Raw genomic sequence first — 52,688 nt, 5'->3', positions numbered from 1 at the left:
CCTTCGGGCCGATGCCGAGCTTCTCCTTGATCTTCTTCTCGATGCCGTCGGCCATGTCGGGGTTGGCCTTGAGGAAGTTGCGGGCGTTCTCCTTGCCCTGGCCGAGCTGGTCGCCGTCGTAGGTGTACCAGGCGCCGGACTTGCGGACGAAGCCGTGCTCCACGCCGAGGTCGATCAGGCCGCCCTCGCGGCTGATGCCCTGGCCGTAGAGCAGGTCGAAGTCGGCGACGCGGAACGGCGGGGCCATCTTGTTCTTGACGACCTTGACCCGGACGCGGTTGCCGACGGCCTCGGTGCCGTCCTTGAGGGTCTCGATGCGGCGAACGTCCAGCCGGACGGACGCGTAGAACTTCAGCGCCCGCCCACCCGTCGTCGTCTCGGGACTTCCGAACATGACGCCGACCTTCTCGCGGAGCTGGTTGATGAAGACGGCGGTCGTCTTGGTGGAGTTGATGGCGCCGGTGAGCTTGCGCAGGGCCTGCGACATGAGCCGGGCCTGGAGGCCGACGTGGCTGTCGCCCATCTCGCCCTCGATCTCGGCGCGGGGGACGAGCGCGGCGACGGAGTCGATGACGACGATGTCGATCGCGCCGGAGCGGATCAGCATGTCGGTGATCTCCAGGGCCTGCTCGCCGGTGTCGGGCTGGGAGACCAGCAGGGCGTCGATGTCGACGCCGAGGGCGGCCGCGTACTCGGGGTCGAGGGCGTGCTCGGCGTCCACGAACGCGGCGATGCCGCCCTTCTTCTGGACGCTGGCCACGGCGTGGAGCGCGATGGACGTCTTGCCGGAGCCCTCGGGGCCGTACACCTCGACGACGCGGCCGCGGGGCAGGCCGCCGATGCCGAGCGCGATGTCGAGGGAGATAGCGCCGGTGGGGATCACCTCGACCGGTGCCCGCGCCTCCTCGCCCATCCGCATGACCGACCCCTTGCCGAACTGCCGCTCGATCTGGGCGAGTGCGGTTTCGAGAGCCTTCTCCCGGTCGTTCGCTGCCATGTGAGATGTCCTTCTCGTCGTGAATGTCGGCTCTCGGCCGCCGACTGCGATGTCGAGGGCGACGTTACGGCGGGCCTCCGACACTTCGCGAGACCCGGGCGCGATTGTGGACGACGCCGCGGTGCGGGGCCAGCTTACCGAACATAAGTTCGATCATCGGCCGGTTGGGTGATTCGGGTGGGAATCTCCGTGCGTTCGCTGTGCCGACCCCGTACGCTGGCGCCGTCCACGGAGGGTTCCCATCATGACGCTGACCGTTCTCTTCTGCGTCGATCCGATTCACCCGCGGCGCGTTGACCCGCATTTCTCACGCGAGGCCGCGGCCGTGCGCGACCACTACGGCGAGATCGCCCTGCTCGACGACGACGCGCTGCGCCGTGGCGACGTGGACGACGCGGTCCGGGCGGTGCCCGACGATCTGGGGCCGATCTGGTACCGCGGCTGGATGCTCACCGGGGAGGAGTACTCCGCGCTCTTCGCGGCGCTGAAGCGGCGGGGGACGCTGCTGCTCACGCATCCGGACGACTACCGGCGCGCGCACGAGCTGCCGGGCTGGCACGACACGTTCGCCGGGCTCACCCCGCACAGCGTGTGGCGGCCCCTGCGCGCCGGCCAGAGCCCCGGCGACCTCAGCGAGCTGAAAGAGCTCGTCCGGCCGCTGCGCGGTGGGCCCGGCGTGGTGAAGGACTACGTGAAGTCCTGCAAGCACGAGTGGGAAGAGGCGTGCTTCGTCCCCGACGTGAAGAACCTCGGGCAGCTTCACGACGTCGCCTCGAAGATGGTCGCGTTGCGGGACGACCATCTGGCGGGCGGTCTCGTCGTGCGCGAGTTCGAGCGGTACGACGGCGAGGGCGAGGCTCGCGTGTGGTGGGTGGACGGTGAGCCCGCGCTGGTCGGCCCGCACCCTGACAGTCCGGGGGTGAATCTGGACCCCGACCTGGACGCGGTCGCCCCTGCCGTGCGCGCGCTGGGCTGCCGGTTCATCACGACCGATCTCGCGCGGCGGACGGACGGCGTGTGGCGCGTCGTGGAGGTCGGCGACGGCCAGGTGAGCGACCTGCCGTCGTCCGTGGACGCGATGGACCTGTTCGCCCATCTGCCCGTCCCGGACTGACCCGCGGGCTCAGGCCGCGCTTACCGGAGCTTCGAGGGGACGTCGAAGGTGGCGACGACCGCCTGCCACACCCTCTTGGCCGGTTCGCCCTCGGCAAGGGCCTGTTCGATGGTGCGGCCGTCCAGCTCGGCCATGACGTAGTCCTTGGCCACGCTTTCGGCGTAGCTCTCGCCGAACTGCTGCTTCATCCGATCCCAGAAAACTGTGAGCCGCACCGTTCCACGCTATCGGCTCCACTCCGCCGTCGTAGCCGTCGGCTTCACTCCGCCGTCGTGCTCCTGTGGTGGCCGGTGCCGTCCAGGGACTCCGAGACCTCGCCCGGGACGGTCGGCGGTGACCCCTGGCGGTACTGCCGGTGCAGCCCGGTCAGGTAGCGCTCGACGCCCTCGATGACGCGGGCCGTCCGGTAGGAGGGGAAGACGTCGAACCCGTGTTGGGCGCCCTTCATCTCGGCGTAGATGACGGGTGCCTCTGAGACCTCCCGGAGCCGTCCGACGAATCGGTGGGCCTCCGCTACGGGGATGAGTGAGTCACGGTCCCCGTGGATGACGAAGAAGGGCGGCGCGTCCTTGTTGATGTAGGTGACAGGGGACGCCTTGGCGTACGCCTCCTGGTTCTCTGCGAAGGGCTTCTTGATGACCATGCGCTCCATCAGGCGTGTCGCTCCCATGGGACGAGGCCACGGCCCCGGTTCGAAGAGGTTGTAGACGCCGTAGAACGGGACCGCCCCCTGGACGGTGGTGTCGACGTCCTCAAAGCCCGGCTGGAACTCCGGCACGTTCGCGGTCAGCGCCACCAGCGCCGTGAGGTGCCCACCGGCCGAACCGCCCGTCACGCAGAGGAAGTCGGGGTCGGCGCCGTACTCCTCGGCGTGCTCCTTGTACCAGGCGAGGAACCGCTTCAGATCGATCAGGTGGTCGGGCCAGGTGGCGCGTGGGCTGAGCCGGTAATTGACGTTGAAGCCCACCCACCCTTGGAGCGCCATGTGGTTGAGCAGCGGCAGCCCCTGCTCGCGTTTGTCTCCGATCACCCAGGCGCCGCCATGGATCTGCATGAGCCCTGGGCGCAGCTCACCGCCGGCGGCGGGTTGGAAGACGTCCAGCTTCAGCCGCAGTTCGCCGTCGTCGTGGTACACGACGTTGCGCTGCACCCGGACGCCCCTGCGCGGGATCAGGCATAGCTGCGGCACGATCAGGTGTGCCAGCGGGTACCGGGGAGCGCCCTCGGGGTCCAGGTCGAGGGGCGCGCCGCTGTCCCGCAGGGTGACGACCGTACGGCGGGAGGCGAAGAAGGTCGCGGCGACACCCGCGATGCCGAGGATCGCCAGGGCGAACCCGATCCAGCCCGGCCAGGCGTCCAGTCCGCCGAAGGCCGCCGTGAGCGCGGTCACGGCCGCCCAGGTGACCACGACGTGCGGTGCCATCTCGATCGTCAGCCAGCCGCAGAAGAAGCTCGGCGCGAGCAGGAGCGCGCTGCGCCGGGGCGCGTGCGCGTTGACGGCGACGAGTGCGAACAGGATCCCGAGGGCGAGCATGACGTAGGGCATCGAGACTCCGGGGGTCGGCGGCTACCCGTCGACCATGCCTGCACAAGCGCTTGCTTACAATGTGACGCACGCCACGTCCCCGCTCGAAGTGTCGTACCGAGGGGGCACTATGGCGGCATGGGCGGTGACGTGCTCGAACGCTTCTCCCCGGCGACCCGTGACTGGTTCTCCGGGGCGTTCGCCGCGCCCACCCCCGCCCAGACCGGCGCCTGGGAGTCGATCGCGAGCGGCGACAACACGCTCGTGGTCGCGCCGACCGGCTCCGGCAAGACCCTGGCCGCGTTCCTGTGGTCCCTCGACCGGCTCGCCACCGGGCCCGCCCCGGAGGAGGCCCTGCGGCGCTGCCGGGTCCTGTACGTCTCGGCGCTGAAGGCCCTCGCCGTGGACGTGGAGCGCAACCTGCGCGCTCCGCTGGCGGGTATCCGGCACGCGGCGCGCCGCCTCGGCCTGCCCGAGCCCGCCGTCCGGGTCGGGATGCGGTCGGGCGACACCCCGGCCGACGAGCGCCGCCGGCTGGCCGTCAAGCCGCCGGACATCCTGATCACGACACCGGAGTCGCTGTTCCTGATCCTCACCTCGCGGGCGCGCGAGTCGCTCCGCGGAGTCGAGACGGTCATCGTGGACGAGGTGCACGCGGTGGCGGGCACCAAGCGGGGCGCGCACCTGGCGCTGTCGCTCGAACGGCTCGACGCCCTGCTCGAACGTCCCGCCCAGCGGATCGGCCTTTCGGCGACGGTGCGGCCCGCCGACGAGGTGGCGGCGTTCCTGGGCGGGACGAGGCCCGCGGCGGTGGTCCAGCCGCCGTCCGACAAGGTCTTCGACCTCGACATCGTCGTCCCCGTGGAGGACATGGGCGAGGTGGGGCAGTTCGTCGACGATTCGGGCGCGGCCGACCCGCGCCAGCGGAGCATCTGGCCGCACGTGGAAGACCGCCTGCTCGACCTGATCGCGGCCCATCGTTCGACGCTCGTGTTCGCCAACTCGCGGCGGCTGGCCGAGCGCCTCTGCGGCCGGCTCAACGAACTCGCCTACGAACGCGCCACCGGCGACGCCCTGCCCGAGGACCACGCCCCGGCGGCCACCATGGCGCAGGCGGGCGCGGCCAGGGGGGCGCCGCTGGAGATCGCCCGCGCGCATCACGGTTCGGTCTCCAAGGAGGAACGGGCCGGTATCGAGAACGCCCTCAAGGAGGGCCGGCTACCGGCCGTGGTCGCGACGTCCAGCCTCGAACTGGGCATCGACATGGGCGCCGTCGACCTCGTCGTCCAGGTGGAGTCGCCGCCGTCGGTGGCCAACGGGCTCCAGCGCGTCGGGCGCGCCGGCCACCAGGTCGGCGCCGTGTCCAAGGGCGTGATCTTCCCCAAGTACCGGGGGGACCTCGTCCAGACGGCGGTGGTGGCCGAGCGCATGCGGGGCGGTGAGATCGAGGAGCTGCGGTACCCGCGCAACCCGCTCGACGTACTCGCCCAGCAGATCGTGGCCATGGTCTCCTTGGACGAGTGGTCCGTCGACGACCTGGAGTCGCTCGTCAAGCGCGCCGCCCCCTACGCCACGCTCCCCCGGTCGGCGCTTGAGGCGACCCTGGACATGCTCGCCGGGCGCTACCCGAGCGACGAGTTCGGGGAGCTGCGCCCCCGCCTGGTGTGGGACCGCGTCACCGGCGTCCTGCACGACCGCCCGGGAGCGCAGCGCCTGGCGGTGACCAGCGGCGGGACGATCCCCGACCGCGGCCTGTTCGGAGTCTTCCTCGTGGGCGAGAAGGCGTCCAGGGTGGGGGAGCTCGACGAGGAGATGGTGTACGAGTCGCGCGTCGGCGACGTGTTCGTCCTCGGTGCCAGCTCGTGGCGCATCGAGGACATCACCCCCGACCGGGTGCTCGTCTCGCCCGCTCCGGGCCAGCCCGGGAAGCTGCCGTTCTGGCACGGCGACACCCTCGGCCGCCCCGCCGAGCTGGGGCGTGCGCTCGGTTCGTTCACCCGCGAGCTGGCCGGGCTCCCCGCCGGCGAGGCCCGCGAGCGCGTCTCCGCCGCCGGCCTGGACGCGTGGGCGGCCGCCAACCTCGTCTCGTACGTGGGCGAGCAGCGGGAGGCGACCGGGCACGTCCCCGACGACCGGACGATGGTGGTCGAGCGGTTCCGCGACGAGCTGGGCGACTGGCGGATGGTCGTCCACTCCCCGCTGGGCGCGCGCGTGCACGCGCCCTGGGCCCTCGCCATAGCGGGCCGCCTGCGCGAGCGGTACGGCGTCGACGCGCAGGCTATGCACGCCGACGACGGCATCGTCATACGCATCCCTGACATGGACGAGCCCCCCGGCCTGGACCTGGCCGTCTTCGACGCCGACGACGTCGAGCGCATCGTCGTGGACGAGCTGGGCGGTTCGGCGCTGTTCGCGGCGCGGTTCCGCGAGTGCGCGGCCCGTTCGCTGCTGCTCCCCCGCCGCCGGCCCGACAAGCGGATGCCGCTGTGGCAGCAGCGCCAGCGCGCCGCGCAGCTGCTCGCCGTCGCGAGCAAGTACCCGTCGTTCCCGATCGTGCTGGAGACGATGCGCGAGTGCCTGCAGGACGTGTTCGACGTCCCCGGCCTGGTGCAGGTGATGCGCGACGTGTCCGGGCGCAGGATCCGCATGGTCGAGGTGGAGACGCCCGAGCCGTCCCCTTACGCCCGCTCCCTGCTGTTCCACTACGTCGGCGCGTTCATGTACGAGGGCGACTCCCCGCTCGCCGAACGCCGCGCGCAGGCGCTCGCGCTCGACTCGGCGCTGCTGGCCGAGCTGCTCGGCCAGGCCGACCTCCGCGAGCTCCTCGACCCCGAGGCCGTGGCCGACACCGAACGCGAACTGCAGCGCCTCGCGGCCGACCGCCGTGCCCGCGACCTGGAGGGCGTCGCCGACCTCCTGCGCGGCCTCGGCCCGCTCACGACGGCCGAGGCGGCCGAACGGACACGTCCCGCCGGCACGCCGGAGAGCGTGTCGAAGAACGCGCCGGAGGGCGCGGCGGAGGGCATGTCGGAGGGCATGTCGGAGGACGCCTCGGCGAGCGCGGCGGACGGCGCCGGCGATGGGCTCGTGCAGGTGTCTCGGTGGCTGGAGGAGTTGGAGGCGACGCGGCGGGTCATCCGCGTCAGGATCGCCGGGGAGGAGCGCTGGGCCGCCGTCGAGGACGCGGGGCGGCTGCGCGACGCGCTCGGCGCGCCGCTGCCCGTGGGCGTCCCCGAGGCGTTCCTCGAACCGGTGGACGACCCGCTCGGCGACCTGGTCTCCCGGTACGCGCGCACGCACGGCCCGTTCCGGGCGACCGCGCCGGCCGCGCGTTTCGGGCTCGGCGTCGCCGTCGTCACCGAGACGCTGCGGAGGCTGGCGGGCGCGGGCCGGGTCGTCGAAGGCGAGTTCCTGCCCGTCGGGACCGTGGAAGGCCCGCTGACGACCGAATGGTGCGACACGGGCGTGCTGCGGACGCTCCGGCGCCGGTCCCTGGCCCGGCTGCGCGCCGAGGTGGAGCCGTCCCCGCCGGAGGCCCTCGGCCGGTTCCTGCCCGCCTGGCACGGCATCGCGGGCGGTTCGCGGCTGCGCGGCATCGACGCGCTCGTCCAGGCGGTCGAGCAGTTGCAGGGCTCCGCCGTCCCCGCGTCGGCGCTGGAGTCGCTGATCCTGCCGTCGCGGGTCCCGGGCTACAGCCCCGCCATGCTGGACGAGCTGACCTCGGCGGGCGAGGTCGTGTGGGCGGGCCAGGGCGGCCTGCCGGGCGGCGACGGATGGGTGGGGCTCTACCTGGCCGACACCGCCCCGCTGCTCATGCCGGAACCCGCCGAGATCACCCTGACGCCCGCGCACCAGGCCGTGCTCGACGCGCTCGGCGACGGCGGCGCGCTGTTCTTCCGGGCCCTGTCCGACCGGGTGAACGCGCAGCTGACCGCCGCCGACGCCGATCTCGTCACCGCCGTGTGGGACCTCGTCTGGGCCGGGCACCTCACCAACGACACGATGGCCCCGCTGCGCGCCGCCCTCGGCTCGGGCCGCCCGACGCACCGGTCCCGGACGACCCGGCGCGGCCGTCCCGTCCTGCCGTCCCGGACGGGCCCGCCCACGGTCGCGGGACGCTGGTGGGCGCTCCCCCAGCGCGAGGCCGCCGCGACCCTCCGGTCGCACGCGCTCGCGGAGGCGCTGCTGGAGCGGTACGGCATCGTCATCCGCGGCGCGGTCGCGGCGGAGCGGACGCCGGGCGGGTTCTCGGCCGTGTACCCCGTCCTGCGCGCGTTCGAGGAGACCGGCCGCTGCAGGCGCGGCTACTTCGTCGAGGGCCTGGGCGCGGCCCAGTTCGCGCTGCCGGGCGCGGTCGACCGGCTGCGCGCGCTGCGTCCGGCGCCGGCCGCTCCGCCGGACGACATCTCCGCCCTCTGGGAGACGCCCCGCAGGCCGGACGGCCGGGCCCTCGTGCTGGCCGCGGCCGATCCGGCGAACCCGTACGGCGCGGCGCTGCCCTGGCCCGAGCGCGCCGACGAGGTGGCCAGCGGGCACAAGCCGGGCCGCAAGGCGGGGGCGCTGGTCGTGCTCACCGAGGGCCGGCTCGTCCTCTACGTCGAGCGCGGCGGCCGTTCGCTGCTGACCTGGGACGACGATCCCGGCGTCCTGCAGCCGGCGGTGGACGCGCTCGCGCTCGCCGTCCGGGAGGGCGCCCTCGGGAAGCTGACGGTCGAGCGCGCCGACGGCGCGGCCATCGCCGATTCGCCGCTCGCCGCCGCGCTGGAGTCGGCCGGTTTCCACCCGACGCCCCGCGGGCTGCGGCTGCGCGCCTGACCCGCCGGGCCGCGCAGCGCGACGGTGACGGCGGCGCCGCACACGAGGACGCCGAGGAGCGAGAGCGGGGTCAGGGTGCTGCCGAACAGCAGCCAGCCGCAGATCATCGTGGTGGGCGGGGTGAGGTAGAGCAGCGCCGAGACGCGGCTGACGCCGGTGCGGCGGACGTTGACCCAGTACAGCCCGTACCCGCCGAACATCGCGACGACGACCAGAATCGCGATGGCCGTCCAGAAGGCGGGCTCGGCGGGCGGGACGATGGTGCCCTCGGCGAACGCGAGCCCGGAGAAGAGCACCGTGGTGACGCCGGCCTGCACGGCGAGGGCCTCCGGGAGCGCGATGGCGGGCCGGGTGCGCCGCTCGACGAGGGTCGCGGCGACGAGCGAGAGCATCGCGCCGAACGGGAGCAGGTAGGCCCAGGCGGGGGCGCCGCCGCGCAGGTCGCCGCCGACGACGAGGGCGACCCCGGCGAGGCCGGCGGCGAACCCGGCGAGCTGCCGCCGGGTGATCGGCTCCCCGAGCAGCGGGACGGCGAAGGCGACCGCGACGAGCGGCTGGAGGGCCGCGATCAGGCTGCTGATGCCGGCGGCGACGCCGTGGTCGACCGCGGCGAAGACGCCGTACAGGTAGCCGCCCTGGCCGAGCGCCCCGATGACGGCGTGCAGGGCGAGGTCCCGGGGCGGGATCCGGCGGCGCCGCCAGGCCGCGAGGGCGCCGAGGAGCGCGGCGGCGATGATGAGCCGCCAGGCGAGCAGCGCGCTCGCGGGGGCTTCGCCGGTGCCGAGTTCCGCGCCGATGAAGCCGGAGCTCCAGGTGACGACGAAGGCTGCGCCGAGCAGGGCGTCGGGATGGCGCACGGCCATGATCACTCCCCGAGGTATACATACCGGTATAGTTACACACTACCTATACCGGTATGTATACTTGCGGTGTACCTCGACGGAAGGAGCGCCATGCCCGCCGCCGGCACGCAGGACCGGCCCCTCACGCCCGCGGCCCGCCGCGTGCTCAAGGTCGCGAGCGAGCTGTTCTACGACCGCGGCATCGGCTCCGTCGGCATGGAGCTGATCGCCGCCGAGGCCGGGGTCACCAAGAAGACCGTCTACGACCGGTTCGGCTCCAAGGAGGCGCTGATCCTCGCCTACCTGCGCACCCGCGACGAGCGCTGGCGCGGCTTCCTGACCGGCCGGCTCGCGGACGTTCCGGACGCCCGCGAGCGCGTCCTCGCCACGTTCGACGCCCTCGGCGAATGGCTGGAGACCGAGTCGGCGCGCGGCTGCTCGATGGTGAACGCCACCGCCGAGCTCCCCGACCCGGAGCACCCCGTCCACGCGGTCGCCGCCGCGCAGAAGGCATGGATCAGGGACCTCTACGCGGACCTGACCGGCGACGCGGACGGCCCCCTCCCCGACCAGCTCCTCATGCTGCACGAGGGCGCGGTGGTCGCGTTCAGCGTCGGCGGCGTCCGCGACGCCGCCGCGAAGGCCCGCGCCGCCGCCGACGCGCTGCTCCCCCGCACCTGACTTCCCCCGGCGTCAGCGGCGGCGGCCCTTGAACATGTTGATCAGGCCGCGCAGGGCGCGCTCGTCCAGGGAGCCGAACGGGTTGTCGTGGACGAGGTACGTCCACGTCGCCGACGGCCGCTTGAGCCCGGCGGAGTCGAGGTCGATGCCGTCCGCGGTGGCGGTGAGCGCCTCGAACGCGGCGACCGAGCGCTTGCGCGCGTCGCCCAGAAGCCGCTTGCCCGCCGGGACCGCCTCCCGGTTGAACTCGACCAGCGGGTCGAGGCCGCGGCCGAGCGACCGCAGGTGGATGCCCTCGCGGAGGTCCGCGAGGAAGGCGAGGTGCTCGGCCCAGCAGCGGTCGAGCTGGTAGAGGACGATCTGCCGCGCGGCGGCCGCGACCGCGTCCGCGCCCGCGATCCCGGTCAGCTCGGCGTGCCGCTCGGCGGCCTCCGCCGCCATGGTCCGGTCGGCGGCGTCGCCGTGCAGGACGGCGTCGCGCTCCGCGAGCAGCTCGCGGCGCTGCAGGCCGATCAGGTGGTTGTACTTCCAGGTGTTGCGGTGCAGTTCGAGGTCGACGCCCTCGGCGACGCGCTGGGCGTGCCCGACGATCCAGTGGGCGCCCTTGTCGGTGATGAGCCCGTCGTCGTCGGAGGCCGCCTTCGGCCGCTCGTCGGGGGCGTAGCGGGTGACGAGCTCGTCCTGGAGGCTGGTGAAGAAGACCGAGCCGCCCGGGTCGCCCTGGCGTCCGGCGCGGCCCCGGAGCTGGTCGTCCAGGCGGCTGCTGTGGTAGCGGCCCGTCCCGATGACGAGGAGGCCGCCCGCCGCCGCGACGCGGTCGTGGTCGCTCCCGCCGGCCTCGGCGGAGGCGGTGCCGGGCGCCGCGGGCGCGCCGCCGGTGCCCTTCGCGGGGCTGCCGCCGAGGCGGATGTCGGTGCCGCGCCCGGCCATCTGGGTGGAGACCGTGATCGCGCCGTACGCCCCGGCCTCGGCGATGATCGCGGCCTCCTCCGCGTCGTTCTTGGCGTTGAGCACGACCGGGTCGAGCCCGGTGCGGCGCAGCCGGCGGGCCAGCCGCTCGGACTCGGCGACGTCGCCGGTGCCGATCAGCACCGGGCGGCCGGCGGCGTGCGCGGCGGAGATCTCCTCGACGAGCGCGACCTCCTTGTCGGCGGCGGTCGCGTACAGGCGGTCGGGCCGGTCCTCGCGGACGTTGGGCGTGTTCGGCGGGATCACCGCGATCTGCAGCGAGTAGAACTCGGTGAGCTGCGGCGCGACGGCCATCGCCGTGCCGGTCATGCCGCACCGGACGGGGTAGCGCCCGATCAGCTCCTGGACGGTGATCGAGTCGAGGATCTCGCCGCTGGGCGACGCCGCCAGCTCCTCCTTCGCCTCGACCGCGGCCTGCAGGCCGTCCGGCCAGCGCTGCAGCAGCGCGACCCGCCCCCGGGACTCGCTGATCAGCTTCACCGCGCCGTCCCGGACGATGTAGTCCACGTCGCGGTGCAGCAGGACCTCGGCGTGCAGGGCCACGTTCACGGCGGTGAGGGTGCGCAGCTGCTCGGGCGCGTAGAGGTCGACGCCGAGGACGCGCTCGACCTCGCGCGTCCCCTCCGCCGTGAGCTGGACGTTGCGGGCCTCCTCGTCGGTGCCGTAGTGCAGGCCGGGCCGCAGCCGGCGGACGAGGTCGGCGTACCGGGGGTCGGCGGAGTCGAGGTCGGCGGCGCCCGCGAGGACGAGCGGCACCATCGCCTCGTCCACCAGCACCGAGTCGGCCTCGTCGACCAGCGCGACGGCGGGCTCGGGCTGCACGACGCCGTCCGGTCCGGTGGCGAGCCGGTCCCGCAGCAGGTCGAAGCCGATCTCGCTGACCGGCGCGTACGTCACGTCCGCCCGGTACGCCGCACGCCGCTCGGCGGGCGTGGACGACTGCCCGATCCAGCCGGCCGTCACGCCGAGCAGCCCGTACAGCGGTCCCATCCACTCGGCGTCGCGGCGCGCGAGGTAGTCGTTGACCGACATGACGTGGACCTGCCGGCCGCGCAGCGCGTACCCGGCCGCGGCGAGGGCGCCGGAGAGGGTCTTGCCCTCGCCGGTGGCCATCTCCGCGACGTGCCCGGACAGCAGCGCGAGCGTCCCGGCGAGCTGCACGTCGAACGGCCGCTCGCCGAGCGTCCGGCGGGCGGCCTCCCGCCCGAGCGCGCAGAACTCGGCGAGGTCCTCCTCCTCGCGGAGGACGGCCACGGCGGCGGTCAGCTCGCCGTCCGAGAGCTCCCGGACCCGGGACTCGCGCCGGCCGGCCTCGTCGACCACGGCGCGGAACGGCGCGAGGTCGATGCTCCCCGGCTTCTGCACGAGCCGCCGCAGCCGGTCACGCAGCGCCATGGCGCCGCCTCTGTCCATCGGTCACTGGCACTCCCACGGCGGGTACGGTACTGCGATCCCCTCCATGATCCCAGGGCGCCGCCGCAGGGTCGTCCCGGTGGGCTCTCCGCACTTGGGCTGACCCCGATTTCATTCCTCAGACGGATCCCCCGGCGCCTCCCGTTTGAAAGCATGAACACATAACGGGGTTTGCGGTGGCAGGGCAAGGCGCCACCGCGGAACGGGGTTTCGCATGACACCTACGGCACGCAAGGCGGCCGCGATCCGGCGCAGGCGCCAGGTCATCAGCCGGACGGTCCTCGACCGGGCGATCACCGACCCGCGGCGGCTCCCGCCGCGGCCGGTCGCCACGGCCGCGGCGGCCACCGCGGTCACCAAGTAGCACACCGCCGACGAGCACGACAGGAACGCTCCAGAGCGCCCCGCGGAAACGAGGGGCGCTCTTCGCTTCGCTAGGACTCCCCCGAGGCGGAGAAGACGTCGTCGCGGGCCCGTTCGAGCGCCGCGTGCAGGGCGCCGCGCAGGACGGGATTGCCCTCCACCTCGGTCACCGCCACGGACGGGCGGGTCGGGCTGATACGTCCGACGATCTCCTCGATGCGGGTGGCGAGGGGCTCCCCGCCGGCGCGGCCGAGGCTGCCCGACAGTACGACGAGCCCGGGGTCGAGGACGATGTTGACCGAGGTCACGCCGTAGGAGAGGCGGCCGGCGAGTTCGTCCAGGAACGCGCCGCCGCGGTCCTCGTCGGCGGCGGCCGCGCGGACGCAGTCCACCGCGGTCGGCTCGGTGAAGCCGTGCCGGTGGGCGAGGGCGCGGACGCCGTCCGCGCCGACCAGGGCGCCGTAGCCGCCGGCGAGGGTCGGGATGCCCCAGGACGTCGACTCGGTCACGCCCTCGTCGGCCGGGCCGCGCCGGGCCGCGCCGACCGGCAGCGGCGCGCCGGGGACCGGCAGGTAGCCGATCTCGCCGGCGCCGCCGGAGCGCCCGCGGTGCAGCCGCCCGCCGAGCGTCACCGACATGCCCATGCCGCGGTCGAACCACATGAGCGCGAAGTCGTCGGCGTCGCGCGCGGCGCCGTACGCCCGCTCGGCGACCGCGGCGAGGTTCACGTCGTTCTCTATGACCACCGGCCGCCGCAGGTCGGTCCGCAGCGCGGCGAGGACGCCCTCGTGCCAGGCGGGCAGGTCGAAGGAGAACTGGACGTCGCCGGACCGCGGGTCGACGACGCCCGGGGTCCCGATGACGAACGCGTTCAGCTTCGACAGCGCGACCTTCGCCGAGCGGCACGCCTTGACCACGGCGCTGTGCACCATCTTCACCGGCTCGTCGGCGCCGTTGGGGTCGACGGTGACCTGGGCGGCGATGCGGCCGGTGATGTCGGCGACGCCGGCGGTGACCCCGTCCGGCCCCACCTCCAGGCCCGCGACGTAGGCGCTGGACGGGACGACGGCGTACAGCGCGGCGTTCGGCCCGCGCCCGCCGGCCTGCGATCCGACGACCGCGACGAGCCCGCGCTCCTCCAGCCTGGACAGCAGCTGGGACGCGGTCACCTTCGACAACCCGGTGTGCTCGCCGATCTGCGCGCGGGTCAGCGGCCCCTGCCCGACGAGCAGGTCCAGCGCCGCGCGGTCGTTGAGTTCACGCAGCAGCCTCGGCGTTCCCGGGCGGTTGGCGGCCATGCGGCACCCCTCGAAGTCTCAATCCGCTAACGAGCAGTTTTGTTTAGGAAAGTTTCTTGTTAGTTTACGCCCAGGCGCCGACCGGTCCACACCCCGGGCTGGGGGCGCTCGCAGAGCGCCGACTGGCGAGCAGGGCGCCCGCGTGCGATGCGGATGCGAGAGGGGCATGGCTGGGACCCTAAAGGGTCCGGGCCACGCCCACCCGCACCGCAGGCCACCAGGCCGCGCGAGGCGAAGCCGGAAAGGAACCCCCAGTGAAGTGGTGGCGGCCGCCGCGGCCGCGATCGTCCTGGCCGCCACGGCCTGCGGCGGCGACGACGGCGACGGGGCCGACGCGGGCAAGGACCCCGCGCAGCTCAAGGTCTGGATGATGGGCGAAGGGACCCCGGAGCAGACGAAGTTCCTGGACGCCGTCGAGGCCGACTTCAAGGCCGAGCACCCGAACACCGACGTCCAGATCAAGTACGTGCCGTGGCCGCAGGTCGCCACCACGTTCCAGAAGGCGGCCGCCGGCGGCGAGGGCCCCGACGTGACCGAGCTCGGCAACACCGACGTCCAGTCCCACATCGCGCAGGGCAACCTCGCCGACATCACCGACGAGTTCAAGGGCTGGGCCGACGGCCGGACGCTCAACAAGACGGCGCTCGGCAACGACCAGGCGGACGGCAAGACCTACGCGGTGCCGTGGTACGGCGGCGTACGCGGTGTCTGGTACCGCACCGACTGGTTCGAGGAACTGAAGATCGAGACGCCGAAGAACTGGGCGGAGCTGACCGCCGCGGCGAAGAAGATCCAGGACGAGAAGAAGGTCCCGGGCATCGGCGTCCCGAGCGACCAGACCAACGCGCTGCTCAGCTTCATCTGGGGCAACGACGGCGCGGTGGCCGTCCAGGAGAACGGGCAGTGGAAGGGGCAGCTCGACCAGCCCCAGGCCGTTGAGGCGGTGGAGTACTACGCCGGGCTCGTCGCCAAGGAGAAGGTCGCCCCCGAGAAGTACGTCGGCAAGAACGAGCTGGACGGCCCGCAGCGCGACTTCGCGCTCGGCAAGCTCGGCATGTACTTCGACGGCAGCTGGGCCCTGAACGAGATGAAGAAGATCTCCGACGAGAACGCCGACAAGTGGAGCGTCTTCCCGATCCCGGCCAAGAACGGCGGCAACGCGCCCGTCATGGCGGGCGGCTCCGACCTCGCCGTCTGGGCCGACAGCGAGGCCAAGGCCGCGGCGTTCGACTACATCACCATCCTGAACAACGCCAAGCACGCGAAGGCGTGGGCCGACCAGAGCTTCTTCTCGTCCATGCGGTCGGACGTGAAGTTCTCCGACCCGAAGCTCGCGGTCTTCACCGACATCGCCGGCAACACCAAGTTCCCGCCGATCAGCGCCGGCTGGGGCGAGTTCGAGCAGGCCAAGAAGGTGCTGCCGAACACGGTCAAGGCGATCATGCAGGGCGCGCCGGCCGCCGCGGAGATGAAGAAGGCCAACGAGCAGGCCAACACGCTGCTCAACGCGTCCTAGCCCGCCTCGTCGACCTCGGCTGATCGGAACGTCCATGCTCGACACCGCACCCGCGGTGCGCAGGCCGCCCGGCCGGAAGACCTCCGGCCGGGCGGGCCGCCGCAGGCCCCGCCTCGGGCCCTACCTGCTGATCGCGCCCACCGTCGCCGTCATCGCCGTCCTGATGTTCTGGCCGATGATCCAGATCGGGATCATGTCGTTCCAGAAGGTCGGCAACCGCCAGCTGCGCGGCGAGCCGGCCGAGCAGGTGGGCACCGGGAACTTCGAGAAGATCCTCGGCGACCCGTTCTTCTGGCAGACCGTCAAGCACACCGTGCTGTTCGCCGCCGTCGCGGTGAGCCTCACCATGCTCATCGGGACGCTGGTGGGGCTGCTGCTCAACAAGCTCGGCAAGCGGATGTCGGCGTTCGTGGCGGGCGGCGTGATGATCGCGTGGGCGACCCCGCCGGTCACCGCCGCGATCATCTTCTCGTGGCTGTTCGGCTCGACCGGCGGCCTCGTCAACTGGACGCTGGACCTGCTGCCCGACGCCCTGGTCGGCGGCGGCTGGAGCGACTACAACTGGTTCGCGACACCGCTGTCCACCTACACGGTCCTCACCGTGTGCGTCGTCTGGCAGGCGTGCCCGTTCATCGCCGTGTCGGTCCTCGCGGGGCTGAAGAGCGTCCCGGGCGAGCTGTACGAGGCGGCCCGGGTGGACGGGTCGGGCGCCTGGCGGACGTTCTGGAGCATCACCTACCCGATGCTCAAGCCGATCTTCCTCGTGCTGCTCGTCATGTCGATCATCTGGGACTTCAAGGTCTTCACCCAGCTGTTCATCATGTCCGGGATGGCGAACCGCGACGCGTTCAACCTGTCGCTCTACGCCTACTCCGAAGCGTTCGGCTCGCTCAATCCGAAGCTCGGCATGGGATCGGCGATCGCGCTGGTCCTGACGATGATCCTGCTCGTGGTGACCGCCCTGTACGTGCGGGTCATGGTCCGGCAGGGAGAGACGAGATGAGACTCAGAACCGCGAAGCGGCCGGGGGGCGTGGGGGGTCGTCCCCTCACAATGAGGCGCTCGCGCACGCGGAAGATCCTGCTGAACGCGACGGGGCTGCTCGTCTTCGCCCTCGCCGTCTTCCCCGTCTTCTGGATGGCGTCGACCGCGTTCAAGCCCAACACCGAGATCTTCAGCACGACGCCGAAGCCGTTCCCCGTCGACCCGACGCTGGAGCACTTCGACTTCGTGCTGAACGGCCGCATCGCGGAGGTCTCCTTCTGGGAGTACTTCCGCAACAGCGCGCTGCTGGCCATCGCCACCGTCCTCGTGTCGGGTCTGCTCGCGCTGATGGCCGCCACCGCCGTGGCCCGGTTCCGCTTCCGGTTCCGCACGACCTTCCTGGTCATGCTGATCGTGGTGCAGATGGTGCCGCTGGAGGCGCTGGTCATCCCGCTGTTCCTGGACCTGAAGACGCTCGACCTGCTCAACAGCCTCGGCGGGCTCACGCTCGTCTACATCGGCTTCGCCGTGCCGTTCGCGATCTGGATGCTGCGCGGGTTCGTCGCCGCGGTGCCGCGCGAGCTGGAGGAGGCCGCCGCGATCGACGGGGCCGGCCCCGTCCGGACGTTCTTCACCGTCATGCTCCCGCTCGTCGCCCCCGGACTCGTGGCGACCAGCATCTTCTCCTTCATCACCGCCTGGAACGAGTTCATCTTCGCCTACACGTTCCTGAACGACCAGGACAAGTACACCCTCCCGATCATGCTGCAGTTCTTCTTCGGCCGCAGCGGCAACGCCTGGGGGCCCATCATGGCAGCGTCCACGCTGCTCACCATTCCCGTCATCGCCTTCTTCCTGCTCGTCCAGCGCCGCATGGTGTCCGGCCTCACCGCCGGGGCGGTGAAGGGGTGACGACCGACGGCATCGCGGCCGCGCCCGGCATCGCGCGCCTGGCGCGCGGCACGCTGCTCCCCTCGTTCCCCGGCGCGACCGCGCCCCGCTGGCTGCTGGACGAGCTGGAGGCCGGCCTCGCGGGCGTCACCCTGTTCGCCCTCACCGGCAACGTGCCGAGCCCGGAGTCCCTCGCCGCGCTCACCGCGCGGCTGCGCGAGGCCGGCGACCCGTTCGTGGCGATCGACGAGGAGGGCGGCGACGTCACCCGCCTCGGCGGCCACCGGGCGGGCAGCCCCTACCCGGGCAACGCCGCGCTCGGCGCCGTCGACGACCCCGCGCTGACCCGGCGGGTCTACCGGTCGCTGGGCGCCGAGCTGGCCGAGGTCGGCGTCAACGTCAACTTCGCGCCGACGGTGGACGTCAACACCGCCGACGACAACCCCGTGATCGGCACCCGCTCGTTCGGGTCCGACCCGGAGCTGGTCGCGCGGCACGCCGCCGCGTCCGTCACCGGGACGCAGGAGGCGGGCGTCGCGGCGTGCGCGAAGCACTTCCCGGGGCACGGCGCCACCGTGGACGACTCCCACCTGTCGGTCCCGCTGGTCGACGCCGACCTGGACCTGCTGGAGCGCCGCGACCTGGTGCCGTTCCGCGCGGCGATCGAGGCCGGCACCGGCGCGGTGATGACCGGGCACCTGAACCTGCCCGCGATCACGCACGGGACGCCCGCCACGCTGTCCCCCGAGGCGATCACCGGGCTGCTGCGCGAACGGCTCGGCTACCAGGGCGTGATCGTGACCGACGCGCTCGACATGACGGGCGCGAGCGGCGCGATCGGCATCCCGGAGGCGGCGGTGCGGGCGCTGATCGCGGGCGCCGACCTGCTGTGCCTCGGCCCGAACGAGCACGCCGAGACCGTCCGTGGGACGCTCGAAGCGATCGGCGCGGCCGTGCGGGCCGGGCGGCTGCCGCAGGAGCGGCTGCGGGACGCCGCCGAGCGCACCGGCCGGCTCCGCGAGTGGCTCGCCGGGCATTCGCGCGCCGCGGTCGACCGCGCCGCCGGGCTGGAGGGCGCCCGCCGCGCCGTCCGGGTGCGCGGGGCGCTGCCCGGCTGGAACGGGCCGCCGCTGGTCGTGGAGACGGAGTCGGCGGGCAACATCGCGGTCGGGCCGACCCCGTGGGGCCTGCACCCGTGGGCGCCCGACGCCGTCCGGGCCGACGGCGCGGACGGGACGGCCGAGCGGGTCCTGAAGGACGCCGCCGGGCGCGGCCTCGTGGTCGTGCTGCGCGACGCGCACCGGCACGCGGGCCAGCGGGCCCTCACCACGGCGCTGCTGACCGCCCGCCCCGACACGGTCGTGGTGGAGATGGGCCTGCCCGTCTGGCGTCCGGAGTCGGCCGTCTACGTCGCCACCTACGGCGCCGCGGCCGCGAACGCCCAGGCGGCGGCCGAACTGCTGGGCCTCTGCTAGCGCACCGGCCCGAACCCGAGTGGTCCGATCGGCAAGGGATAATGACCATATGCGATTGTCCGCCCGGGTCGACTACGCGTTGCGCGCCGCCGCCGAGCTGGCGGTCGCCGGGAGCCGCCCGGTGACCGCCGTCCAGCTCGCCGAGGCGCAGCAGATACCGCCCAAATTCCTCGAGAACATCCTCGGCCAGCTGCGCCGGTCCGGCCTGATCCGGAGCCAGCGGGGCCCCGAGGGCGGCTACTGGCTGGCGCGGCCGGCCGACGAGATCTCCCTCGCCGACATCATCCGCGCCATCGACGGGCCGCTGCTCGGCGTGCGCGGGGAGCGCCCCGAGCACGTCGGGTACCAGGGGCCCGCGCGTTCCCTGCAGGAGGTGTGGATCGCGCTGCGCGCCAGCGAGCGCGCCATCCTGGAGCGGGTCAAGCTCGCGCACATCGCCGCCGGCGAGCTGCCCGAGCCGGTCCGCAAGCTGACCGAGGACCCGGCCGCCTGGGAGAGCCCCTCGCTGATCTGAGCGTCCCGGAGGAGACATGCCGGAGGGCGATGTCGTCTGGCTGACGGCCCGGCACCTGCGCGAGGCGCTCGCCGGGCGGCGGCTGACGCGCTCGGACTTCCGCGTCCCCCGGTTCGCGACCGCCGACCTGCGCGGGCGGACGGTGCTGGACGCCGTCCCGCGAGGCAAGCACCTCCTCGTGCGCGTGGAGGGCGGGCTCACCGTCCACACGCACCTGATGATGGACGGACGCTGGCGGATCCGCCCCGCCGGCCCCGTGCCGCGCGACCACCGGGTGCGGCTCGTGCTGGCGAACGCCGAATGGCAGGCCGCCGGGTACTCCCTCGGCCTCGTCGAGCTGCTGCGCACCGCCGAGGAGGACAAGGCCGTGGGCCACCTCGGGCCCGACCTGCTGGACCCGGCGTGGAACGCGGAGCTGGCCGCCGAGGCGGTCGCCCGGCTCGGCGAGCGGCCCGGCCGGCCCATCGGCGAGGCGCTGCTCGACCAGACCCGCCTCGCCGGGATCGGCAACGTCTACAAGGCCGAGATCCTCTTCCTGCGGGGCGTCGGCCCGTGGACCCCCGCCGGGGACGTGCCCGACCTGCCGGCGATGGTGGAGCTCGCTCACCGGCTCCTGGACGCCAACAAGGAGCGGCACGGCCACATCACCACCGGCGACCTGGGCCGCGGCCGTGAGCACTGGGTGTACGGGCGCGCGGGCCGCCCCTGCCGGCGCTGCGGCACCCGCGTCGAGCGCGCCCCCCAGGGGGCGCAGGCGGGCGAGCGCGTCACGTTCTGGTGCCCGCACTGCCAGCCGTGACCACTCGCCGGGGGTCAGGCGGCCGTCACGGTGCCGTCCGCGACGGTCAGCGCCACCTGCGGGCCGCCCTCAGCGCAGTCCGGGCCGTTCGGAAACGTCGCCTTCGGGGTGACGTCGAGGCTCCGGTCGACGAGCACGCGGCCACCGCCGTCGCGGAGCTTGAGCGTCACCTGGACGGGCGCCTTCGGGAGGCCCTCCACCACGGCGAATCCGATCTTGCCTTCGTCGGGTGACGCGGAAGCCGCGCAGGCGGCGTCCGGTTCCTCGCCCTCACAGCCCAGGGGGACGCTCGTCGACGAGTTGCCAAGGCCGAGTTCGGGCTCCCGGCACGTCCCGTCCCAGCAGACCCGCAGCGACGCGGACGCGACGCGCGGCGCGTCGGGAGGCCGCACCGCGACGCTCACCCCGGGCGACGAGCCGAGCAGCGTGCATTCCGCGCCGGCGCCCTCCGCGCCGCAGGCGGCGACGGCGAGCAGCACGGCGCCGAGCGCCCCGGACGCCAGCAGCGAGGACCTCGTGGGCGGAACCCTCCGCGTATCGGCCATTCCTCATGATCCCCACAATCGGGACTGGCCGCGCGGAGAGCCGCGAAAAAGGCTCCGGCCCCGCCGGAGAGGGCGGGGCCGGAGCCTTGCTGTCACGGGAGCCGTCAGGCGCGCCGGACCGGAGCCGGGAGATGTCAGGTCTGCGCCTGGAACATCCAGTGCTGCTTCTCCAGCTCGGCGGTGATGCTGATGAGCAGGTCCTGGCTGACCTGGTCGGGCTCGTCGGTCGCCGCGATGCGCTCGCGGAACCGCTCGATCATCTGCGCGAGGAGGTTGGTGATCGCGGCGACGACCTTGTCGTCGTCGAGGTAACCGGCCTCCAGCTGCGCGATCTTGGTGCGGTCGGCGACCGTGCGGGAGCGGCCGTCGGGGTTCACCCCGAGCGCGACGGCGCGCTCGGCCACGTCGTCCTGGCCGGTCCGGGCGAGGGCCACGACCTCGTCCAGGTGCTCGTGAACGACCTTGAAGTTGCGCCCGACGAGGTTCCAGTGCGCCTGCTTGGCCACCAGGGAAAGATCGATGAGGTCGACCAGGGCGCCCTGTAGGGCATCCCCGACCACCTTCAGGTTCTCATCGGACAGCGGGCTCTTAACCGTCGCCATGGGTGGGCTCCTTCCGCATTGTTCCGGTATCCGTTACAACACCGGAACATCCCCCCGAATGCCCTGTTCATGCGTGAGACCGCGCACACCCGCGGCCGGGTCCGGGCATGAACAGGCCATGGGCGGGTCAGGCGGCCACCATGTCCGGCCGGAGCTCGCCGGTGATCTCCTCGGGGGTCTCCGGGATGCTCTCGGCCGAGATGCGCTCGTGCTCGGGCGCGCCCGCCATCACGGGCTCGTGCTGCAGCTCGGCGAGGGCCAGCTGGTCCGCGACGTCCCTCAGGACGTGCGACAGCGGGACTCCCAGGGCTTTGCAGATCGAGGAGAGCAGCTCGGAGGAAGCCTCTTTCTGCCCCCGTTCGACCTCGGACAGGTAGCCGAGTGACACCCGCGCCGCCGCGGACACCTCACGGAGGGTGCGTCCCTGGCGCAGCCGCAGCTGCCGCAGTACGTCACCGAGCAGCTGGCGAAGCAGGACCATCGTCTCGCTCCCTCCCTCAGTTCGGACCATCTGCCGGTTCCACCGTACCCGGCTTGACGGCGAGCATGGCAGACCGTTGATTTCGTGTTCGCTGGGAACGTAACGCTGTAATCACCCCAGATCTTCCCGGTCTGCCAGAGCCTTCCCGCTCGCGTCCGTCACGTCAAGCCCCAGCAAAACCCGTCTCAGCAGGTCAAGAGCGTGCACCACCGTCATCCGCCGGATCACCGGGCGGACCTCCGGCCCGGATTCCGGCACGGGGAGTTTCGGACTGGCCACGATGCGCGAATCTCCGGGTCCGGCCACGCCGATATAGACCGTTCCCACCGGCCGGCCGTCCTGCGGGTCCGGGCCGGCCACCCCGGTCACGGCGAGGCCGTAGGTCGCGCCCAGGCGCTCCTTCACGCCCGCGGCCATCGCGGCGGCCACGTCGGGGTGGACGGCCCCGTGCTCGGCCAGCAGATCGCCCGGCACGCCCAGGGCCCGCTCCTTCATCTCGGTCGCGTACGTCACCATCCCGCCCGCGAACGTGGCGGACGCCCCGGGGGCCTTGGTCAGCTCCGCGCCGATGAGACCGCCCGTCAGCGACTCCGCGGTGGCGACCGTCTCCGAACGCCCGGCCAGCAGGCGGTGGACGACGCGGTAGAGCGTCTCGTCCCCGGTCCCGTACACGGCCGAACCCAGCAGCACCCGCACGCGCGCCTCGACGCCCTCCAGCCGCGTCGCGGCGTCCTCGCCGGACACCGTGATCCGGACGCTCACCTCGGCGGGGTCGGGCAGGTAGGCGAGCTCGACCAGGTCCGCCTCCTCGACCTCGGCGAGGCGCGTCGAGACCTCCGACTCCCACATCCCGGCGGTGTGCACCACCCGGCGCGCGACCGCGGGCAGCCCGGCGGACCGGGTCAGCTCCGGCAGCACGACCTCGTCCATGATGGTGCGCATCTCGTACGGGACGCCGGGCAGCGCGTAGACGACCCCGCCGGGCAGCTCGACGCGCAGGCCGGGCGCCGACCCGGCCGAGTTGCCAAGTATCCGTGCGCCCTCGGGGACGTCCGCCATGCGCAGCGCCACGGGCTTCAGCTCGCGCCCGGCCCTGGCGACGCGGTCGCGGAGCCTCTGCTCCAGCCCGGCGTCCCGCAGGAGCGGGACTCCCGCCGCCTTGGCGAGGGCGTCCCTGGTCAGGTCGTCGTAGGTGGGGCCGAGCCCGCCGGTGCTGATGACCGCGTCGGCCCGGCCGAGCGCGGCGTCGACCGCCTCGATGATCACGTCGAGCCGGTCGCCGACGACCACGCTCCGGGTCACCTCGACACCGTGGTCGGCGAGCCTGCGCCCGAGCCAGGCGGCGTTCCCGTTGACCGTGTCGCCGAGGAGCAGCTCGTCCCCGACCGTGACCAGTTCGACCCGCATCGCGCCCCTCTCCTACCCCCTGCGGAGGCGGCCCGGGCTCCCGGGCCGGCGTCCCGAATCTACCGGCGCCCACCCCGCGGGGCGGCCCCCGGCGCTCGCCGGACGACGATCCCGGAGCCTCTCCGGTTGACGGAAAAAGCGACCGGTTGAGGACGCGGACGAGGTGTCTCGATCGCACCGGTCCAAACCGGACTTGATCCGTTTTCCCCGTTTCCGCGTCCCGGAAAAGCGGAGGCCGCGCATTGTGTCCTACGCCACGACGGCCTCCTCCACTGCGCGCATCGGAGCAGGTGGCGCAAGCACGCATCGGCACCGCATACCGTTGGCACCGGGTCGACGAATTCGCGAGTGCGCAGGTCACCATGTGAGTCAGAACTCATTCGCCCGATTCGTTAACCCGCCCTTTGCGGGGGATAATCGACCATCGCGGCGCCGCGAACGGGGCTGCGGGGCCACGACCGGGGTGGGCGTGGCCCCGCAGCCCGCCTTCTTCCACGGCCGGACGGTCGGGACGTCCCGGACTCAGGCGGTCTTGGCCGCGCCCCGCTGCCGCCACGCCTGGACCACGTAGTCCACGCCGGTGCCGACCGTGACGACGAGCGCGGCGCCCATCGCGGCCCAGCGGAGGTAGTCCAGCGGGCCGGGCAGCAGGTACAGGCCGATCGCGATCACCTGGAGCATCGTCTTCAGCTTCCCGCCCTTGCTGGCCGGGATGACGCTCCGCCGGATCAGCACGAACCGCATCACCGTGATGCCGATCTCGCGGACCAGGATGGCGGCCGTCACCCACCACCACAGCTCCCCCATCACCGACAGGCTGATCAGCGCCGCCCCGGTGAGCGCCTTGTCGGCGATGGGGTCGGCGATCTTGCCGAAGTCGGTGACCAGGCCGCGGGCCCGCGCGATGTCGCCGTCGATCTTGTCGGTGACGGACGCCACGGCGAACACCCCGAACGCCGCGAGGCGCCAGCCGGTGCCGTCCAGGAACAGCAGCCACACGAACACCGGGACCAGGGCGATCCGGAGCAGCGTCAGCGCGTTGGCGATGTTCCAGACACCGGCGGGCGGCGGGTCGTGCGAGCCCGCGACCGGGTCGGGGGTGCCGGCGATCACGACACGTCCGCGATCAGGTCCACGCCCTCGCTGCCGGTGACGCGCGCCGCGACGATCTCGCCGAGCGCGAGGCCCGCGCCGCGGACGAGGACGGTCCCGTCCACCTCTGGCGCCTGGTGCGCGGCGCGCCCCTCGACGTCGCCGTCCTCGGTCTTGTCCTCCAGCAGGACGTGGACCTCCGAGCCGACGCGGTCCTCGGCGCGCTGCGCGGTGAGCTCCTCGGCGAGGGTCGTCAGCTCCTCGACCCTGGCGGCGACCTCGGCCGGGTCGAGCTTGCCGTCCAGCTCGGCGGCCTCGGTGCCCTCCTCGTCGGAGTAGCCGAACACGCCGACCGCGTCCAGCCGCGCGGCGCTGAGGAACTCCGCCAGCTCCTCGAAGTCGTCCTCGGACTCGCCGGGGAACCCGACGATGAAGTTCGACCGCACGCCCGCCTCGGGCGCGAGCCGCCGGATCTGGTCGAGCAGCCCCAGGAACCGCTCCCGGTCGCCGAACCTGCGCATCGACCGCAGCACCGGGCCGCTCGCGTGCTGGAACGACATGTCGAAGTACGGCGCGACGCCCGGCGTGCCGCAGATCGCCTCGATGAGCCCCGGGCGCGTCTCGGCGGGCTGCAGGTAGCTGACCCGGACCCGCTCGATGCCGTCCACGGCGGCGAGGCCGGGGAGCAGCTTCTCCAGCGCCCGCAGGTCGCCGAGGTCCTTGCCGTAGGACGTGGAGTTCTCGCTGACGAGGACCAGCTCGCGGACGCCGTGCCCGGCGAGCCAGCGGGCCTCCTCCAGCACCTCCGCCGGCGGCCGCGACACGTACGCGCCGCGGAAGGCGGGGATCGCGCAGAACGTGCAGCGCCGGTCGCAACCGGACGCCAGCTTCAGCGGCGCGACCGGCCCGCCGCCGAGCCGCCGCCGCAGCACCCGCGGCCCGGACGCCGGCGCCACCCCGGCCGGCAGGTCGCCGGCGGAGTCGTCCCCGTGGCCCGGGATCGCCGCCCGCGCCGCCGACCGCTCGACCGGGCTGATCGGCAGCAGCGTCCGCCGGTCGCGCGGGGTGTGCGCGGCGCGGCGGCGGCCCGCCATGACGTCGTCGAGCCGCTCGCCGATCCCGGCGTAGTCGTCGAAGCCGATGACCGCGTCGGCCTCCGGCAGCGCCTCTGCCAGCTCCTTGCCGTACCGCTCGGCCATGCAGCCCGCGGCGACGACCTTCGCGCCGGAGTCGTGCGCGGCCAGCAGCGTGTCGATGGAGTCCTTCTTGGCCGCCTCGATGAACCCGCAGGTGTTCACGACGACCACGTCGGCGCCGTCCGCGCCCTCGGCCAGGTCCCAGCCCGCGTCTTCCATGCGCGCGGCGAGCTCCTCGGAATCGACCTCGTTGCGGGCGCAGCCGAGCGTGATGAGTGAGACCTTGCGGCGAGTCGACATGCCCCTAAGGTAATGGGCCCGGTGTCCCGAACCGACCAGCGACCCGAATCGACCGGCGACCCGAGATCGCACTCCGCGCCGTCAGGCGGGCTCGGGGTCGTCCCGGTCGAAGCTCAGCCGCTGCACGCCCTCGCCCTGGCCGGGCGAACCGAGATCCTTGCCGTTGACGGTCAGGTCGACGCTGCCGCCGACGCCGATCACGAGCCGGATCTCCCTCTTCGCCGACCAGTCCTTGACGTCGCCCTTGCGGAGCATGCCGCTGAACAGCGTCCGGCCCTTGTCGTCCTGGGCGTTCAGCCAGGTCGTGCGCTTGGCCTCGACCTGCACCTCGACCTTGGTGCGCGGCGCCGCCGCGACCGGGCCGCCGGTCTCCGGCGAAGGGGACGGCGCGGGCGCGGACGTCGACGGGGCGGGGGCCGGGGTCCCGGCGACCTGCTGGGCGGTGCGCCGCTCGGCGCCGCCGTCGTGCCCGATCACCTGGACGACGCCGTACACGACCACGAACGCGAGGGCGAGCGCCATCGCGGCGCTCCAGTTCGGCGCCCGGCGCTCCCGGAACGCGACCGGCTGCTCCGGCTCGAACGCCGACGCCGCCGACACCGGCTGCGGGGCGCCGCCGTGCGTCGCGTCGAACTCGGCGACGAGCGGCTCCGGGTCGATGCCGATGACGCGGGACACGCTGCGGATGTGCCCGCGGGCGTAGAAGTTGCCGCCGCAGAAGGAGAAGTCGTCGGCCTCCATGCCGCGGATCACGGTCTCCCGTATCCGCGTCTGGAGGCTCACCTGTGTCACCGTGAGACCCGCCCGCTGACGTTCCTCCGTCAAGGTCTCACCGATGGTCACGCCGGGCCTCCAGGGCAGTCGTACGCCGAACTCCTGCGACACCAGTCTAGGAACGGCCATGCCCGCTGGGCGACGGGCGACACGTTCGAAACAGGGCAAGATTTCGCATCATTCCGCCATGCGTCGGCATTCACCGGGCCGGTGCGCACCGGCCCCTCCGCGGCCCGCGGGTCAGCCGCCGCCGCGCAGCTCCGCGAGCACCCCGGGGAGATCGTCCGGCTTGGTCAGCACGTCCCGCGCCTTGGAGCCCTCGCTGGGGCCGACGATGTCGCGACTCTCCATCAGGTCCATCAGGCGCCCGGCCTTGGCGAACCCGACGCGGAGCTTGCGCTGGAGCATCGACGTCGACCCGAACTGGGTCGACACGACGAGCTCGATGGCCTGGACGAGCAGGTCCATGTCGTCGCCGATCTCTTCGTCGATCTCCTTCTTCGGCGCGCCCGCCGCGGCGACGTCCTCCCGGTAGCTCGCCTCCATCTGCCCCTTGCAGTGCTCGACGATGCCGCTGATCTCCTTCTCCGCCACGTAGGCGTTCTGGATGCGCATCGGCTTGCTGGCGCCCATCGGCAGGAACAGCGCGTCGCCCTGCCCCACGAGCTTCTCGGCGCCGGGCTGGTCGAGGATGACGCGGCTGTCGGACAGCGACGACGTCGCGAACGCCAGCCGGGACGGCACGTTCGCCTTGATGAGGCCGGTGACGACGTCCACCGAGGGCCGCTGCGTCGCCAGCACCAGGTGGATCCCGGCGGCGCGGGCGAGCTGGGTGATGCGGACGACCGAGTCCTCCACGTCGCGCGGCGCGACCATCATCAGGTCGGCCAGCTCGTCCACGATGACCAGCATGTACGGGTACGGCGTGTAGACGCGCTCGCTGCCGGGCGGCGCAGTCAGCTTGCCCGCCTTCACCGCCTTGTTGAAGTCGTCGATGTGCCGGTACCCGGACGCGGCCAGGTCGTCGTAGCGGCGGTCCATCTCGCCGACGACCCAGTCGAGGGCCTCGGCGGCCTTCTTCGGGTTGGTGATGATCGGCGTGATCAGGTGCGGGATGCCCTGGTACATCGTCAGCTCGACCCGCTTGGGGTCCACCAGGATCATCCGGACCTCGTCGGGCGTGGCGCGCATCAGGATCGAGGTGATCAGCCCGTTGATGCACGTCGACTTGCCCGCGCCGGTCGCGCCGGCGATGAGGATGTGCGGCATCTTCGCCAGGTTCGCCACGACCGTGCGGCCCTCGACGTCCTTGCCGAGCCCGACGATCATCGGGTGGTGCTCGTTGGTCGCGGCGGGCGAGCGCAGCACGTCGCCGAGGCTGACGATGTCCTTGTCGGTGTTCGGGATCTCCACCCCGATCGCCGACTTGCCGGGGATCGGGGAGATGATCCGCACGTCCGCGCTCTTCACCGCGTAGGCGATGTTCTTGGTCAGCGCGGTGACCTTCTCCACCTTCACCGCCGGGCCGAGCTCGATCTCGTACCGGGTGATCGTCGGGCCGCGGGTGAACCCGGTGACCTGCGCGTCGATGTCGAACTGCTCCAGCACGCCGGTGAGCGCGTTCACCACCGTGTCGTTGGCCTTGGTGCGCGCCTTGGTGACGGTGCCGGGCCGCAGCGCCGAGGGGTCGGGCAGCACGTAGATCTCGCCGGACGACGACAGCGGCAGCTGCTCGGAGCGGCGCGGGCCGGGCGACGGGTCCGGGACCTCGGGGACCGGAACGTCCCCGCCGGGGCCGTGCTCGGCCGCGTGCTCGTCCGCCGGAGGCTCGTCCGGTGGGAGCTCGTCGTCCCCGGGCGGCGCCGGCGGCGGGACGTCCGACCGGAACGGGTCCGGCTCGAACAGCTCGTCGGCGAGGTCGCGCCGGGTGCGGGCGGCCGGCTTCGGCTCGTCCTCCAGCAGCGGCGTGTCGTAGGGCCTGGAGTGCTCCCCGACCTCCAGGTCGTCCGGGGCCTCCTCGTCGGGCTTCTTCTTCCGGCGGCGCTTCTTCGGCGCCTCCGCCTCCTCGTCGCCGGCCTCGCCGTCACCGGTCTCGCGCCGCGGACGGCCCTGCAGCGTGGCCACGGCCCACAGCTCGGCGCACCGCTCGGGGACCCGGTTGATGGGGGTCGCGGTGACGACGAGCAGCCCGAACCCGGACAGGAGCAGCAGCAGCGGCACGGCGACCCACCCGCTGAGCGCCGCCTCCAGCGGCGCCGACACGAGCCAGCCGACGACGCCGCCCGCGTCGCGCACGCCCTCCATGTCCGCCGCGGGCGACGGGATGCCCGCGGCGATGTGCAGGATGCCGAGCACGCCGACGGTGAGGGCGGTCATGCCGATGACGACGCGCCCGGTGTCCTCGTGCTGCTCGGGGTGGCGCAGCGTTTGCCACGCCAGCAGCGCCAGCAGCACGGGCAGCGCCATCGCGATGATGCCGAGCCCGCCGCGCGCCACCTTCTCCAGCGCGATCGTGACGACGCCGTCCGGCCGGAACCAGGTGACCGAGGCCAGCACGATGGACGAGCCGAGCAGCGCGAACCCCAGCCCGTCGCGGCGGTGCTCCGGGTCGAGGTTGCGGGCGCCGTCGCCGTAGGCGCGGAAGACCGAGCCCACCGCGACGGCCGCGAGCAGGTACAGCCGGAACAGCAGCTTGAAGAACCCGAGGACCGCCTGGGAGATCGGGTCGGGCTTCTGCGGGGGGCGCCCCCGGCCCGTGCCGCGGCCCCCGCCCTTCCCGGTGCCGGTCGGCCGCTTCCGGGGGGTGGACCGTGCCGCGGGCTTGCGGGCCGCGTTGCCCCCCGCACGCGAGGAGGACCGCTTCGCGCCCCCAGACGTACGTGTGGCCATGGTTACGAGAGTAACCAAGGACCCCGGAAACTCCCGGGATGGCGACGGGCGTGTTGGCGGCCCGGTGCCAGGGAACGGGCGGCCGCGGGACGCGCGGTCCCGCGGCCGGCCCGTGCCGGGTCAGACCTCGACGACCACCGGGATGATCATCGGGCGGCGGCGGTAGTTGTCGCTCACCCACTTGCCGACCGTGCGGCGGATCACCTGGTGGAGCTGGTGCAGGTCGTTCACGCCGTCGCCGGCGGCGTCCCGCAGCACGTCCTCGATCCGGCCGATGACCTCGTCGAAGTCCTGGTTGAGGATGCCGGCGCCGCGGGCGTGCACCTCGGGGCCGGCGACGAGCTTGCCGGACGTGGAGTCGATGCCCACGACGATGGAGACGAAGCCCTCCTCGCCGAGGATGCGCCGGTCCTTCAGCGAGGTCTCGGTGACCTCGCCGACCGACAGGCCGTCCACGTACACGTATCCGGCGGGCACCGCGCCGACGATGCGGGCCCGGCCGTCCACGAGGTCGACGACGACGCCGTCCTCCGCGATGACGATCCGGTCGTCCGGCACGCCGGTGAGCGCGGCCAGCTTGGCGTGCGCGCGCAGGTGCCGCCACTCCCCGTGGATGGGGATGAAGTTCGCCGGCTTCGTCACGTTGAGGACGTACAGCAGCTCGCCCGCCGACGCGTGCCCGGACACGTGCACCAGCGCGTTGCCCTTGTGGACGACGCGCGCGCCCCACCGGGTGAGCCCGTTGATGACGCGGTTGACCGCGGTCTCGTTGCCCGGGATCAGCGACGACGCCAGCATCACGGTGTCGCGGTCGGTGATGCGGATCGAGTGGTCGCGGTTCGCCATCCGCGACAGCGCCGACATCGGCTCGCCCTGCGAGCCGGTGCACACCAGCACCAGCCGGTCGCCGGGGATGTTGTCCAGCTCCTTCTGGTCGACCATGATGCCGTCGGGCACGCTGAGGTAGCCGAGCTCCCGGGCGACGCCCATGTTGCGGACCATCGACCGGCCGACGAAGCACACCTTGCGGCCGTTGGCGACGGCCGCGTCGAGGACCTGCTGGACGCGGTGGATGTGCGAGGCGAAGCAGGCGACGATCAGCCGCTCCTGCGCGGTGCGGAACACCTCGTCCACGACCGGGCCGATGTTGCGCTCGCTGGTGACGAAGCCCGGGACCTCGGAGTTGGTCGAGTCCGACATCAGCAGGTCGATGCCCTCGGCGCCGAGCCGGGCGAAGCCGGGCAGGTCGGTGAGCCGGCCGTCCAGCGGCAGCTGGTCCATCTTGAAGTCGCCGGTGTGCAGGACCAGCCCGGCCGGGGTGCGGATGGCGACGGCCAGCGCGTCCGGGATCGAGTGGTTGACGGCGAGGAACTCGCAGCCGAACGGCCCGAGGTCGCGCCGCTCGCCCTCCTTGACGACGTCGGTCACCGGCTTGATGCGGTGCTCGGTGAGCTTGGCCTCCAGCAGCGCCAGCGTCAGCTTCGAGCCGATGATCGGGATGTCGCGGCGCTCGCGCAGCAGGTACGGCACGGCGCCGAGGTGGTCCTCGTGGCCGTGCGTGAGGACGACCGCCTCGATGTCGTCCAGGCGGTCCCTGATGTATTCGAAGTCGGGCAGGATCAGGTCGACACCGGGCTGCTCGGTCTCGGGGAACAGGACGCCGCAGTCCACGACGAGCAGCCGGCCGGCGTACTCGAACACGGTCATGTTGCGGCCGATCTCCCCGAGGCCGCCGAGCGCGACGATGCGCAGGCCGCCGTCGGGCGGTGCGGGCGGGTCCGGCAGGTCCGGGTGAGGATGACTCACCGGGCGACCTCCGGGATGGTTGCCTCGGGCACTTTGACTCCCCCAATCGTGAGGTCTTCACGCAGTCGCGCCGCGAACTCCGGCGTGGCCTCCACCAGCGGCGCGCGGAGCGGGCCGCCTCCGGGGAGGCCGAGCAGGTTCAGCGCTGCCTTGACGGCGATGGCGCCCTGCGTACGGGTCATGATGGCGGTGACCACGGGAAGCAGCCGCCGGTGGATCTCCAGCGCGCGCCCGTGGTCGCCGGCGCGGTGTGCGTCGATCATCTCATGGAGCTCGATACCCACGACATGCCCGACGACGCTGACGAACCCCGCCGCGCCGACCGAGAGCCAGGGCAGGTTGAGGTTGTCGTCGCCGGAGTACCAGACGAGGTCGGTCTCCACCATCACTCTCGACGCGCCGAAAAGGTCGCCCTTGGCGTCCTTGACGGCGACGATCCGCGGGTGCTCGGCGAGCTGCACCAGCGTCTCGTTCTCGATCGGCACCCCCGCGCGCCCGGGGATGTCGTACAGCATCGCGGGCAGCCCCGTCGCGTCGGCCACGGCCGTGAAGTGGCGAACGAGGCCCTCCTGCGGGGGCTTGTTGTAGTAGGGCGTCACCACGAGCAGCCCGTGCGCGCCGGCGGCCTCGGCCTGCCGGGCGAGTTTCAGGGTGTGCTCGGTGTGGTTGGTCCCGGCACCGGCGACGATCACGGCGCGGTCGCCGACCGCCTCGATGACCGCGCGCAGCAGCTTGGTCTTCTCGTCGTCGCTCGTCGTCGGCGACTCGCCGGTCGTCCCGTTGACGACCAGGCCGTCGTGGCGCCGCTCGTCGACCAGGTGGGTCGCGAGGCGCGCGGCGCCGTCGTAGTCGACGCCGCCGTCCGGCAGGAACGGAGTGACCATGGCGGTCAGCATCCGTCCGAACGGAGCGTCAGGTGATGTGCTGGGTGCCATGCACCGAACGGTACCGCTCCGGCCGCGCACGGTGGACCCGCAGGTCCAAGCTGACCGGCGACGGGCGTGGAACGGGGCGGGGAGCGGGCCGCGGCGCGGGGCCCCGGGCGGGCGTCCGGCGGGCATGGAAGAAGCCGCCGCCACACGCTCGGGGGTACGCGTGGCGGCGGCTCCCACAACCACATCGTGGCACGCAAATGCCGCGTTACGGGGTCAGTCCGGCCACTTCCCGGACTCGTTTGGATAACGTGACCCAGCGGTCATCTCATGCAACCGGACGCGCAGTTCCTCGACGTCGGGAGTGCGCACGAAGTCGTTGCCGCGGACGGCCCACCAGTGGCCGGACCCGCCCCGCCCGATCCGCCAGCCGGTGAACTCGGCCGACAGCTCGCCGAGCCGGTCGGCGACATGCCACGCGGTCTGCTGAGTGCCCATCGGCCTCGCCCCTTCCCTTCGCCCTGCGCTGGCCCGCCCCCGACTTCGCACGGTGCCCTACCCCGGCGGGTACGCGGCTACCCAACCCTTTGTACCTACGCCTCTGACCGGTTCGTCACCTCTTCGTGCCGGGTTCGTCAGGCTCCCGCCGCCGACGCCGGAGCGGGCAGCCAGATGTCGCGATAACGTGCCCATTCGTCGGGCCTGGTCGTCCAGGCCGCGTACACGCCGACGCCGTACGGGCGCGCCGGTGGCCGCTCCAGGTCATCGATCCCCCGGCGGACGCCGCGCAGCGCGACCGGCAGCGTCTCCGCCCACTCCACCAGGGGGCGGTAGGTCGGGACGCCCATGATCACGGTCGTGCGGTCGCCGATGAGCTCCAGCGTCGCGCGGGTGTGCCGGGCGAAGTGCCACCCGGTCAGCGACTGCGTGGGCAGCGACACGTCGTAGGTCATGATCGCGACCTGGTCGGCGCGGTCCGCGACCCGGCGCAGGAAGTCCGCGGTCGGGCGGGCCGGGTAGCGGACCGGCCCCGTCCGCGGGATGAGCGCCCTGTAGACGGGCTGGGCCGCGTCCACGAGCGTCAGCTGCTCCAGCGCCACCGACAGCAGCCTCCCCCGCGAGCGGGTGAGTTCGCGGGTGCGGTCCATGAGGGTCAGGAACGCCTCGTCGTCGGGGTAGATGGGCTCGAAGTCGTAGTGGATGCCGTCGAACCCGAGGTCGAGGAACGCCTCGTCGGTCTCGAGGACCCGCTCGCGGACGGCCGGGTCGTCCAGATCGATGACGCCCTCGCCGTCCACCACCCGGATCTGCCCCAGGTACGCCTGGGCGCGGACGCCCGGCGCGTGATCCCGCATCGCCTCGATGAGGTCGCGGGCGTAGCGGTACTTGGCGGGCGGCACCGTTCCGTCCGCCTCGAACGGTCCCGTGTGGAAGTACACGTCGGTGATCCGGTTCTGCTTCAGCAGGTCCGCGAACGCGCGGTACTCCGCGTCCGTGTGCGGCTCCCCCACCCACTGGTGCCGCGCCCACAGCGCGTTCGTCCCGGTGCCCCGGGCCTCCGGTTCCTGCTGCCACCACACCCAGGACCCGGCGAGCACGAGGGCGGCGAGCCCCAGCGCGTAGGCCGCGGCCCAGCCCGCCCACCGGAGAGTCCGGCCCAGTACGACACGCCCCTTTTGCCTCATCGCGTCATGATCTCGGATCAGCGGGACGGCCGGGGCACCTCCGGCGGAGTCCGGCGCACCCGCGTCCGCTGGGTGAGGGCCACGCAGACCAGGACGGCGACGGCGGCGAGCGCGGTGACGGCGTCGATCCGCTCGAACAGGAAGATCCCCGACCACAGCAGCGTCAGCACCGGCTGGGCGAGCTGCATCTGGCTGGCGCGGGCGATCCCGGCCCTGGCCAGGCCCTCGTACCAGGCGAAGAAGCCGAGGTAGGCGGAGAACGCCGCGACGTACCCGAAGCCGAGCGCGGCGCGTCCCGTCCAGTCGGGGCCGGTCGTCGCCAGCAGCCATCCGGTCAGGGGGACGGTGACGGGCGCGCAGAGCACGAGCGCCCAGGAGATGACGCGCCAGCCGGGCATGTCCCGGGCCAGCCGGCCGCCCTCGGCGTAGCCGATCGCGGCGGCGGCCAGGGCCGCGAACAGCAGCAGGTCGGCGGTGGTGAGACGGCCGGCGCCGCGCAGCAGGCCGAAACCGGTGACGCAGGCCGCCCCCGCCGCGCAGGCGAGCCAGAAGGCGCCGGACGGCCGCTCGCCCGCCCGCAGGACACCGCACACGGCGGTGGCGGCGGGCAGCAGCCCGATCACCACGGCCGCGTGGGAGGCCGGGGCGCCGTGGTCGAGCGCGAGCGTGCTCAGCACGGGGAACCCGAAGACCACGCCCGCGCCGGCGACCGCGAGCCCCGCCCACTGCCCGCGCCGCGGCGGCCCGGCTCCGGCCACGACCAGCGCCAGGCCCGCGAGGACGCTCGCCGCGGCCGCGCGGCCGATGCCGACGAGGTACGGGTCGAGGCCCTCCAGCGCGAAGACCGTGCCGGGCAGGGTGAAGGAGAAGACCAGGACGCCGAGGAAGGCGAGCCAGAGGCCGGGCCCGGGAACGGGGTCCGCCACCGATATCGGCTGGGGGGCAGTAGCGCTATCCTTGGTTCTCATGAAAAACGATAGCAGTGTGGCGGTGCTCGCCGACGCACTGCGGGCCGAGCTCCGCCGGCTGGCCCCGGGCGACCGCCTGCCGTCGAGCCGGGCGCTCGTCGAGCGGCACCGGGTCAGCCCGGTGACGGTGTCGCGCGCCCTCGGCCTGCTCGCCGCGGAGGGCCTGATCGTGACCCGTCCCGGCAGCGGCGCGTTCGCCGCCGGCCGTCCCGCGCCCGCCGCCGAGCCGGCCGACCTCGGCTGGCAGGCGGTTGCGCTCGGCGACCGCTCGGTCGACTCGGCCGGAGTCTCCTGGCTCCTCACCCCGGCACCGGACGGCGTGATCGCGCTCAGCGGCGGCTACCTGGCCCCCGCGCTCCAGCCGGTCCGCGCGCTGGCCACGGCGGCGGCGCGGGCGGCCCGGCGCCCGGACGCCTGGGAGGTGCCGGACACCCGCGGGGTCCCCGGGCTGCGCGCCTGGTTCGCCCGGACGGCCGGCGGCGCCGTCTCCCCCGGCGAGGTGCTCATCACCGGCGGCGGGCAGCAGGCGCTGTCGACCGTGCTGCGCGCGCTGCTGCCGCCGGGGGCGCCGCTGCTCGCGGAGTCGCCGACCTACCTCGGCGTCCTCGCCGTCGCGCGGGCGGCCGGGCTGCACCCCGTCCCGGTGCCGGGGGACGCGGACGGCGTGCGGCCCGGCCTGCTCGCCGAGGCGTTCGCGATGAGCGGGGCGCGGGCGTTCTACTGCCAGCCCGCCTTCCAGAACCCGACCGGCGCGGTGCTGGCCGCCGGCCGGCGCGCGCAGGTCCTCGACGTGGCCCGCGCGGCGGGCGCGTTCGTGATCGAGGACGACTACGCGCGGCACCTCGGCATCACCGCGCCCCCGCCGCCGCTGGCCGCGCAGGACGCCGAGGGCCGCGTCGTGCACATCGCGTCGCTGACCAAGGCCACCGCGCCGGGCCTGCGGGTCGCGGCGGTGATCGCGCGGGGCCCGGTCGCCGAGCGGATCCGGGCCGCGCAGCTCGTCGGGGAGTTCTTCCCCGCCAGGCCGCTGCAGGAGACGCTGCTGGAACTCGTCAGCTCGCCGGGCTGGCCGCGGCACTTGCGGTCCGTCCGCGCCGCGCTGCGGACGCGCCGGGACGCGGCCCTCGCCGCGCTGGCCCGCGAGCTGCCGGAGCTGCGGGTGAACCGCCCGTCCGGCGGCCTGCACCTGTGGGCGCGGCTGCCGGACGGCACGGACGACACCGCGCTGGCGGAGGCCGCGCTGCGGGCCGGGGTGCTGGTCAGCGCGGGACGCCCCTTCTTCCCCGCCGAGGCTTCCGCCCCGCATCTGCGGATCAGCTACGGGACGGCGGCCTCGGAGGCGGAGCTGGTGGAGGGGGTCCGCCGCCTCGCGGGCGTGCTGCGTTCCTAGGGCGCCGCACCCGGCGTTCCCCGCCGCGAGTTCGTCACGCCTCGATGCAGAAGCAGAACTCGTTGCCCTCCGGGTCTCGCCAGACGCGGAAGGACGCCGCGGGGTCGCCCAGCGGCTCCGCGGCCGGAGTCGCGCCGAGCGCCGCTGCGCGCTCCCCCGCAGCCTCGACGTCGGGTACCTCCAGATCCAGGTGGATGCGGTTCTTCTTCGTCTTGCGCTCGGGGACGCGCTGGAACGACAGGACCGGCCCGTTCCCGCCGAGCGGTTCCAGATCGAGCCAGTCGTCGGCCACCTCCGTCGTCTCCATGCCGAGCAGCCCGCCCCAGAACGCGGCCATGGCCGCCAGGTCGGAGCAGTCGATGACGAGGTTGGTCACCTTCGGGGCGGCGCCGCTCATCGGGCACCGCCCGCCCGCGCGGCCGCCCGCGCGCAGTGGAGTTCAGGCCCGCGCGCGCGGCGCTCCGGGCGCAGCGCGCCGAGCCGCTCGCGGAGCAGCGCGCGCCGGCGGGCGGCGCGTTCGGCGGAGCGGGCGCGGGCGATGAGGCGCGCCTCGACGATGTCGGCCGTGAGGCGGGCGTACTCGCGCCCGGCCGCCTCGTGCCGCAGCGCCAGCACGGCCATGTACGGCAGCTCGTTCATGGTCTCTCCGTTCGTGGACACCATCTAAACGGTAACGGTGGTGTCGAAGAACCGCAACCGGTCAAAGCCGAATACCGGTGTTGCCGGTTGATAGACTGCGCGGGGACAGGCAGGAGGGGTGATGACCGGCGCCGACGACGACCCCGCGCTGCTGCTGCGGGACTTCGTCAACACCTACGACGTCGAGCCCGGCAGGGAGGACCTCCCGACCCCCGAGCGGCTCGCCGCGTGGCTGGCCGGGCACCGGCTCGTCCCCGGCGGCACCGCGGCCACCGAGGCCGACCTGGCGGCCGCGGTCGCGCTGCGCGAGGGCCTGCGCGAGGCCATGGCCGCCCACCACTCGCGCCGCGACCCCGACCTCCCGGAGGAGCTGGAGGACGCCCTGGCCGCGCTGCCCCTGCGGCTCACCCTCGCGGGTCCGCGGCCGGAACTCATCCCGCTCGACCCGCCCGCGACCGCCGCCGCCGGCCTGGCCCGCATCGCCGCCGCGGTCACCGGCGCGGCCGCCGCCGGAACCTGGCCGCGGCTCAAGGTCTGCCAGGAGTCCACCTGCCGCTGGGCGTTCCTGGACACGTCCAAGAACCGGTCCCGCGCCTGGTGCTCCATGAGCACCTGCGGCAACCGCACCAAGACCCGCGCCTACCGCGCGCGGCGCCGTCCACCGGCCGGATGACCCGCGCCGCTCGCTAGGGTGGGCGGAGACTTCCGCAGGAGAGGACGGGCGACGCCATGGCCGATGCCGGAGTGCGGCCCGCGCGGCGGGCGGACGCCGCCGCCGTCGCCGACATCCAGGTGCGCGCCTGGCGGCAGGGCTACCGCGACCTGCTCCCGGCGGGCGTCCTCGACCGCGTCACGGGGCCCGAGGCGGCCGAGGCGTGGCGCGACCGGTGGGCGGAGGCGGCGACCGCCCCGCCGACCCCCCGGCACCGGCTGCTGGTCGCGGTCGCGTCCGACCTCGTCGTCGGGTTCGCCGCCCACGGCCCCGCCGAGGACCCCGACCTCGATCCCGCCGCCACCGCCGAGCTGATCACCCTGCTGGTCGACCCGATGCACGCCCGCGCCGGGCACGGCAGCCGGCTGCTCGCCGCCACCGCCGACCTGCTGCGCGAGGACGGCTTCGGCGTCCTGACCACCTGGGCTTTCGAGGCCGACGAGGTGACCCGGACGTTCCTCGCCTCCGCCGGCTGGGCGCCCGACGGCGCGTCCCGGACCCTCGACATGGGGGAACCGGTCCGCCAGATCCGGCTGCACACCGACATCGGCGGCGGGGAGGACGACTTCGGCAGGGGTCGGTGAGAGGCACCGGTGACCCGGCCATATCTTTGAAGCCGTGCCCGAATCCACTTCCCTGAAGCCGCCGCGCGTCCCGATGGCCCCACCCGCCTCGGGCCGCCGCCGCTGGATGGGCATGGTGGTCATCAGCCTGGGCGTCTCCCTCATCGTCGTGGACGCCACGATCGTCGGCGTGCTGCTGCCCAGGATCATCACCGACCTGAGGCTCACGACCACGGACGCCGAGTGGGTCACCTCGGTGTACGCGCTGGTGTTCGCGGCGCTGCTGATCCCGTTCGGCCGGGCCGGCGACCTGTTCGGCCGCCGCCGGCTGTTCATCGCCGGCATGGCCGTGTTCACCGTCGCGAGCGTCGCCGCCGCACGCGCGGGCGACGGCTCGGCGCTGATCGCCGCGCGGGCCCTGCAGGGCGTCGGCGCCTCCATGATCCTCCCGGCAACGCTGTCGACGGTGAACTCGGTGTTCACCGGCCGGGAGCGCGCCGTCGCGTTCGGGATCTGGGGATCGGTGATCAGCGGGATGGCCGCGCTCGGGCCGCTGGCCGGCGGTGCCCTCGCCAGCGCCGGCGGCTGGCGCTGGGCGTTCGGGGTCAACCTCCCGCTGGGCGTCGCGCTGATCGCCGCGGCGCTCGTCCTGATGCCGGAGACGCGGGCGGCGCGCGCGGGCGGTGCCCGGCGCGACATCGACTGGCCCGGCGGCGTGCTGTCGGCGCTCGGGCTCGGCGCGCTCGTGTGCGGGATCATCGAGGGCCAGGCGTACGGGTGGTGGACCGCGACGCGGCCGTTCTCGATGGCCGGGCTCGAATGGCCGGCCGGCGGGCTGTCGCCCGTCCCGGTCGTCCTCGCCCTGTCCGCCGTGCTGATCGCGGCGCTGATCGTCGTGGAGCGCTCCCGGGCGGCCGCGGGACGCGCCGTCATGCTCGACCTGGAGCTGTTCCGCATCCCCAACTTCCGGCACGGGAACCTCGCGTCGGCCCTCATCAACGTCGGAGAGCTCGGGCTGCTGTTCGTCCTGCCGCTGTTCCTGCTGGGCGTGCACGGCACGAGCCCGCTGCAGATCAGCGTGGCGATCCTGCCGCTCGCCGGGGGCGCGTTCCTCGCCGGCGGGTTCGCCGGCAGGCTCGCCAACCGGCACGGCCCGCACCGGATCGTGCAGGCCGGCATGGTGCTGGAGGTCGCCGCCGTCCTCGCGCTCGCCCTCACGGTGACCGCGACCACCGGCGGACTCGGGCTCGCGCCGTGGATGCTGCTGTACGGCTTCGGGCTCGGCCTCACCTCTGCGCAGCTGACGAACGTGTCGCTCGCGGACGTCCCGCCGGAGCAGTCGGGGCAGGCGTCCGGCACGCAGTCCACGGCCCGGCAGGTCGGCGCGGCCATCGGCATCGCCGCGATCGGGACGGTGTTCGCGACCAGCCTCGGGCACACGATGACCGACCGGCTGGCCGGCTCCGACCTTCCGCCGGAACGGCAGGCCGCCATCGCCCACGACCTGCGGGAGAGCGCCGGGACCTCCGGCCGCGACCTGCACGCCGCCCCCGGGATGGCCGCCGCGGCCCGCGCCGCGGACGAGAGCCTCGCCGCCGCCACCCGGCACGCCGCGCTCACCACGGCGGCGATCCTCGCGCTCGGACTCGCCATGTCGCTGCGGCTGCGCCCCAGCGGTGATCATCGGGGAGAATCGAAGCGCTAGTCCCCCTGTCGTCCCACGAGAACGAGCGGTAACTGTGGCCACGCTCTCCCAATGGGTCGCCGGTTCCCGGCCCCGCACCCTGCCCGCGTCCCTGGTCCCCGTCGTCGTCGGCACCGGCGTCGCCGCCGGGGAGGGGCAGGCCGTCTGGTGGCGCGCCCTGCTCGCCGGGTTCGTCGCCCTCGTGCTGCAGATCGGGGTGAACTACTCCAACGACTACAGCGACGGCGTCCGCGGCACCGACGAGGACCGCGTCGGCCCGCTCCGGCTCGTCGGGTCGAAGGCGGCGCCGCCGAAGCAGGTCCTCGGCGCCGCGCTCGGCAGCTTCCTCGCCGCCGCCGTCGCCGGCCTCGTGCTCGCCGCCGTGACGACCTGGTGGCTGCTGCTGATCGGCGCGTTCGCGATCCTCGCGGCCTGGTTCTACACCGGCGGCGGCAACCCGTACGGCTACCGGGCGCTCGGCGAGGTGTCGGTCTTCGTCTTCTTCGGCCTCGTCGCCGTCGTCGGGACGGTGTACGTGCAGGTCGAAGCGGTGCCGTGGATCGCGTGGGCGGCGGCGGTGCCGATCGGGCTGCTGGCGTGCGGGCTGCTCGTCGCCAACAACCTGCGCGACATCCCCACCGACCGCGAGTCGGGCAAGCGGACCCTCGCCGTCCTCCTCGGCGACCCCTGGACCCGGATCCTGTACGCGGCGTGCACCGCGCTGCCGTTCATGTTCGTGCTGGCCATGGCGGCACCGCGCCCGTGGGTGCTGATCACCCTGCTCGCGGCGCCGCTCTCGCTGCCGCCGACGCAGAAGGTGCTGGGCGGCGCGACCGGCGCGGACCTCGTCCCCGTCCTGGGCGAGACCGGACGCCTCCAGATCGCCTACGGCGTCCTGCTGGCCGTCGGCCTGGCGCTCTGAGACCGCGAACGGGCCGCGCCGCCGGCCGGGCTACCCCCAGTCGATCTCGGGCAGGCCCGCGTCGACCAGGGCCTTGTTGACGGCGCTGAACGGGCGCGTCCCGAAGAACTTCTTGGCGCTGAGCGGGCTCGGGTGCGCCGACTCGATCACCGTGTGGTGCGCCCCGGTGACCAGCCGCGCCTTCTTGCGCGCGTAGGCGCCCCAGAGCACGAACACCACGCGGTCGGACTTGTCGTTCAGCGCCCGGATCGCGGCGTCGGTGAAGTCCTCCCAGCCCTTGCCGGCGTGCGAACCCGCCTCGCCGCCGCGGACGGTCAGCACCGCGTTCAGCAGCAGCACGCCCTGGTCGGCCCACCGGGTCAGGTCGCCGGACTTCGCCACCGGCACGTCGAGGTCGGTGGCCAGCTCCTTGTAGATGTTGCGCAGCGACGGAGGCAGCCGCACCCCCTCGCGCACGCTGAAGCTGAGCCCGTGCGCCTGGCCGGGGCCGTGGTAGGGGTCCTGCCCGAGGATGAGGACGCGGGCGTCGTCGTACGAGCAGTGCCGGAACGCGCTGAACAGGTCGTCCCGCGGCGGGTAGACGGTCTGCGCCTCGTACTCCCCCGCGACGAACGCGCCCAGCGCGGCGGTGGCGAGCGGGTCGAGCAGCGGGTCGAGCCGCCGCCGCCAGTCACCGGGCAGCATCTCCAGCAGGTCGAGGGACATCGTCGGGCCTCCGCGGACGTGGTCTTCGGTTGCCGGAAACACTAGTGCGGGCCACTGACACGCCAGGCCGAATCCCGCGTCCCCGGGGGCACCGACCGTAGGATGAGGCCATATGCCCGATTCCCCCCGTCGGCGGCGTCTCCGCGCGTCCACCGCGCTCCTCCCCCTGGTCCTCCCCATGCTCTGCGCGGGCTGCGGCGGCTCCTCCGGGCCGCCGACGCTCACCGTCCTCGCGACCGCGTCGCTGAAGGAGGTGTTCGGGGAGATGGAGACGGCCTACCGCCACGCGCATCCCGGTTCCCGGCTGAGGTTCGAGTTCGGCGCCCTGCCCGAGATGGCGGACCGGCTGTCCGGCCACGACCGGGGCGACGTCCTGGTCACCGCGGACATCGCCAGCCTGGAGGAGGCCGACGACCACCTGGCGGGACCCGGCCGCGTCGTCGCCCACAACTCGCTCACCATCGCCGTCGCCCCCGGCAACCCCTACCGCATCCGCGGCCTGCACGACCTCGCCCGGCCGAGGCTGCGGGTGGTGGTCGGCGCCGAGAGCGTCCCGGCGGGCCGCTACACGCGCCAGGTACTCGCGAAGGCGGGCGTGACCGTCCGGTCCAGCTCGAAGGTGATCAGCGCGCGGGCCGTCCTCGACCGGGTGCGGGGCGGCGAGGCCGACGCGGGCATCGTCTACATCACCGACTTGCGCTCGGCGGGCATCGCCGCGAGCAGCGTCCCGATCCCGGCGGACCAGAACGTCACCGCGTCCTTCGCCGCCGCGACCGTCCGGGACACCGAGCACAAGAAGGAGGCGGACGCGTTCGTGATCTGGCTGACCGACCCCGCCGCCCGCGCCGTCTTCCACAAACACGGCTTCCAACTCCCCGGGCGCCATCACTGATTCCGAGTACGCTGACTACACACGGTCTCTACACTGACGGGAGCCGAGCGTGATGGAGGAATCACCCAAAGTGCGCACACTTGCCACTGTTCACCACCACCGCGAGCTCCCCGACACCCCCTACAACCTCTGGATGCGGGACGAGCTCGCCGACGTACTGGATCTCCCCCACGACGGCACCCGAGTCGAGATCGTCGGTGGGGAGATCATCGTGTCACCAGGGCCTGACATGGCTCACAACTTCATCGTCCAGGACATCTCGGACGCCGTCGCCGCGGCGCGCGCCCGGGATGCGACGTTCCGGTGGCGCTGCATCGCGACCCAGGACGTCAATCTGAGCGACATCCACGACGGCTACATCCCGGATCTCTGCATCCTCGACAGCGAAGTCGCCGCGCAGACTCGACGGGCGCAGCTCAAGAAGGCCCTCCCCGAGCATCTGCAGCTCATCCTGGAAGTGACCTCGCCCAGTACCGTGTCCGACGACCGACTGCCGGGCAAGAAGCGGTTCCAGCCGACCAAGTGGAACGGCTACGCCCGCGTGGGAATCCCCTACTACCTCCTGGTCGACCGTGATCCGCGGGTGGCGCGGACGACGCTGTTCACCGAGCCCGACACCGCCGCCGGGGAGTACCGGGAGTCGGTGAGCTGGGAGTTCGGGGAGCCCGTCAAGCTGCCCGAGCCGTTCGGCCTGGAGATCCCCACGGACGAATGGGAGCCGTGGCAGCGGACCTGATGACCTGCTGACACCGCGGGCGGTCTAAGCGCGGTCGAGGCGAGGTAGACCGATCGGGTTGGGGAAGGGCATCTCGTTCGCCAGCGCCGCCGCCGCCGGGGCGAGTGCGTCGCGGAGCGCCTCGGGTGCGTCGAGGACGTCGTACGGGGCTGCGGCGAGTTCGTCGGTCAGGTGCTCGATGCGGGCTCTCAGCGCCTTCCCCTCCTCGGTGGCCCGGCCGTCCGCGAGGAGGCCGCGCTCGGTCAGCACGCCGGCCGCCGCGTCCCACTCCTCCGCCGACCAGCCGCGGCTCTCCCGCAGCCACTCCCCGGAGACCGTCCCGACCGCGGACGCCAGGACGTTCGCCTCCAGGCCGCTGAACCCTTCCGCGACGAGGAGGGCGACGTGCCCGTCGCCGCGGTGCTCCCGCAGCGCCGTCGCCGCCTGCCAGAGCGCCTCCACCGGGTCGCCGGGGACGGGCAGGTCCCGGTTGGCGGCGAAGAGCGCGCGGCCTCCGGCGTCCGCCGCCAGCACGACCTCGTGCAGCCGCGGTGCGACGTCCGCCGCCACGTCCTCGATGCCGGGGAAGGCCCTGCGCATCGCGCGGGCCGCGGCCTCGCCGCGCACCGCCAGGATGCGCTCCGGCGGCGCGAACGACCACGCGTCCGGGACGGCCCGCCGCACCCGCGCCGGGTGGAAACCGAAGAACGTCGCCTCGATCGTCCCGGCGGACACGGCCCCGAGGGGCGCGCCCCGGCTGCCGAAGTAGCCCATCCAGTAGCCCTTGAGGCCGGCCTCCCGGTTCGCCGTCCGGCACTCCTCCGAGAAGTACGTCACCGCGTGGAGCGGTTCGAGGACCTTCCACATGTCCCGCGCGAGCTTGGCGTCCATCCGGCGAACGCTAAGCCCAGGGCGGCCTGCGCACAAGGCCGCCGTCAGGCGGCGGGGATCGCGGAGGGGCGGGGCATGGCCTTCAGGGCTTCCAGGATTCGCGTCGGCGGAGCCGCGTGGACGACGGGGTCGATCGGGTCGCCCGGGTAGGCGAGGCGGTGCTCGGAGGCGGAGAACTGGACGTCGATCCCGGGCTTGTTGCCCCGCGGGTCGAGGTAGACCCATCGGTCGTCGACCAGGACGGCGGTGAGGCCGTGGAGGATTCCGCCGGACTCCTGGTAGCACAGGCCCGCCTGGATGCCGCCCGCGCGCAGGAGGGCGACGTAGGCGTGCGACTTGGCGTAGCAAAGTCCGGTGCGCTGGTCCAGGACGTCGGAGGCGCGCCAGGGGACGCGGGGGTCGTCGCCGTCCATGGAGTGGACGACCTGGTCCCGGACGTGGTCGAAGGCCGCGTGCGCGTAGGCGATGTCGTCGCCGGTGCGCAGGTCCGCGGCGACCGACTGGACGAGCGGGTGCTCGATGTCGATCGCCTCGGACGCGGCGAGGTAGTCCCAGGGGTCGCCGGCGAAGTCCATCAGAGGCCGAGGAGCGTCTCGATGCCGAGGGTGAGGCGGTCGAGCTCCGGGACCTTGCGCACGGCGAGCAGGACGCCCGGCATGAACGACTCGCGGTCCATCGCGTCGTGCCGGATGGTGAAGATCTCGCCGTGGCCGCCGAGGACGACCTCCTGGTGGGCGACGGCGCCGGAGAGCCGGACGGCGTGCACGCGGATGCCGTCCACGTCGGCGCCGCGGGCGCCCGCGACCTCGGAGGTCGTGGCGTCCGGGGGCGGGGGCGTGCCGGCCTCGGCGCGGGCGGCGGCGACCAGTTCGGCGGTGCGGTAGGCGGTGCCGGACGGGGCGTCGACCTTGTTCGGGTGGTGCGTCTCGACGATCTCGACGGAGTCGAAGAACGGGGCCGCCTTCTGCGCGAAGTGCATCATCAGCACCGCGCCGATGCCGAAGTTCGGGGCGATCAGCACGTTGCCCGCCGATTCGTCGGTCAGCCAGGACCGGACGGTGTCGAGGCGGGACGGGTCGAACCCGCTGGTGCCGACGACGGCGTGCAGGCCGTGCTCGACGCACCACTTGAGGTTGTCCATGACGACGCCGGGGTGGGTGAAGTCGACGACGACCTCGGCGGCGGTCAGCGCGTCGAGCGCGTCGCCCTCGTCGACGGCGGCGACGAGCTCCATGTCGTCGGCCCCCTGCACCGCGCGGCAGACCTCGGCGCCCATCCGGCCCCGCGCCCCCAGCACCCCGACTTTGCTCACGTGTTCCTCCTGGTTCGCGTCCCGCCCGAGCCTATCGTCAGAAGCGCTTTCCCAGCTCGCGCGCTTCGGCGTGCGCGGCGCGGCGGCCGGTCTCGGGGTCGGCCGCGGCGAGGTTCGGGCGGAACGCGACGGTGCCGATGTCGGTGATCCCCGCCCAGCGCAGCCAGCCCTCCAGGAACGGCGCCTGGTGGTCGGCGCCGAAGGCGGGCGGGCGGCCGTCGCCGTACACCGCGCTGGTGTAGACGACGGCGGCCTTCTTGCCGCGCAGCAGCCCCGTGTACCCGGCCTCGGGGTCGAACGCGAACACCCATCCGGGCTGGGACACGACGTCGATGAACTGCTTCAGGACGTACGGGACGCTCGTGTTCCACATCGGGACGCTGAACAGGTAGCGGTCGTAGGAGTCGAAGCGCTCGAAGACCCCGCGGGCGGCGCGCCAGGCGGCGGCCTGCTCCCCCGCGGGGTCCGCGCCGGCGAAGACGGCCATCTTGGCGCCGGCCCCCGCGGGGCCGAACGCGGGCAGGGTGCCGTCCCACAGGTCGAAGTGGTCGACGACGTCGCCGTGGACCTCGCGGTAGGCGTCCGCGAACGTCCCGGCGATCGCCAGCGACTCGGACGCGCCGCCCCGGGGCGAGGCGGAGATGTGCAGCAGGCGTGACATGAGGATCCCTCCCGGAAGATATGCGGACTAGAGTCCGCTACTTCCCGGAGATTAGCGGACCTCAGTCCGCTTGGCAATCAGTCGTCGTCCGAGACGAACAGGTTGAGCAGCCAGCCCACGACGCCGACGATGATCGCCCCCCAGAACGCGGGCCAGAACCAGTCGACGTGGAACGGGAGGTCCAGCTCGCCGGCGAGCCAGCTCGTCAGCATCAGCAGCGCCGCGTTCACCACCAGGGCGAACAGGCCGAGGGTCAGCACGTAGAACGCGCAGCCCAGCACCTTGATGACCGGCTTGAGCACCGCGTTGACGACGCCGAAGATCGCGGCGACCGCGAGCAGCGTCAGCACCCGCTCCGCCGTGCCGCCGGCGGTCAGCTCGACCCCGTCCACGACCATCTCGGCCACCCACAGGGCGACCGCGGAGATGACAAGCCTGATGAGGATCTTCATCCACCGGAACCTACCGGCCCGTAGGCCGCCCGTACACCGCCACCCCGCGCCGGGCCGGCCCGCTGCCAGGGCCCGCCGAGAAGAAAAGGCTAGAAACCGTCCCCGACCGGGCCGATCACCGTAAGCGCCTGGGGACCGGCGAGGACCTCGCCGGCCACGGCGCGGACGTCGTCCGGCGTGACGGCCTCGATGCGGGCCAGCACCTCGTCCACGGGCAGCAGCGACTCGTACACCAGCTCGCTCTTGCCGATGCGGCTCATCCGGGAACCGGTGTCCTCCAGGCCGAGGACCATCGCGCCGCGCAACTGCCCCTTGCCGCGTTCGAGCTCCTCATCGCCGAGGCCCTCCGCGGCGGCCTTGGCGACCTCGTCGCGGCAGATCGACAGGACCTCCTCGGCCTTCGCGGGCTGGCAGCCCGCGTAGACGCCGAAGATCCCGGAGTCGGCGTACTGGGCCGTGTAGCTGTAGACCGAGTAGGCGAGGCCGCGCTTCTCGCGGATCTCCTGGAACAGGCGGGACGACATCCCGCCGCCCAGCGCCGCGTTCAGCACCCCCAGCGCGAACCGGCGGTCGTCGGTGCGGGACACCCCGGCGCCGCCGAGGATGATGTGCGCCTGCTCGGTGTCCTTGTCGATCACCACGCTGCGCGGCTCGACGGCGGCGGGCGCGCCGTCCACCCGGGGCGCCGCGGGCCGGGCGTCGCCGGTCAGGCGCCCCTCGAACGCGCGGGACACCAGCCGGACGACCTCGTCGTGGTCGATGTTGCCCGCCACCGACACCACCAGGTTCGGCGGGACGTAGTGCTCCCGGTAGTAGCCGTGGATCCGGTCCCGGGACAGCGTGTTGATCGACTCCTCGGTGCCGAGGATCGGGCGCCCGAGCGGGGTGTCGCCGTACAGCGCGGTCGCGAACTCGTCGTGGATCAGGTCGCCCGGATCGTCGTCGCGCATGTGGATCTCTTCGAGGATCACCCCCCGCTCGGCCTCGACGTCCTCCGGGCGGTTCACCGACGCCGCCACCATGTCGGAGACGACGTCCACGGCGAGGGGGAGGTCGGCGTCCAGGACCCGCGCGTAGTAGCAGGTGTACTCCTTGGAGGTGAACGCGTTGAGGTCGCCGCCGACCGCGTCGATCGCCGCGGAGATCTCCAGCGCCGACCGCCGCCGGGTGCCCTTGAACAGGACGTGCTCCAGGTAGTGGCTCGCGCCGGCGTCGGCGGGCGCCTCGTCGCGGGAGCCGACCGCCGACCAGATGCCGAACGCGGCGGACCGCACCGTCGGCATCGTCTCGGTGATGACGCGCAGCCCCCCGGGCAGGACGGTGCGGCGCACCGTGCCGGCGCCCTCGCCGTGGATCGTGATGGTGGTGCCGGGCTCCTGCGCCCGCGCGGGCAGGGTCACGTGTCGCTCACATTCCGTCGTCGGGGAACGAACCGGCCGGGCACCCGCGCGGGTGCCCGGCCGGTCTCGAGCACGGTCAGGAGTTGCGCTGGCCGCCGTCGTCGCCGCGGCGGGTGCGGCGGCGGCGCGGACGGCGGTCGCCGTCGTCGCCGCCGCGGCGCTCACCGGACTCGTCGCCCGCCGGCGCGCCGGACGCGGCGGGCGCGGCACCGCCGTCGGCCGCGCCGCCGTTCTCGGCCTCCTTCTCGATGACCTCGACCGGCACCAGCGACAGCTTGCCGCGCTGGTCGATCTCGGTCACCTCGACCTGGATCTTCTCGCCGACGCCCATCACGTCCTCGACGTTCTCGATCCGGGCGCCGCCGTGCAGCTTGCGGATCTGCGAGACGTGCAGCAGGCCGTCCTTGCCGGGCAGCAGCGACACGAACGCGCCGAACGTGGTGGTCTTGACGACGGTGCCGAGGAACCGCTCGCCGACCTCCGGCATGTGCGGGTTGGCGATCGAGTTGATCGCCTGCCGCGCGGCCTCGGCGGACGGGCCGTCGGTCGCCCCGACGTAGATCGTGCCGTCGTCCTCGATCGTGATGTCGGCGCCGGTGTCGTCCTGGATCGAGTTGATCATCTTGCCCTTGGGGCCGATGACCTCGCCGATCTTGTCGACCGGGACCTTGATGGTGATGATCCGCGGCGCGTTCGGGCTCATCTCGGCGGGCGCCTCGATGGCCTCCTGCATGACGTCCAGGATCGCCAGCCGGGCGCCCTTGGCCTGCCGCAGCGCGGCGGCCAGCACCGAGGCGGGGATGCCGTCGAGCTTGGTGTCGAGCTGCAGCGCGGTGATCAGGTCGCGGGTGCCGGCGACCTTGAAGTCCATGTCGCCGAACGCGTCCTCGGCGCCGAGGATGTCGGTGAGGGTGACGTACTCGCCGCCCTCGTGGATCAGGCCCATCGCGATGCCCGCCACCATCTGCTTGAGCGGGACGCCCGCGTCCAGCAGCGACATCGTGGACGCGCACACCGACCCCATCGAGGTGGAGCCGTTGGACCCGAGCGCCTCCGACACCTGCCGGATCGCGTACGGGAACTCCTCGCGCGTCGGCAGCACCGGCAGCAGCGCCCGCTCGGCGAGCGCGCCGTGCCCGATCTCGCGGCGCTTCGGCGAGCCGACGCGGCCGGTCTCCCCGGTGGAGTACGGCGGGAAGTTGTAGTTGTGCATGTAGCGCTTGGTGCGCTCGGGGTTCAGCGTGTCGATCATCTGCTCCATGCGGAGCATGTTCAGCGTGGTGACGCCCAGGATCTGGGTCTCGCCGCGCTCGAAGATCGCCGAACCGTGCACCCGCGGGACGACGTGCGCCTCAGCGGTCAGCTGGCGGATGTCCTTCGGCCCGCGGCCGTCGATGCGCAGCCCGTCGCGGACGACCCGCTCGCGGACCAGCTTCTTGGTGAGGGCGCGGTAGGCGGCGGAGATCTCCTTCTCGCGCCCCTCGAACCGCTCGGCGAGCTGCTCGGCCGCGGCGGCCTTGAGCTCGTCGAGCCGGGCCTCGCGCTCCTGCTTGCCGGCGATGGTCAGCGCCTGCGCGAGGTCTCCGCTGACTGCCTCGGTGACGGCGTCGAGCACGTCGTCCTGGTAGTCCAGGAAGATCGGGTACTCGGCGGTCTCCTTGGCCGCGACGGCCGCGAGGTCGCTCTGCGCCTTGCACAGGACCTTGATGAACGGCTTGGCCGCCTCCAGGCCCTCGGCGATGGTCTCCTCGGTCGGGGCGGTCGCGCCGTCGCCGACGAGCCTCAGCGTCTCGCGGGTGGACTCCGCCTCGACCATCATGATCGCGACGTCGCCGTCCGCGAGGACCCGGCCGGCCACCACCATGTCGAAGGTGGCGCGCTCCAGCTCGGGGTGGGTGGGGAAGCCGACCCACTGGCCCTCGATCAGCGCGACGCGGACGCCGCCGATCGGGCCGGAGAACGGCAGCCCGGCCAGCTGCGTGGACAGCGACGCGGCGTTGATCGCCACCACGTCGTACAGGTGGTCCGGGTGCAGCGCCATGATCGTCTCGACGACCTGGATCTCGTTGCGCAAGCCCTTGGCGAACGACGGGCGCAGCGGCCGGTCGATCAGCCGGCAGGTGAGGATCGCGTCCTCGGACGGGCGGCCCTCGCGGCGGAAGAACGAGCCGGGAATGCGGCCGGCCGCGTACATCCGCTCCTCGACGTCGACCGTCAGGGGGAAGAAGTCCAGGTTCTCCTTGGGCTTCTTGGACGCGGTCGTCGCCGACAGCACCATCGTCTCGTCGTCGAGGTAGGCGACGGCGGAACCGGCGGCCTGGCGGGCCACCCGGCCCGTCTCGAACCGGATAGTGCGGGTGCCGAAGCTGCCGTTGTCGATGACGGCCTCGGTGGTCTGCGCACCGTCGATGCGCACGGCTTCTGTCACGGGAAACCTCCTGGGTTCCTTGTCGGTCCTCGCGGCCGTTTCCCGTTGGTTTCACACGCTGCCGGTCTTCGATCGAAGCATCCGGATCGAGATCTCGCCGATGCGGCGGAGGACGGATCCGGAAGCCACTACCGAGGACCGGCCCGCACCAGCGGTGTCCGCGAGGCTTGTCTGCAGTTTTCCGGCCCGCCCGCGGCTACGCGGCCCCGGGCGGCCGGGGCGCCGGGTGCCGGCCCGTACGGCCGGGCCCCGGCATAAACGAAGGGAGTGGCCCGGCGGGCCACTCCCTCACCCGTCTAGCGGCGCAGGCCGAGGCGTTCGATCAGCTGCCGGTAGCGGTTGATGTCCTTGTTCGCGAGGTACTTCAGGAGGCGGCGACGACGGCCGACCAGCAGCAGGAGGCCGCGGCGGCTGTGGTGGTCGTGCTTGTGCTCCTTGAGGTGCTCGGTCAGATCGTTGATGCGGCGCGTCAGCAGCGCGACCTGGACCTCCGGCGATCCGGTGTCACCCTCAGTGGTCGCGTACTCGGCAATGATCTTGTTCTTCGTGGCGGTGTCGAGCGACACGTGGCTCCTTCGATGAAATCGTCACCCGCAGATCCGGGCCCGATGGGCGTGCGGGTCCGCATGGTGCGTGTTAAGAGGGTGGCGGGCCGCATGAGGGTGCAGCCAGCCGCGCCGGGGCCCTTCCCGGCGACTATTCACCGTACCATGTTGGTTTGCAAGACCGGCCCACTGCGCTCGCCTGGCGGCTCGCTCCGTGACCGGTCTTGGGCGGGCGCGAATCGCTTCGCGATCTTCCCGGTGGGGCTCGCCTTCGGCTTCGCCCCACCGGTCAGGTCGCGCGCCCGGTGACCGCTCAGGTCTCCGCTTCGGCAGCGGAAGTTCGGGCCTGCTCAGGACGTGAGTTCGCGGATCTTGGCTACGTCTCGGTGCATTTGGTCTACGAGGGCCTCTACCGAGTCGAACTTCAGGGTGTCGCGGGTGCGGGCGGTGAAGTCCACGGCCATGTGCTCGCCGTAGAGGTCCAGGTCGTCGCGGTCCAGGGCGTACGCCTCGACGGTGCGCTCGACGCCCTCGAACGTCGGGTTGGTGCCGATGGAGATCGCGGCCGGCCAGCGGAAGTCCGGGTAGCGGCCGGAGTCGCAGACCAGCCAGCCGGCGTAGACGCCGTCCGCGGGGATCGCGGTCTGCGGCGGCGTCTCCAGGTTGGCCGTGGGGAAGCCGAGCGCGCGGCCCCGCTGGTGGCCGCGCACGACGATGCCCTCGACGCGGTGCGGGCGGCCGAGGGCGCGCGCCGCCGCCTCGACGTCGCCCGCTTCGAGGCTGCCGCGGATGTAGGTGGAGGAGATCGTGTCGTCGTTGGCGACCAGCGGCATTCCCTCGGCGGTGAAGTCGTACTTGTCGCCGAGTTCCCGCAGCAGCGCGACGTCCCCTTTGGCCTTGTGCCCGAACCGGAAGTCCTCACCGACGATCACGTGGGCCGCGTGGAGGCGCTCCACCAGGACCGACTGGACGAAGTCGTCCGGGGCCATCTTCGACAGTTCGAGGGTGAACGGGACCACCACGACGGCGTCGGCGCCGAGGCCCTCCAGCAGTTCGACGCGGCGCCGGGTGCCGGCGAGCAGCGGCGGGTGGGTGCCGGGGCGGACGACCTCGTCGGGGTGCGGGTCGAAGGTGATGACCACCGAGCGCAGGCCGCGGCGGCGCGCCTCCGCCACGGCGGTGCCGACGATCCGCTGGTGCCCGCGGTGCACCCCGTCGAACACACCGATCGTGATCACTGAACGGCCCCAGTCTGCGGGAACCTCGTCGAGGCCATTCCAGCGCCGCACCATTCTCTCCCTGCGTAGGACGTGCCTGCCCGGTCTCTGCTGTCGTCCTAAGGGTGCCATGCGCGGGCGGACACCGTCGCATCCAGGGGTCCCCGGCGTCAGCCCGACTGGTAGACGATCAGCGACACCGCGATGTACTGCAGGACGTACGCCGCGAGCGTGCAGGCGTGGAAGACCTCGTGGAACCCGAACCAGTTCGGCGAGGGGTCGGGGCGGCGCAGCCCGTACACCACTCCCCCGGCGCTGTAGCAGATCCCGCCGGCGGCGACCATGAGGCAGGCGAGGACGCCCGCGCCCGACAGGAACTGCGGCAGGAAGAGGACCGCCACCCAGCCCAGGCCGATGTAGAGCGTCACGTAGAGGGCGCGGGGGGCGTCGACCCACAGCGTCCGGAAGAGGACGCCCGCGACGGCTCCCGTCCAGACGATGACCAGGACGGCGACGCGCACGCCGCCCTCCAGCGCGAGGACCGCGAACGGCGTGTAGGTCCCGGCGATGATCAGGTAGATGTTGGCGTGGTCGAAGCGGCGCAGGATCTCGATGATCCGGTGCGACGTCTGCCGGTGGTAGGTGCCCGAGATCCCGAACAGCATCGCCGAGGTCGCCACGTACACCGCCGACGCCACCCGCGCCTGGAGGCTCGGGCCGAGCGCGACGAGCACGAGCCCGGCGACCAGCACCGCGGGGAACGCGCCGATGTGCAGCCAGCCCCGCAGCCGCGGGCGGGTGGGGGAC

The 52,688-nt window shown here is 73.0% G+C and carries 48 protein-coding genes and 1 pseudogene; 17 read left to right on the top strand and 32 right to left on the bottom strand.

Translation table 11 applies throughout. The annotated features are described in order from the left end of the window. Positions 1 to 997: recombinase RecA (recA, locus tag E1200_RS03025; protein ID WP_131950213.1), on the bottom strand; the 997-nt coding region annotated here is incomplete at its 3' end. 244 nt (positions 998 to 1,241) lie between these two features. Between recA and E1200_RS03020 the strand changes: the two genes are divergently transcribed. Then, a complete protein-coding gene (locus tag E1200_RS03020; RefSeq protein WP_131950212.1) occupies positions 1,242 to 2,111 on the top strand; it encodes an ATP-grasp domain-containing protein in 870 nt (289 codons plus the stop codon). Between the two features lie 20 nt (positions 2,112 to 2,131). On the opposite strand, the gene E1200_RS03015 is transcribed toward E1200_RS03020, so the two are convergent. Both E1200_RS03015 and E1200_RS03010 read right to left on the bottom strand, forming a co-directional pair. Next, positions 2,132 to 2,326, bottom strand: a complete 195-nt coding sequence (locus tag E1200_RS03015; protein ID WP_131950211.1) for a DUF3046 domain-containing protein — start codon at positions 2,324 to 2,326, stop codon at positions 2,132 to 2,134. 44 nt (positions 2,327 to 2,370) lie between these two features. Beyond that, positions 2,371 to 3,657: an alpha/beta hydrolase gene (locus tag E1200_RS03010; protein WP_131950210.1), complete on the bottom strand. Its 1,287-nt coding sequence runs from the start codon at positions 3,655 to 3,657 to the stop codon at positions 2,371 to 2,373. 117 nt (positions 3,658 to 3,774) lie between these two features. Between E1200_RS03010 and E1200_RS03005 the strand changes: the two genes are divergently transcribed. Beyond that, positions 3,775 to 8,451, top strand: coding sequence for a DEAD/DEAH box helicase (locus E1200_RS03005; protein WP_131950209.1), 4,677 nt, complete (start codon positions 3,775 to 3,777; stop codon positions 8,449 to 8,451). A gap of 29 nt (positions 8,452 to 8,480) precedes the next feature. On the opposite strand, the pseudogene E1200_RS03000 reads toward E1200_RS03005, so the two are convergent. After that, positions 8,481 to 9,314 (bottom strand): annotated as a pseudogene (locus E1200_RS03000) (DMT family transporter); the annotation flags it as partial. Positions 9,315 to 9,404: 90 nt separating this feature from the next. Here E1200_RS03000 and E1200_RS02995 point away from each other — a divergent pair. Further along, positions 9,405 to 9,974: a TetR/AcrR family transcriptional regulator gene (locus E1200_RS02995; protein ID WP_131950208.1), complete on the top strand. Its 570-nt coding sequence runs from the start codon at positions 9,405 to 9,407 to the stop codon at positions 9,972 to 9,974. Positions 9,975 to 9,986: 12 nt separating this feature from the next. Here the strand turns inward: E1200_RS02995 and secA2 are convergent, their stop codons facing one another. Then, positions 9,987 to 12,338: an accessory Sec system translocase SecA2 gene (gene secA2, locus E1200_RS02990; protein ID WP_131950207.1), complete on the bottom strand. Its 2,352-nt coding sequence runs from the start codon at positions 12,336 to 12,338 to the stop codon at positions 9,987 to 9,989. Between the two features lie 232 nt (positions 12,339 to 12,570). Between secA2 and E1200_RS33515 the strand changes: the two genes are divergently transcribed. Then, entirely contained in the window at positions 12,571 to 12,720 is a 150-nt protein-coding gene (locus E1200_RS33515) for a hypothetical protein (RefSeq protein WP_165950180.1), read from the top strand. Positions 12,721 to 12,790: 70 nt separating this feature from the next. Here E1200_RS33515 and E1200_RS02985 read toward each other — a convergent pair whose 3' ends face one another. Continuing rightward, the gene (locus E1200_RS02985) at positions 12,791 to 14,017 is read right to left on the bottom strand and encodes an ROK family transcriptional regulator (protein WP_131950206.1); all 1,227 of its coding nucleotides are present in this window, start codon (positions 14,015 to 14,017) and stop codon (positions 12,791 to 12,793) included. A gap of 262 nt (positions 14,018 to 14,279) precedes the next feature. On the opposite strand from E1200_RS02985, the gene E1200_RS02980 reads away from it, so the two are divergent. From E1200_RS02980 to E1200_RS02955, 6 genes are read left to right on the top strand one after another with little or no spacing between them, the layout of a single operon-like run. Beyond that, positions 14,280 to 15,533, top strand: coding sequence for an extracellular solute-binding protein (locus tag E1200_RS02980; protein ID WP_243708309.1), 1,254 nt, complete (start codon positions 14,280 to 14,282; stop codon positions 15,531 to 15,533). Positions 15,534 to 15,567: 34 nt separating this feature from the next. Further along, the gene (locus tag E1200_RS02975; protein WP_131950204.1) at positions 15,568 to 16,536 is read left to right on the top strand and encodes a sugar ABC transporter permease; all 969 of its coding nucleotides are present in this window, start codon (positions 15,568 to 15,570) and stop codon (positions 16,534 to 16,536) included. 50 nt (positions 16,537 to 16,586) lie between these two features. After that, positions 16,587 to 17,429 carry a carbohydrate ABC transporter permease gene (locus tag E1200_RS02970; protein ID WP_131950203.1) on the top strand — a complete coding sequence of 281 codons (843 nt, stop codon included), beginning with the start codon at positions 16,587 to 16,589 and terminating at the stop codon, positions 17,427 to 17,429. Then, positions 17,426 to 18,883 carry a glycoside hydrolase family 3 protein gene (locus E1200_RS02965; RefSeq protein ID WP_243708308.1) on the top strand — a complete coding sequence of 486 codons (1,458 nt, stop codon included), beginning with the start codon at positions 17,426 to 17,428 and terminating at the stop codon, positions 18,881 to 18,883. Before E1200_RS02970 ends, E1200_RS02965 begins: the two co-directional genes overlap by 4 nt. A gap of 49 nt (positions 18,884 to 18,932) precedes the next feature. Next, complete coding sequence (locus E1200_RS02960; protein WP_131950202.1) at positions 18,933 to 19,397, top strand: Rrf2 family transcriptional regulator; 465 nt, start codon at positions 18,933 to 18,935, stop codon at positions 19,395 to 19,397. A gap of 16 nt (positions 19,398 to 19,413) precedes the next feature. Next, positions 19,414 to 20,196 (top strand): DNA-formamidopyrimidine glycosylase family protein, encoded by a 783-nt coding sequence (locus E1200_RS02955; protein ID WP_131950201.1) that lies wholly within the window; start codon positions 19,414 to 19,416, stop codon positions 20,194 to 20,196. Positions 20,197 to 20,210: 14 nt separating this feature from the next. Here E1200_RS02955 and E1200_RS02950 read toward each other — a convergent pair whose 3' ends face one another. The 13 genes from E1200_RS02950 to E1200_RS02890 form a co-directional block, all read right to left on the bottom strand. Next, complete coding sequence (locus E1200_RS02950) at positions 20,211 to 20,741, bottom strand: hypothetical protein (RefSeq protein ID WP_131950200.1); 531 nt, start codon at positions 20,739 to 20,741, stop codon at positions 20,211 to 20,213. Between the two features lie 134 nt (positions 20,742 to 20,875). Continuing rightward, positions 20,876 to 21,343 (bottom strand): DNA starvation/stationary phase protection protein, encoded by a 468-nt coding sequence (locus tag E1200_RS02945; protein ID WP_131950199.1) that lies wholly within the window; start codon positions 21,341 to 21,343, stop codon positions 20,876 to 20,878. 127 nt (positions 21,344 to 21,470) lie between these two features. Further along, positions 21,471 to 21,824 carry a helix-turn-helix transcriptional regulator gene (locus E1200_RS02940; protein WP_131950198.1) on the bottom strand — a complete coding sequence of 118 codons (354 nt, stop codon included), beginning with the start codon at positions 21,822 to 21,824 and terminating at the stop codon, positions 21,471 to 21,473. Positions 21,825 to 21,935: 111 nt separating this feature from the next. Beyond that, on the bottom strand, positions 21,936 to 23,231 hold the full coding sequence (locus tag E1200_RS02935; RefSeq protein WP_131950197.1) for a CinA family nicotinamide mononucleotide deamidase-related protein: 1,296 nt from the start codon (positions 23,229 to 23,231) through the stop codon (positions 21,936 to 21,938). Positions 23,232 to 23,753: 522 nt separating this feature from the next. Continuing rightward, on the bottom strand, positions 23,754 to 24,344 hold the full coding sequence (gene pgsA / locus E1200_RS02930; protein ID WP_131950196.1) for a CDP-diacylglycerol--glycerol-3-phosphate 3-phosphatidyltransferase: 591 nt from the start codon (positions 24,342 to 24,344) through the stop codon (positions 23,754 to 23,756). Beyond that, the gene (gene rimO / locus E1200_RS02925; RefSeq protein WP_131950195.1) at positions 24,341 to 25,759 is read right to left on the bottom strand and encodes a 30S ribosomal protein S12 methylthiotransferase RimO; all 1,419 of its coding nucleotides are present in this window, start codon (positions 25,757 to 25,759) and stop codon (positions 24,341 to 24,343) included. Before rimO ends, pgsA begins: the two co-directional genes overlap by 4 nt. 81 nt (positions 25,760 to 25,840) lie before the next feature. Further along, positions 25,841 to 26,662, bottom strand: a complete 822-nt coding sequence (locus E1200_RS02920; RefSeq protein WP_279483650.1) for a helix-turn-helix domain-containing protein — start codon at positions 26,660 to 26,662, stop codon at positions 25,841 to 25,843. A gap of 111 nt (positions 26,663 to 26,773) precedes the next feature. Then, positions 26,774 to 29,422: a DNA translocase FtsK gene (locus tag E1200_RS02915; protein ID WP_207933114.1), complete on the bottom strand. Its 2,649-nt coding sequence runs from the start codon at positions 29,420 to 29,422 to the stop codon at positions 26,774 to 26,776. Between the two features lie 120 nt (positions 29,423 to 29,542). After that, positions 29,543 to 31,228 carry a ribonuclease J gene (locus E1200_RS02910; protein WP_131950193.1) on the bottom strand — a complete coding sequence of 562 codons (1,686 nt, stop codon included), beginning with the start codon at positions 31,226 to 31,228 and terminating at the stop codon, positions 29,543 to 29,545. After that, complete coding sequence (gene dapA / locus E1200_RS02905; protein ID WP_131950192.1) at positions 31,225 to 32,163, bottom strand: 4-hydroxy-tetrahydrodipicolinate synthase; 939 nt, start codon at positions 32,161 to 32,163, stop codon at positions 31,225 to 31,227. Before dapA ends, E1200_RS02910 begins: the two co-directional genes overlap by 4 nt. Positions 32,164 to 32,376: 213 nt before the next feature. Further along, a complete protein-coding gene (locus E1200_RS02900; protein ID WP_131950191.1) occupies positions 32,377 to 32,598 on the bottom strand; it encodes a hypothetical protein in 222 nt (73 codons plus the stop codon). Positions 32,599 to 32,735: 137 nt separating this feature from the next. Further along, positions 32,736 to 33,785, bottom strand: a complete 1,050-nt coding sequence (locus E1200_RS02895; protein WP_243708306.1) for a hypothetical protein — start codon at positions 33,783 to 33,785, stop codon at positions 32,736 to 32,738. Positions 33,786 to 33,802: 17 nt separating this feature from the next. Next, positions 33,803 to 34,711 (bottom strand): DMT family transporter, encoded by a 909-nt coding sequence (locus tag E1200_RS02890; protein ID WP_243708305.1) that lies wholly within the window; start codon positions 34,709 to 34,711, stop codon positions 33,803 to 33,805. Between the two features lie 40 nt (positions 34,712 to 34,751). Here E1200_RS02890 and E1200_RS02885 point away from each other — a divergent pair, with 40 nt between their 5' ends. Beyond that, positions 34,752 to 36,143, top strand: a complete 1,392-nt coding sequence (locus tag E1200_RS02885; protein WP_131950189.1) for a PLP-dependent aminotransferase family protein — start codon at positions 34,752 to 34,754, stop codon at positions 36,141 to 36,143. Positions 36,144 to 36,177: 34 nt separating this feature from the next. Here the strand turns inward: E1200_RS02885 and E1200_RS02880 are convergent, their stop codons facing one another. Together E1200_RS02880 and E1200_RS02875 are read right to left on the bottom strand one after the other, a co-directional pair. After that, positions 36,178 to 36,540, bottom strand: coding sequence for a VOC family protein (locus E1200_RS02880; RefSeq protein ID WP_131950188.1), 363 nt, complete (start codon positions 36,538 to 36,540; stop codon positions 36,178 to 36,180). Beyond that, on the bottom strand, positions 36,537 to 36,803 hold the full coding sequence (locus tag E1200_RS02875) for a hypothetical protein (RefSeq protein ID WP_165950178.1): 267 nt from the start codon (positions 36,801 to 36,803) through the stop codon (positions 36,537 to 36,539). The genes E1200_RS02880 and E1200_RS02875 overlap by 4 nt, the downstream gene beginning before the upstream one ends. A gap of 100 nt (positions 36,804 to 36,903) precedes the next feature. Here E1200_RS02875 and E1200_RS02870 point away from each other — a divergent pair, with 100 nt between their 5' ends. Genes E1200_RS02870 through E1200_RS02855 form a run of 4 tightly spaced genes read left to right on the top strand, consistent with a single transcriptional unit; the run spans position 36,904 to position 40,663 of the window. Further along, a complete protein-coding gene (locus E1200_RS02870; RefSeq protein ID WP_131950186.1) occupies positions 36,904 to 37,455 on the top strand; it encodes a CGNR zinc finger domain-containing protein in 552 nt (183 codons plus the stop codon). Positions 37,456 to 37,511: 56 nt separating this feature from the next. Further along, positions 37,512 to 38,078: a GNAT family N-acetyltransferase gene (locus E1200_RS02865; protein WP_131950185.1), complete on the top strand. Its 567-nt coding sequence runs from the start codon at positions 37,512 to 37,514 to the stop codon at positions 38,076 to 38,078. Positions 38,079 to 38,112: 34 nt separating this feature from the next. Next, entirely contained in the window at positions 38,113 to 39,762 is a 1,650-nt protein-coding gene (locus tag E1200_RS02860; protein WP_243708304.1) for an MFS transporter, read from the top strand. Between the two features lie 34 nt (positions 39,763 to 39,796). Continuing rightward, positions 39,797 to 40,663, top strand: coding sequence for a 1,4-dihydroxy-2-naphthoate polyprenyltransferase (locus E1200_RS02855; protein ID WP_131950184.1), 867 nt, complete (start codon positions 39,797 to 39,799; stop codon positions 40,661 to 40,663). Positions 40,664 to 40,693: 30 nt separating this feature from the next. Here the strand turns inward: E1200_RS02855 and E1200_RS02850 are convergent, their stop codons facing one another. Beyond that, positions 40,694 to 41,368 carry a uracil-DNA glycosylase gene (locus E1200_RS02850; protein WP_131950183.1) on the bottom strand — a complete coding sequence of 225 codons (675 nt, stop codon included), beginning with the start codon at positions 41,366 to 41,368 and terminating at the stop codon, positions 40,694 to 40,696. A 112-nt stretch (positions 41,369 to 41,480) separates the two neighbouring features. On the opposite strand from E1200_RS02850, the gene modA reads away from it, so the two are divergent. Continuing rightward, complete coding sequence (gene modA / locus E1200_RS02845) at positions 41,481 to 42,260, top strand: molybdate ABC transporter substrate-binding protein (RefSeq protein ID WP_131950182.1); 780 nt, start codon at positions 41,481 to 41,483, stop codon at positions 42,258 to 42,260. A gap of 70 nt (positions 42,261 to 42,330) precedes the next feature. After that, positions 42,331 to 42,996, top strand: coding sequence for a Uma2 family endonuclease (locus tag E1200_RS02840; RefSeq protein ID WP_165950177.1), 666 nt, complete (start codon positions 42,331 to 42,333; stop codon positions 42,994 to 42,996). Between the two features lie 24 nt (positions 42,997 to 43,020). Here E1200_RS02840 and E1200_RS02835 read toward each other — a convergent pair whose 3' ends face one another. The 10 genes from E1200_RS02835 to E1200_RS02790 form a co-directional block, all read right to left on the bottom strand. Further along, on the bottom strand, positions 43,021 to 43,866 hold the full coding sequence (locus E1200_RS02835; protein ID WP_131950180.1) for a hypothetical protein: 846 nt from the start codon (positions 43,864 to 43,866) through the stop codon (positions 43,021 to 43,023). A 44-nt stretch (positions 43,867 to 43,910) separates the two neighbouring features. Continuing rightward, positions 43,911 to 44,441 (bottom strand): transglutaminase family protein, encoded by a 531-nt coding sequence (locus E1200_RS02830; RefSeq protein ID WP_131950179.1) that lies wholly within the window; start codon positions 44,439 to 44,441, stop codon positions 43,911 to 43,913. Next, positions 44,441 to 45,178 (bottom strand): 4-hydroxy-tetrahydrodipicolinate reductase, encoded by a 738-nt coding sequence (dapB, locus tag E1200_RS02825; protein WP_131950178.1) that lies wholly within the window; start codon positions 45,176 to 45,178, stop codon positions 44,441 to 44,443. The genes E1200_RS02830 and dapB overlap by 1 nt, the downstream gene beginning before the upstream one ends. Positions 45,179 to 45,215: 37 nt before the next feature. Further along, positions 45,216 to 45,839 (bottom strand): NAD(P)H-dependent oxidoreductase, encoded by a 624-nt coding sequence (locus E1200_RS02820; RefSeq protein WP_131950177.1) that lies wholly within the window; start codon positions 45,837 to 45,839, stop codon positions 45,216 to 45,218. A 77-nt stretch (positions 45,840 to 45,916) separates the two neighbouring features. After that, positions 45,917 to 46,291: a phage holin family protein gene (locus E1200_RS02815; RefSeq protein WP_131950176.1), complete on the bottom strand. Its 375-nt coding sequence runs from the start codon at positions 46,289 to 46,291 to the stop codon at positions 45,917 to 45,919. Positions 46,292 to 46,380: 89 nt separating this feature from the next. Further along, a complete protein-coding gene (locus tag E1200_RS02810) occupies positions 46,381 to 47,691 on the bottom strand; it encodes a pitrilysin family protein (RefSeq protein WP_131950175.1) in 1,311 nt (436 codons plus the stop codon). Between the two features lie 76 nt (positions 47,692 to 47,767). Next, positions 47,768 to 50,101, bottom strand: coding sequence for a polyribonucleotide nucleotidyltransferase (locus E1200_RS02805; RefSeq protein ID WP_131950215.1), 2,334 nt, complete (start codon positions 50,099 to 50,101; stop codon positions 47,768 to 47,770). A gap of 314 nt (positions 50,102 to 50,415) precedes the next feature. Beyond that, positions 50,416 to 50,685, bottom strand: a complete 270-nt coding sequence (gene rpsO, locus E1200_RS02800; RefSeq protein ID WP_030164035.1) for a 30S ribosomal protein S15 — start codon at positions 50,683 to 50,685, stop codon at positions 50,416 to 50,418. A gap of 329 nt (positions 50,686 to 51,014) precedes the next feature. After that, positions 51,015 to 51,953, bottom strand: coding sequence for a bifunctional riboflavin kinase/FAD synthetase (locus E1200_RS02795; protein ID WP_131950174.1), 939 nt, complete (start codon positions 51,951 to 51,953; stop codon positions 51,015 to 51,017). A gap of 98 nt (positions 51,954 to 52,051) precedes the next feature. Beyond that, the gene (locus tag E1200_RS02790; RefSeq protein WP_131950214.1) at positions 52,052 to 52,669 is read right to left on the bottom strand and encodes a hemolysin III family protein; all 618 of its coding nucleotides are present in this window, start codon (positions 52,667 to 52,669) and stop codon (positions 52,052 to 52,054) included. Between the last annotated feature and the right edge of the window lie 19 nt (positions 52,670 to 52,688).

It is taken from the genome of Actinomadura sp. GC306 (assembly GCF_004348665.1).
Classification (GTDB): domain Bacteria; phylum Actinomycetota; class Actinomycetes; order Streptosporangiales; family Streptosporangiaceae; genus Spirillospora.
The sequence above is the reverse complement of the archived record's forward strand: the minus strand, read 5'-3'. Positions and strand labels throughout refer to the sequence as shown.

Coding starts and splice junctions, on each gene's coding strand:
- E1200_RS02895 (WP_243708306.1), bottom strand. CDS start 33,785: ATGAGGCAAAAGGGGCGTGTCGTACTGGGCCGGACTCTCCGGTGGGCG.
- secA2 (WP_131950207.1), bottom strand. CDS start 12,338: ATGGCGCTGCGTGACCGGCTGCGGCGGCTCGTGCAGAAGCCGGGGAGC.
- E1200_RS02820 (WP_131950177.1), bottom strand. CDS start 45,839: ATGTCACGCCTGCTGCACATCTCCGCCTCGCCCCGGGGCGGCGCGTCC.
- E1200_RS02880 (WP_131950188.1), bottom strand. CDS start 36,540: ATGAGCGGCGCCGCCCCGAAGGTGACCAACCTCGTCATCGACTGCTCC.
- E1200_RS02960 (WP_131950202.1), top strand. CDS start 18,933: ATGCGATTGTCCGCCCGGGTCGACTACGCGTTGCGCGCCGCCGCCGAG.
- E1200_RS02935 (WP_131950197.1), bottom strand. CDS start 23,231: ATGCGGGTCGAACTGGTCACGGTCGGGGACGAGCTGCTCCTCGGCGAC.
- E1200_RS02885 (WP_131950189.1), top strand. CDS start 34,752: ATGAAAAACGATAGCAGTGTGGCGGTGCTCGCCGACGCACTGCGGGCC.
- E1200_RS02945 (WP_131950199.1), bottom strand. CDS start 21,343: ATGGCGACGGTTAAGAGCCCGCTGTCCGATGAGAACCTGAAGGTGGTC.
- rimO (WP_131950195.1), bottom strand. CDS start 25,759: ATGTCGACTCGCCGCAAGGTCTCACTCATCACGCTCGGCTGCGCCCGC.
- E1200_RS03005 (WP_131950209.1), top strand. CDS start 3,775: ATGGGCGGTGACGTGCTCGAACGCTTCTCCCCGGCGACCCGTGACTGG.
- E1200_RS02915 (WP_207933114.1), bottom strand. CDS start 29,422: ATGGCCACACGTACGTCTGGGGGCGCGAAGCGGTCCTCCTCGCGTGCG.
- E1200_RS02940 (WP_131950198.1), bottom strand. CDS start 21,824: ATGGTCCTGCTTCGCCAGCTGCTCGGTGACGTACTGCGGCAGCTGCGG.
- E1200_RS03020 (WP_131950212.1), top strand. CDS start 1,242: ATGACGCTGACCGTTCTCTTCTGCGTCGATCCGATTCACCCGCGGCGC.
- E1200_RS02865 (WP_131950185.1), top strand. CDS start 37,512: ATGGCCGATGCCGGAGTGCGGCCCGCGCGGCGGGCGGACGCCGCCGCC.
- modA (WP_131950182.1), top strand. CDS start 41,481: ATGCCCGATTCCCCCCGTCGGCGGCGTCTCCGCGCGTCCACCGCGCTC.
- E1200_RS02975 (WP_131950204.1), top strand. CDS start 15,568: ATGCTCGACACCGCACCCGCGGTGCGCAGGCCGCCCGGCCGGAAGACC.
- dapA (WP_131950192.1), bottom strand. CDS start 32,163: ATGGCACCCAGCACATCACCTGACGCTCCGTTCGGACGGATGCTGACC.
- E1200_RS03010 (WP_131950210.1), bottom strand. CDS start 3,657: ATGCCCTACGTCATGCTCGCCCTCGGGATCCTGTTCGCACTCGTCGCC.
- E1200_RS02970 (WP_131950203.1), top strand. CDS start 16,587: ATGAGGCGCTCGCGCACGCGGAAGATCCTGCTGAACGCGACGGGGCTG.
- E1200_RS02995 (WP_131950208.1), top strand. CDS start 9,405: ATGCCCGCCGCCGGCACGCAGGACCGGCCCCTCACGCCCGCGGCCCGC.
- E1200_RS02900 (WP_131950191.1), bottom strand. CDS start 32,598: ATGGGCACTCAGCAGACCGCGTGGCATGTCGCCGACCGGCTCGGCGAG.
- E1200_RS02835 (WP_131950180.1), bottom strand. CDS start 43,866: ATGGACGCCAAGCTCGCGCGGGACATGTGGAAGGTCCTCGAACCGCTC.
- E1200_RS02850 (WP_131950183.1), bottom strand. CDS start 41,368: ATGTCCCTCGACCTGCTGGAGATGCTGCCCGGTGACTGGCGGCGGCGG.
- E1200_RS02950 (WP_131950200.1), bottom strand. CDS start 20,741: ATGGCCGATACGCGGAGGGTTCCGCCCACGAGGTCCTCGCTGCTGGCG.
- E1200_RS02830 (WP_131950179.1), bottom strand. CDS start 44,441: ATGGACTTCGCCGGCGACCCCTGGGACTACCTCGCCGCGTCCGAGGCG.
- E1200_RS02920 (WP_279483650.1), bottom strand. CDS start 26,662: ATGGCCGTTCCTAGACTGGTGTCGCAGGAGTTCGGCGTACGACTGCCC.
- E1200_RS02815 (WP_131950176.1), bottom strand. CDS start 46,291: ATGAAGATCCTCATCAGGCTTGTCATCTCCGCGGTCGCCCTGTGGGTG.
- E1200_RS33515 (WP_165950180.1), top strand. CDS start 12,571: ATGACACCTACGGCACGCAAGGCGGCCGCGATCCGGCGCAGGCGCCAG.
- E1200_RS02870 (WP_131950186.1), top strand. CDS start 36,904: ATGACCGGCGCCGACGACGACCCCGCGCTGCTGCTGCGGGACTTCGTC.
- E1200_RS02985 (WP_131950206.1), bottom strand. CDS start 14,017: ATGGCCGCCAACCGCCCGGGAACGCCGAGGCTGCTGCGTGAACTCAAC.
- E1200_RS02955 (WP_131950201.1), top strand. CDS start 19,414: ATGCCGGAGGGCGATGTCGTCTGGCTGACGGCCCGGCACCTGCGCGAG.